Raw genomic sequence first — 57,671 nt, forward strand, 5'->3', positions numbered from 1 at the left:
AGCGTCTCGATCGGCACGAATCCGACATTCTCCGGGCGCGAGCGGCGAGTGGAGGCCTACGTGCTCGACTTCAGCGGCGACCTGTACGGCGAGCGCGTCAGCCTCGACTTCGTGGCTCACCTGCGCGAACAGCGCACCTACGACGCGATCGAGCCGCTGGTGGCGCAGATCCGCGACGACGTCGACCAGACCCGCGCGTTGCTTCATTGACCCCCTGGTAGGGTTGACACGACGTTGGCTTATCCAACGACCGGTCCCGCCTGCCTGCCCGACGCCGCGGGCCGCGGGGAAACCGATTCCTCGGCAACACAGAAGTACGGAGAACATGGCGCTCGATCAAGAGACCAAGACCAAGATCATCGACGAGTACAAGGCGCAGGACGGCGACACCGGATCGCCCGAGGTGCAGGTCGCGATGCTGACCAAGCGGATCGCCGACCTCACCGAGCACCTGAAGGTGCACAAGCACGACCACCACAGCCGTCGTGGTCTGCTGCTGCTGGTCGGCCGTCGCCGCCGCCTGCTCAACTACGTGCAGAAGAAGGACATCGCGCGCTACCGGACGCTGATCGAGCGTCTCGGCCTGCGCCGCTGATTTGACGGGGGAGTGGCCGACCGGGCCGCTCCCCCGAGTTTTACCACCGGACCCGCGCGGTACGCAGTAAGCCACCGGTCCTCGGTAGTGGTTCCCAGGCCAACCTCCTGGGCACTTCGATCGAAGACCGGCAGCTGCGGAAACCGCGCTGTGTAGACCGCCGGGTCCTCGACGAAGGAGTACCGCACCACATGACAGAGCAGAACACCGCTCTCGGCACCGAATCCCGCACCGCCGTGATCGACAACGGGTCGTTCGGCACCCGCGAGATCACCTTCTCCACCGGCCGCCTCGCCAAGCAGGCCGCCGGCTCGGTCATCGTCCAGCTGGGCGAGACCGTCGTTCTCTCCGCGACCACGGCCAGCAAGCAGCCGAAGGAGCACTTCGACTTCTTCCCGCTGACGGTCGACGTCGAGGAGCGGATGTACGCCGCGGGTCGCATCCCCGGCTCGTTCTTCCGCCGTGAGGGCCGTCCCAGCGAGGACGCGATCCTCACCTGCCGCCTGATCGACCGGCCGCTGCGCCCGTCGTTCACCAAGGGCCTGCGCAACGAGGTCCAGGTCGTCGAGACCGTCCTCGCGCTCGACCCGCAGCACCCCTACGACGTGGTCGCCATGAACGGCGCCTCGATGTCGACCAAGCTGTCCGGTCTGCCGTTCAGCGGCCCGGTCGGCTCGACCCGCGTCGCGCACATCGACGGCCAGTGGGTCGCCTTCCCGACCCTCGAGGAGCTCGAGCGGGCCACCTTCGACATGGTCGTGGCCGGCCGCGTCGTCGGCGACGGCGATGTCGCGATCATGATGGTCGAGGCCGAGGCCACCCCGCAGGCGATCAAGCTGATCCAGGCCGGCGCCACCGCGCCGACCGAGGAGGTCGTGGCCAGCGGCCTGGAGGCCGCCAAGCCGGCCATCCGCGAACTTTGCCGCGCGCAGAGCGAGCTGGCCGACGTCGCTGCCAAGCCGGTCGCCGACTACCCGGTCTTCCTGGACTACCAGGATGACGTGTTCTCCGCGGTCAGCGAGGCCGTCCGGGCCGAGACCGCCGAGGCCCTCAAGATCGCTGGCAAGCAGGAGCGCGAAGAGTCCCTCGACCTGGTCAAGGCCAAGGCCCACGAGCTGCTCGACGCGCAGTTCGAGGGTCGCGAGAAGGAGATCAGCGCGGCTTTCCGCTCGGTCACCAAGTCCGAGGTCCGTCAGCGTGTGCTGCGCGAGCAGGTCCGCATCGACGGCCGCGGCCCGCGCGACATCCGCCCGCTGTCCTCCCAGGTCGGCGTGCTGCCGCGGGTGCACGGCTCGGCGCTGTTCGAGCGGGGCGAGACCCAGATCCTGGGTGTCACCACGCTGAACATGCTGCGGCTCGAGCAGACGCTGGACACGCTCGCCCCCGAGAAGTCCAAGCGCTACATGCACAACTACAACTTCCCGCCCTACTCGACCGGTGAGACCGGCCGGGTGGGCTCGCCGAAGCGCCGCGAGATCGGTCACGGCGCGCTGGCCGAGCGGGCGCTCGTGCCGGTGCTGCCGACGCGTGAGGAGTTCCCCTACGCGATCCGTCAGGTCTCCGAGGCTCTGAGCTCCAACGGCTCGACCTCGATGGGCTCGGTCTGCGCCTCGACGCTGTCGCTGCTGAGCGCCGGTGTGCCGCTGAAGGCGCCGGTCGCCGGCATCGCGATGGGCCTGATCTCGGACGAGGTCGACGGCAAGACCCAGTACGTCGCGCTGACCGACATCCTGGGCGCCGAGGACGCGTTCGGCGACATGGACTTCAAGGTCGCCGGCACCAGCGAGTTCGTCACCGCCCTGCAGCTGGACACCAAGCTCGACGGCATCCCGTCCGACGTGCTGGCCGGTGCCCTGCAGCAGGCGCACGACGCCCGCGCCACGATCCTGGGCGTGATGGAGGCCGCGATCAGCTCGCCGGCCGAGATGTCGGAGTACGCGCCGCGCGTCACCTCCGTCAAGATCCCGGTCGACAAGATCGGCATGGTCATCGGCCCCAAGGGCCAGACGATCAACGCGATCCAGGACGAGACCGGCGCCGACATCTCCATCGAGGACGACGGCACGATCTACGTCGGCGCGACCAACGGCCCGTCGGCCGAGGCCGCGGTCGAGCGGATCAACGCCATCGCCAACCCGACGCTGCCCAAGATGGGCGACAAGTTCCTCGGCACCGTGGTGAAGACGGCCGCGTTCGGCGCCTTCATCTCGCTGCTGCCCGGCCGCGACGGCCTGCTGCACATCTCCAAGGTGGGCGACGGCAAGCGGGTCGAGAAGGTCGAGGACTTCCTCAACGTCGGCGACAAGGTCGAGGTGTCCATCGCGGACATCGACGCCCGCGGCAAGATCTACCTGGACAAGGTCCGCCCCGAGGGCGAGGAGGCTCCGGCCGCCGCGCCGGCCGCCGAGGGCTCCTCCTCCGAGGGTGGCCGTCCGCCGCGTGAGCCCCGTGGCGAGGGTGGTGGCGAGCCCCGCCGTCGCCGTCGTTCCGGTGGCGAGGGCCGCGGCGAGCGCCGCGACTAAAGAGCTGTGACAACGAGTTCGCGCGGGCCGGCCGGAAAGCCGGCCCGCGCCACTACCGGCACCCCGCATCCCACCACCCCGCCGCCGGCCGCGAAGCGAATGAGAACCCAGTCCCTCTCGGACGGCGCGAAGCGCACGATCCTGCCCAGCGGGCTGCGCATCGTCACGGAGTCGATCCCGACCACGCGCAGCGCCGCCCTCGGCGTCTGGGTCGGCGTGGGGTCGCGGGACGAGACGCCCGGCATGTCCGGCGCCTCGCACTTCCTCGAGCACCTGTTGTTCAAGGGCACCCACAAGCGCACCGCGTTGCAGATCTCGTCCGAGATCGAGGCGGTGGGCGGCGAGACCAACGCCTTCACCACGAAGGAATACACCTGCTACTACGCGCGGGTGCTCGACGCCGACCTGCCGCTCGCGGTCGACGTGCTGTGCGACGCCGTGGCTGACTCGATCATGGAGCCGGCCGACGTCGAGACCGAGCGCGGGGTGATCCTCGAAGAGATCGCGATGCACGAGGACGAGCCCGGCGACGAGGTGCACGACGTCTTCACCGAGGCGATCTTCGGCAATCACCCGCTGGGCCGGCTGATCTCGGGGACCGAGGAATCGATCACTCCGATGACCCGGAACCAGATCCACAGCTTCTACCGCCGGCGTTACAAGGCGCCGCACATCGTGGTGGCGGCGGCCGGCAACCTCGACCACGCCACGGTCGTCCGGCTGGTCCGCAAGGCTCTGGCCGGCACCGCGCTCGACTCCGAGCCGGCTGACCCGGCGCCGCCGCGGTCGGGTTCGAAGCGGGTGCCCACCCAGAAGCCGCACGTGGTCGTGCGCAACCGGGACACCGAGCAGGGCCACCTGGTGCTGGGCGGGGTCGGCATCGGCCGCCGCGACGAGCGCCGCTTCGCGATGGGCGTGCTCAACAACGTGCTGGGCGGCGGCATGTCGAGCCGGCTCTTCCAGGAGATCCGCGAGAAGCGGGGCCTGGCCTACTCGGTCTACTCGTACGCGAGCCAGTACGCCGACGCCGGTCTGTTCGGCGTCTACGCGGGCTCCGCCCCCGGCAAGTCCGACGAGGTGCTCGACCTCGTGCGGGTGGAACTCGACCGGGTGGCGACCCACGGCATCAGCGCCGAGGAGATCGCCCGGGGCAAGGGCATGGTCAAGGGCTCGTACGTCCTGGGTCTCGAGGACACCGGCTCGCGGATGAGCCGCCTGGCCAAGTCCGAGCTGCTCTACGGCGAGCTCATGGGGGTCGACGACCTGCTGGCCCGGGTCGACGCGGTCACCACCGACGAGGTGAACGAGGCGGCGGCGGATCTGCTGACCCAGCCGATGTCGCTCGCCGTGGTCGGACCCTTCGACGAGAACGCGTTCGGAGCGCACCGCTAACCTTGGACCCCGTGACGACGCTGGAGACCCCACCGCCGCCCACCCCTGCCGTGACGCCGGAGCAGCGCAAGCGCCGGATCATCGGCATGACGGTGTGGGCGGCGGCCTTCGTGGTGTTCGTGTGGCTGGTCGGCGTGCCGACCAGCGACCTCCTCACCGCCTTCGGCTGGCTGTGGCTGGCCACCATCGCCTGGCGCAATTATCTGCCCTGGCGAGAACACCTGCTCTTCGTGCGCGACTGGGGCCCGGTCGTGCTGTTGCTGGTCTTCTACAACGTCTCGCGCGGGGCCGCCGACAAGCTCTTCGAACCGCACGTCTTTCCCCTGATCGACGCCGACGTGGCCATGTTCGGGTGGCTCACCGACGGTCAGATCCCCACCGTCTGGCTGCAGGAGCACCTGTACGACCCCAAGCACGTCCCCTGGTGGGAGGTGGTCACCACCGTGGTGTACATCTCGCACTTCCTCACCGTGCCGACGGTGGCCGTGGTGCTCTGGGTCCGCAACCGCGGCGTGTCCTACCGGTTCATCCGCCGCTGGATCACGCTGAGCATGGCCGGCCTGATCACGTACTTCCTCTACCCGGCGGCGCCCCCGTGGTGGGCCTCCTTCTACGGCTTCCTGCCCGACCAAGTCGCGCGGTTCTCGTCGCGCGGCCTCGACGTCATCGGCCTGCACGGCGCCGGCAACACCTTGAACGCGCTGCAGGTGCACCAGTCCAACCCGGTGGCCGCCATGCCGTCCCTGCACACCGCGTACGCGATGATGGCCGTCGCCTTCTTCCTGCCGATGGTCCGCCGCCGGTGGTGGCCGCTGCTGCTCGCGTACCCGCTCGCCATGACGTTCACGCTGGTCTACACGGGCGAGCACTACGTGATCGACGTGTTCGTCGGCTGGCTGTACGTCGGTGCGGTGTTCGCGGCGGTGGGCTTCGCCGAACGCTGGTGGGCCCGGCGGACGTCGGCGCGCCCGGCGGACTAAATTATCCGTGTGACGAACCAGGCAGACCCGATCCGCGTCGGCGTTCTCGGAGCCCGGGGCCGCATGGGCCTCGAGGTGTGCAAGGCGGTCGACGCCGCCGATGACATGGAACTGGTCGCGATGCTCGACCAGGGCGACGAGCTGTTCAAGGCCTCCGACGCCGGCGCCCAGGTATTCGTCGACTTCACCACGCCCGACGTGGTGATGGACAACCTGCACTGGGCGGTCGAGCAGGGCATCAGCATGGTCGTCGGCACGACCGGCTTCACCGCGCAACGGCTCGACCAGGTCCGCGAATGGGTGACCGCCCAGCCCGGGGTCGGTGTGCTGGTCGCGCCCAACTTCGGCCTCGGCGCGGTGCTGATGATGCAGTTCGCGGCCCGCGCGGCGCGCTGGTTCGACTCGGTCGAGATCATCGAGCAGCACCACCCGCGCAAGCTCGACGCCCCGAGCGGCACGTCGACCCACACGGCCCAGCTGATCGCCCAGGCCCGGTCCGAGGCGGGTCTCGGCCCGATGCCCGACGCCACCAAGGACGAGGTCGACGGCGCTCGCGGCGCCGACATCGACGGCGTACGCATCCACTCGGTGCGTGCCGCGGGCCTGGTCGCCCATCAGGAGGTGCTGTTCGGCTCGCTCGGCGAGACGCTCACCATCCGCCACGACTCGCTCGACCGGGTGTCCTTCATGCCCGGCGTCCTGCTCGGCGTCCGCAAGATCCTCCACCGCCCCGGCCTGACCGTAGGGCTAGACAGCTTCTTGGACTGAGATCCCGTCCGGCAGGCCGGTGAGCTTGCCGTCGGCGAAATCGACCGGTTGACCGGCGATCTGCAGGCCCGTCACCTGGGGAGCGCCGGGGATCGGCCGTACGCGGACCACGCCGTTGGGCACATCCGGCTCGAGGCCCAGCAACGCCTGGACGATGAGCACCGCGGCGGCGGCCGACCAGGCCTGCGGATGGCACGACGCCGGATAGGGCATGGGCCGCGAGATGTCGATGCGCGCGTCCCCGCCGTACAACTCGGGAAGCCGGAAGCCGAACGCCTCGCCCGCCGTCAGCAGGCCGTCGATGAGACGGCCGGCCTCGGCTGCGAAGCCGGCCCGGGCCAGACCCGCGGCGACGATCGCGGTGTCGTGCGTCCAGACCGACCCGCAGTGGTACGACAGGGGAGCGAACCCGCCGTCGCCGGACGACATCGTGCGCAGGCCGTAGCCACCGGACATGCTCTCGGACCCGAGCGCCACGGCGATCCGGGCCTCTTCCTCGGCGGTCAGCAGGCCGGTGCCCAGCAGGTGGCCGATGTTGCTGGTCAGCGCGTCGACCGGCCGCTTGTCGCGGTCGAGGGCGAGCGCCGGATAGCGGCCGCCGTCGACCCAGAACGCGCCGCGGAACCGGGTCTCGAGCGCGTCGGCGTACGCCCGCCACCGGGCGCCGCCGGGCCGGCCGAACGCGTCGAGCAGCGCGGCGCCGTCGAGGGCGGCCCGGTAGGCGTACCCCTGCACCTCGGCCAGCGCGATGGGCGGCTCCGCGAGCCGGCCGTCGTGGAAGCGCACCGCGTCGTGCGAGTCCTTCCAGCCCTGATTGGCCAGGCCGCGGCCGGTCGGGTCGAGGTATTCGAGGAAGCCGTCGCCGTCCGGGTCGGCGTGGTCGGCGAGCCAGCTGAGCGCGTTCTCGAGCGGGAGCAGCAGCTCGGCGATCCCGGCCGGGTCGTGGCCCCAGCGCCAGGCGTCGTGCAGCAGGCTGATCCAGAGCAGGGTGGCGTCGATCGTGCCGTAGTAGACCGCGGGCAGCCGGCCCTCGACCGTGACGTCGGAGCGGCGCAGCTCGTGCATGATCTTGCCGGGCGCCTCTGGAAGAGGCCGGCCTGATCGACGGCGCGTCGTCCTGGCAGCGGCTGCGCCACATCATCCTGCCCCAGCTGCGGCCGACCACGTTCCTGGTCGTGACGCTCGGGCTGATCGGCACCTGGCAGGTCTTCGACCAGATCTACGTGATGAGCCAGGGCAACCCGGCCAAGACGACGCTGACCTGGCTGGGTAACTCCGTGCTGGTCACTGTCGTGGTCACGATCGGCCGGGTGGCCTTCGGCTCGATGGCCGGCTACGCGCTCTCGCGGCTGCAGTTCCGCGGGCGCCGGGCGCTGTTCGCCGGCCTGCTGGCGCTGATGGCCGTGCCGCCGGTGGTGCTGCTGATCCCGAAGTTCCTGGTGCTCAACCAGCTCGGCATGTACAACAGCTACGCCGGGCTGATCGTGCCGCTGCTGGCCGACGCCACCGGCATCTTCGTGATGAAACAGTTCTTCGACTCGGTGCCGGTCAGCGTCGAGGAGGCCGCCCGCATCGACGGGGCCGGAGTCTTCCGCACGTTCTCGTCGGTGGTGCTGCCGATGGCCCGGCCGGCGCTGATCACCCTGACCATCCTGTCGTTCACCGGTTCGTGGAACGAGTTCCCGCACACGCTCGTCTCGGTGCAGGACCCGGGCCTGTTCACCCTGCCGCGCGGGTTGGCCGACCTGGTCAGCGGTTCGCTGGGGGCGGGCACGCAGTATCCGCTGAAGCTGGGCGCGGCCCTGCTCGCCACGATCCCGGTCGCGATCATCTTCGTCATCTTCCAGCGCTACTTCGTACGCGACGCGGCCGCGGGTGCGGACAAGGGCTAGATTGTCCGGCTGTGGACCAGCTATCCGTGCGCGGCCGCCGGGTCCGGGTGGTCGCCACCCTGATCGCCGGGGTGCTGCTGCTCGCCGGCACCCTGTGGGGCACCGACGACGACTTCCCGTTCGGGCCGTTCCGCATGTATTCGACTGCGCCCGACCCGAACGGGGCCGCCCGCGACACCCGCGTCGAGGGCGTCGACGCCGACGGCCGCACGGTGGCGATCACCGAGGGCAACAGCGGCATCCGGCGGGCCGAGATCGAGGGCCAGCAGCAGGCGTACGTCGATGACCCGGCCCGCCTGGGCCGCGTCGCCACGGCGTACGAGGAACACACGCCCGGCGCGGCGCCGCTGCGCACGGTCCGCATCGTGGTGCGCTGGCACGGCATCGAGCACGCCCGGCCCACCGGCAAGTCGTGGGACGAGGTCGTCGCCGAATGGACGCGCCCATGAAATGGCTGTTCGCCCCGGTGCCGCTCGGGCGGATCGCCGCCTTCCGCACCCTGGTCTACGTCTTCGTCGCCCTCGACCTGACAGTCTTCACGCCCTGGGTGCGCTCGCACGCGAACACCCCCGGCGACCTCTACGAGCCGCTGCTGGTCGGCCGCGTCCTGCCCCTGCCCACGCCGACCCACCTGCTGGTCTGGGCGGTGTTCTGGGCGCTGATCGTGCTCTCCCTGGCCGCCGCCACCGGCCGCGCGCCGCGCATCCTGGGCTGGGCGGTCTTCGCGCTCTACTTCGAGTGGATGATCATCGCGATGAGCTACGGCAAGGTCGACCACGACCGGGTCGGGCTGCTCGTGGCGCTGGCCGTCCTGCCCACGATCGGCCGGGCCCGGTTCGGCGACAGGACGCTCTCCGAGGCGGCCGGGTGGGCGCTGCGAGTCACCCAGATCGCCGTCGTCTGCACGTACTTCCTGGCCGCCTGGGCCAAGCTGCGGTTCGGCGGCATCGACTGGCTGACCAGCGCCGTGCTGGCCCAGGCGATCATCCGCCGGGGCACCTGGCTGGCCGACCACATCGCCGTCGTCCCCGGCCTGCTGATCGCGGCCCAGGTCGGCATCATCCTGTTCGAGCTGCTCAGCCCGCTGATCTTCGTGATCCCGGAGCGCTTCCGGTGGATCGGCGTGGCGTTCTTCTACTCGTTCCACGTCATGACGTTCTCGATGATCACCATCTCGTTCGCCCCGCACCTGGTGGCCATGGCGAGCTTCCTGGCGATCGAACGGGTGCGCCCGATCGAATGCGTGCGCCGCCGACTCGGCCGCACCCCGGCGGTGGATCAGGCGCCGGAGCCGGTGCCGTAGAGCAGGTCGCGCTGGGCCTGGGGGAGTGAGCAGGCCGCGGTGCCGCCCGGCAGCAGGTGGCGGTGTTCGGCCACCCAGCGGTAGGCCGGCCAGGCGGCCAGCCGCACCGGGCCGAGCTGCAGCGCGCCCCCCGCGATCTGCCAGAACCGGCCGGCGTCGTGGAGCAGCAGGGCGATCGCGTCGGGGCCGGACGCCGTCGAGCCGTCGGCGCCGACCCACTGCACCGCCTCCTCGCACTGATCGACCGTCAGGCCCAGCGCGTCGAGGTCGGCGAACTGCCACGGGATCACCCGGGCGTGGGTCGGGATGCGCTTGGAGATGAACTCGGCGCACGAACTGCAGAACGAGCAGTCGCCGTCGTAGACGAAGGTCGGCGTGGGCATGGATCTATTCTGCGTCGAGCGCGACGTGCAGCCGCAGCTGGGGGACGAGCATGTCGTCCACGTCGAGGGCCCGGCCCGCGCCGTCCGGCTCCCAGCCGGCCGAGGCCAGGAACTTCTGCATCACCTTGTCCTGCTCGTAGGCCCAGGCCACCGCGTGGGTGAAGCCGTCCTCACGCCAGTGGGCGACCGCGGCCGACAACAGCCGGCTGCCGTGCCCGCGCCGGCCCCAGCGGGGCTCGATCAGCAGGTCGGTCACCGCGGCGACCGTGTCCGGCAGGGCCGGCTCCTCGGGGGCCAGCGCCTGCTCGTCGGCCGGGCCGGCGGCCGCGAAGCCGATCACCTGAGTCTCCGATTCGCTCTGCTCGACCGCGATCAGCACCCAGTGCTTCGGGGTCGGCGGCTGCTCGATCGCCTCGGACCAGCCCCGGGCCAGGTAGGCCTCGTCGAGGTTGGCCAGCACGTGCGGCGGGAACATGCGCCGGTAGGCCGAGCGCCACGTGGTCAGCTGGATGCGGGCGATCTCGGTGGCGTCGCCGGGACGCGCGGGACGGACGAAGCCGATTGCCATGCCGGGAGCCTACAGAGCGCGATTTTTGTCGTACCCCTGCTCTACCTTCCTTCTCGATGGCACTCCCTGATTCGCTCTCCGTCGCGCAGGCCCGCCGCGTCACGCTGGCCGCGCAGGGCTTCGCCGACCCCCGGCCCGGCGGCGCGACCGACCTGCGCCACCTGCGGCGGGTGCTGCGCCGCGTCCACCTGATCCAGATGGATTCGGTCAACGTGCTCCAGCGGGCCCACTTCATGCCGCTCTACAGCCGCCTCGGGCCCTACCCGGTCGAGCTGCTCGAGCGGGCGGCCTACCGCCGGCCCCGCGACCTGTTCGAGTTCTGGGGTCACGAGGCGTCGCTGATCACCACCGACCTCCAGCCGCTGTTCCGCTGGCGCATGGCCCGCGCGGGCGAGCTGGCCTGGGGCAACATGCGCCGGGTCGTGCAGGAACAGCCCGAGCTGGTCGCCCGGGTGCTGGCCGTCGTGCGCGAGCGCGGTCCGATCACCGCGGCCGAGATCGAGCACGACGAGCCCCGCCGCAGCGACCACTGGGGCTGGAACTGGTCGTCGGTCAAGCAGGCCCTCGAGTGGTTGTTCTACTCCGGCGAGATCACCGCGGCCGAGCGCACCACGTCGTTCGCCCGCCGCTACGACCTGCCCGAGCGGGTGCTGCCCGCGGCCGTGGTCAACGCCCCCACCCCGGCCGAGCCCGACGCCCTCCGCGCCCTGGTCGAGCTGTCGGCGCGGGCGCTGGGCGTGGCCGCCGAGCCCGAGCTGCGCGACTACTTCCGCCTCCCGGTCGACGGGTTCAAGCGGGCCGTGGCCGAGCTGGTCGACGATCAGGTGCTGCTCCCGGTCACCGTCCCCGGCTGGAAGCAGCCGACCTACCTGCACCACGAGGCGAGACTGCCGCGCTGGGTGCGGGCGGCCACGCTGGTCAGCCCGTTCGACCCGCTGATCTGGGAACGCGGCCGCACCGAGCGGCTGTTCGGCATGAACTACCGCATCGAGATCTACGTGCCCGCCGCTCAGCGCCTCTACGGCTACTACGTGCTGCCCTTCCTGCTGGGCGACCAGCTCGTGGCCCGGGTCGATCTCAAGGCCGACCGCAAGACCGGCCGCCTGTTGATCCCGGCGGCCTGGCTCGAGCCCGACGCCGACCCCGACGAGACGGCCGTCGCGCTCGCCGGTGAATTGCACCGCCTGGCCGGCTGGCTCGGCCTGTCCGAGGTCGTGCCCCCGGTCGGCGGCAACCTCGCCGGCCCGCTGACGGCCGCCCTCTCCGCCCGGGCCGAGTGAGCCGCCGCCCGCGTGAGCCGAGCCGCGGGGTGGGCCGCGGCACGGGTGAGCCCAGCCCTCGGTTGAGCCCAGCCCTCGGTTGAGCCCAGCCCTCGGGGAGCCGCGGCCCGGGTGAGCGGAGCCCGTGTGTGGCGCGGGCGTCTCCCGCCGGGTGGAGTCGTGGCTGATCGCTGCTCGGTGGTGAGCGCCGGACGCCCGTACGAAAGCTGATCTTGGGTCATCGAGCAGCGGCGACGCCGGTGTACCGTGGCGCCCATGAGCGCGACCACGACCCCGGACGCCGCCCGCCCGTGGCTGGACGATCAGCCCGTCCAGGGTCCGCCGGTGCCGCCCGAGTGGCTGGCCTACTACGCGCGACAGAACGAGCCCGACCGGGTCACCCGCTTCGTCCAGCGGGTCTGGACGAGGTCGCCGATCTGGGCCGCCCCGCTCGCCCTGCTGGTCTGCATGGGCGGCGCCGTCGGCTACACGATGGTGACCCACCCGGCCGAGGCCGGCGCCGGTGAAGCACCCACCTGCCTGCTGAAATACACCACCGGCTTCGTCTGCCCGGGCTGCGGCGGCACCCGCGCGGCCTGGTACCTGTTGCACGGCGACCTGCCGGCCGCGGCCCGCCACCACGCGGTCTTCGTCTTCGCCGTTCCGTTCCTGCTCTATCTGTACGTGGCCTGGGCCGGCAAGCGCCTCTTCAAGTGGAACCTGCCCCAGTTGAACCTGAGCCCGGCCGTCCTGATCACCTTCGTCGCTGTGTGGGCGGTCTGGAGCGTGGCCCGCAACCTGCCCTGGGCCCCGTTCACCGCGCTCTACGTCTGAGCGGGCCGTCCGATAGGTTGGGGGGTATGACGCACGACCCGCGACCCTTCGGACGGTTGCTGACCGCCATGGTCACCCCGTTCGCGCCGGACGGCTCCCTCGACGTCGAGGGCGCGGCGAAGCTGGCCACCTACCTCGTCGACGAGCAGCGCAACGACGCGCTCGTCGTCAGCGGCACCACCGGCGAGTCGCCGACCACCACCGACGCCGAGAAAGAGACCCTGCTCCGCGCCGTGGTCGACGCGGTGGGCGACCGGGCCCGGATCGTCGCGGGTGTGGGCACCAACAACACCGCTCACACGATCGAGCTGGCCCACGCCGCGGAAAAGGCCGGCGCCCACGGCCTGCTGGTCGTGACCCCGTATTACAACAAGCCGCCGCAGGCCGGTGTGGCCCGGCATTTCCTCACCGTGGCGGACGCGGTCGGCCTGCCGGTGATGGTCTACGACATCCCGCACCGCGCCGGCACGGCGATAGCCACCGAGACCATGTGCCGCATCGCCGAACACGACCGGATCGTCGCCGTCAAGGACGCCAAGGGCGACCTGATCGCCAGCTCGTGGGTGCTCAGCCGCACGGGCCTGGCCTACTACTCGGGCGACGACGCGGCGACCCTGCCGCTGCTGTCGATCGGCGGGGTGGGCCTGGTCGGCACCTCCACCCATTTCACCGGCGTCCTGGCCAAAGACATGATCGAGGCGTTCGAGCGCGGCGACAACGCCGCCGCTCTGGCCCTGCACCGGCGGGCTATGCCGCTGTTCACCGGCATCTTCCGGGTTCCGGGCACCATGCTGGTCAAGGCGGGCCTCAACGCTCAGGGTCGCCCGGCCGGCCCGGTCCGCTCGCCGCTGGTCGACGCGACCGAGGCCGAGCTCGACCAACTGCGCCAGGACGCCGCCGCAGCCGGCATCGCCCTGTGACGGGCACCGCCGCACAAAATGAGGAAAGACAGACAAATCTGATATGAGTCAAGCTCACGCGGATCTCGAACCGCCGCCCCCGCTGCCCGAGGGCGCCCTGCGCGTCATTCCGATGGGTGGCCTCGGGGCCATCGGCCGCAACATGACGGTCCTGGAGTTCGACGGCAAGCTGCTGATCATCGACTGCGGAGTGCTGTTCCCCGACGTGGAACAGCCCGGCGTCGATCTGATCCTGCCCGACTTCACGCCGATCCTCGACCGGCTCGACGACGTCCAGGCGATCGTGCTGACGCACGGCCACGAGGACCACATCGGCGCCGTCCCCTACCTGCTGGCCCACAAGGCCGACATCCCGCTGGTGGGCTCGGAGTTCACGCTGGCGCTGGTCGAGGCCAAGCTGGCCGAGCGCCGCCTCGACCCGTACACGCTGACCGTGCGCGAGGGCCAGACCGAGCAGCTCGGGCCGTTCGGCTGCGAGTTCTTCGCGGTCAACCACTCGATCCCCGACGCGCTGGCCGTCGCCGTGCGCACCCCGGCCGGCCTGATCCTGCACACCGGCGACTTCAAGATGGATCAGGTGCCGCTGGACGGCCGGATCACCGACCTGGCCGGGTTCGCGCGGCTCGGCGCCGAGGGCGTCGACCTGCTGCTCTCCGACTCGACGAACGCCGAGGTGCCCGGTTTCGTCACGCCCGAGCGCGACATCGGCCCGGTGCTGAGCTCGATCTTCGGCAAGGCGCGGGGCCGCATCATCGTGGCCAGCTTCGCCTCCCACGTGCACCGCGTGCAGCAGGTCATGGACGCGGCCTGGGAGTACGAGCGCAAGGTGGCCCTGATCGGCCGCTCGATGGTCCGCAACATGGGCATCGCCCGCGACCTCGGCCTGCTCAACATCCCGGACGGCCTGCTGGTCAGCCTGGACGAGGCGACCAGGCTGCCGGGTGACGAGATCGTCTTCATGTCGACCGGCTCGCAGGGTGAGCCGATGAGCGCGCTCGGCCGCATGGCCAACGGCGACCACCGGCACATCACGATCGAGCCGGGCGACACGGTCGTGCTCGCCAGCTCCCTGGTGCCGGGCAACGAGACCTCGGTCTATCGGGTGATCAACCGGCTGTCCCGCGCCGGCGCCACCGTGGTGCACAAAGAGACGGCCAAGGTGCACGTCTCGGGTCACGCCCCGGCCGGCGAGCTGCGCTATCTGCTCAACGTGGTGCGTCCCAGCAACCTCATGCCGGTGCACGGCGAGTGGCGCCACCTGCGCGCCCACGCCCAGCTCGGTGTCGAGACCGGCGTCGCGCCCGACCGGGTCGTGCTGTGCGAGGACGGCGACGTCGTCGACCTGGTCGAGGGGCACGCCCGCCACGTCGGCCGGGTGCAGAACCGCTACGTCTACGTCGACGGGCTCGCGGTCGGCGACGTCAGCGAGTCGCTGCTGACCGAGCGGCGCATCCTCGGCGACGGCGGCTTCATCTCGGCCACCGTGGTGATCGACTCGGTGACCGGCAAGGTCGTCGGCGAGCCGAACATCTCGGCCAAGGGCTTCTCGGAGGACCCCGACGCGTTCAACCCGGTGATTCCGTTGCTGACCGCCGCGCTGCACCGCTCGGCCGAGGACGGCATCACCGACACCCACCAGTTGCAGCAGGTCGTGCGGCGTACGGTGGGCCGCTGGGTCAACGACGCGTACCGCCGCCGGCCCATGATCGTGCCGACCGTGGTCGAGGTCTGAGCTAAAGAAGAGCGGCCATTTAAACCTTTCGCTGGTTCTCCCCGTACCTCTGGGCACGGTGCCGCCCCCACGGCACCCGTGTCGAGGGGAGTACCGAAAGATGCAGCGCAGACGGATCGCCGTGGCGGCGGCGGTCGTGGCGGCGGCGGGTGCGGCAGTGGCGTTCACCCTGCCTTCCATGGCCGGCACCACGCCGTCGAGCACGACTGCCAAGCCCAAGGCCGGTGGCGTTTCGCCGCAGATCCTGGCGGCAATGAAGCGCGACCTCGGGCTGGACGGCGATCAGGCCACGGCCCGGTTGCAGCGGGCGAAGTGGGCCAGCGCCGTGAGCGCCCGGCTGTCCGCGCAGACCGGCGCCGACTTCGGTGGCGCCTGGCTGGCCACCGACGGCAACACCCTCAAGATCGCCGTGACCGACCCCGCCGCCGAGAAGGCGGTCCGGGCCGCCGGCGCCGAGCCGGTGCTGGTCGAGCGCAGCGAGCAGGCGTTGGTGACGGCCAAGGAGAAGGTGGACGCGGTCCGCTCCGAGGCGTCCGGTGTCAGCGGCTGGTACGTCGACGTCAAGACCAACAAGCTGGTCGTGGTGGCCAAGCCGGGCAAGGTGTCGACGGCCAAGAGTCTGGCCCGCACGGCCGGCGTGGCCGGTGACGCCGTGTCGGTCGTCACCAGTTCGGCCACTCCCAAGCCGCTGTTCGACGTGCGCGGCGCCGACCCGTACTTCATCCGGGTCGACGGCGGCACGGCGCGCTGCTCGATCGGGTTCTCGGTCGAGGGCGGCTTCGTCACGGCCGGGCACTGCGGCGGCGTCGGCGCGACCACGACCGGCTTCAACCAGCAGGCCCAGGGCACCGTACGCGCGTCGACCTTCCCGGGCACCGCCGACATGGGCTTCGTCGAGGTCAACGGCGACTGGGACCCGCGCCCGGTGGTCAACGACTTCGAGGGCAACGAGCTTCCGGTGGCCGGCAACACCGAGGCGCCAGTGGGCGCGGCGGTCTGCCGTTCCGGCTCCACCACCGGCACCTTCTGCGGCACGATCCTCGCCAAGAACCAGACGGTGGTCTACCCCGAGGGCGCGGTCACCGGTCTGACTCGCACCGACGTCTGCGCCGAGGGTGGCGACTCGGGCGGCCCGTGGCTCAGCGGCGACCAGGCCCAGGGCCTCACCTCGGGCGGCTCGGGCGACTGCACGGTCGGCGGCGAGACGTTCTTCCAGCCGGTCAACGAGATCCTCGCGGCCGAGGACCTGACGCTGGTGACCAGCGGTGGCGGTGCAGCCCAGCCGCCGGCCGAAGAGGAACAGCCCCCGGCCGAGTCGGCCGGCGCCTGCGCCGACCAGGCTGTGCAGCGCGAGGGCACCCTGGCCCGCGCCCGCACCGCCCAGGCCCAGCCCGACGGCGCCGCGTTCCGTTCGAACGCCGGCGTCCAGACCGCTTGCCTCACCGCCGCCGAGGGGGCCGACTTCGACCTCTTCCTGCAGCGGCTCACCAACCGCGGTTTCCGCACGGTCGCCAGCGACACCGGCGCCGGCGACAAGGAGCTGACCTTCAACGGCCGCTCCGGCACCTACCGGTACGTCGTCGTCGCCACCTCCGGCGCCGGCGCGTACAACCTGGGGTTCAGCACCCCCTGACGCGCCCCGCCACCACCCCTGCCTCGGTGGCGACAGCGCATCTGACGATGCCGGGGAGCCCATGGCTCCCCGGCATCGTCGCGTCTGCGTCTCAACCGAGCTGGCGCAGTTCCAGCACCTCGTTGGACAGCTGGACGCTGGTCGCGATCGCGGCGATCATCACCTGGTCGAGCTGCTCGGGCGTGACGCCCCGCTCCCAGTCGGCGATGACCTCGCCCACCACGAGCACCGTCCCGTCGTCGTTGACGTGGACGTACGCCTTGGGAAAGAGCTGGTCGTGGTTCCACGAGTTGCAGAACTCGTAGAGCCGGGCGACGTCGTCCATTCCGAACATGTGTTGCACCATCGTGCGCACCTGGAGCACTTCCTGCTGCTGCCCGATGCGGAAGAAATAGATGAGGTTGCCCTGGAAGTTGCCGCCGATGTCCCCCTCGGCGTCCTCGAAGTACTTGAAGTCGCGCGCGTCGAGCGCGTCGGTGATCATTTCCTTGGTGAAGGCCTGCACCCGCCGATAGTAGGTCGGTGCGCCTACCGGATTCATGAGCATCGCGGCGTTACGGTGTGACCATGGCGGGCCGCACCTCTCCGGCGAGCCGGGGCCGCGCCGCGTCCACGACGCGCGGCGCCGCTACCAACCGTGCCCGTCAACCGGCACGCCAGCCCGCCCGCAAGACTCCGCCGCGCAAAGCGACGCGACCCCGCTCGGCGGCCCGTGCGCGGCCTTCCATGGGTTCGGCGGTGGCCACCGGCGTCGGCCGCGGTCTGGGCGCCCTGTGGATGGGCCTGGCCCACAGCGTCGGCTGGGCTGCCCGCGGCGTCGGCCGGCAGGCCGCCACCGCCAAGGAGATCGATCCCGAGCATCGCCGCGACGGCGCCGGTCTGCTGCTGCTCGGCCTGGCCATCCTGGTCGGGGTGGCGGTGTGGTTCGGCAGCGCCGGGCCGGTCGGCAAGTGGCTGGCCGACTCGACCCACCTGTTCCTCGGCGGCCTCGCCGTGCTGCTCCCGCTGCTGCTGCTCTATGGCGCCGTACGCCTGATGCGCAAGCCGGCCGACCCCGAGCACCGCGGTCGCACGCTGGTCGGCTGGACGGCGATCGTCATCGCCACCGCCGCGCTGCTGCACGTCTCGCAGCGCCCCGACGACGGCGCCGCGATGGAGAGGGCCGGCGGCCTGCTCGGGTACGCCTTCGGCGCGCTGCTCGAGCGGGCGGTGACAGCCTGGGTGGCCGTGCCGCTGCTGGTGCTCCTCTTCGTCTTCGGCTTCCTGGTGATCACGGCCACACCGATCAACAAGATTCCCGAGCGGGTGCTGCTGCTGGTCGACGTGTTGCTGGGCCGGTCGACCGAGCGCGCCCCGCTGCCGACCCCCGAGCTGCCCGAGGACGACGAGGACGCCGAGGAGCCGGTCAAGAAGCGCCGCCCGTCCCGTCGCCGGCAGGGCTCGCTGGCCGACATCGGCCTGGCCCCCGATGAGCCGGCCGCCGACGAGGACGACTTCCTCGTGCACGACACGGTGGCCGTGCCCAAGGTGCCGGCCAGCCGCAAGAAGCCGACGCCGGCCCCGCCCGACCACTCGGAGCCGCTGCCCACCCGGGCCGAACAGCTCGAGATCAGCTCGGTGCCGGGCGACTACCGCCTGCCGCCGCCGTCGCTGCTCGGCCAGGGCTCGCCGCCGAAGTCGCGCAGCCGGGCCAACGACGAGATCATGGCCGCCCTGTCCGGGGTGTTCGACCAGTTCAACGTCGACGCCGAGGTCACCGGCTTCACCCGCGGGCCGACGGTCACCCGCTACGAGGTCGAGATCGGTCCCGGCACCAAGGTCGAGCGCATCACCCAGCTGTCGCGCAACATCGCGTACGCGGTGAAGTCGCCCGACGTCCGCATCCTGAGCCCGATCCCGGGCAAGAGCGCGGTCGGCGTCGAGATCCCCAACACCGACCCCGAGAACGTCGCGCTGGGCGACGTGCTGCGCTCGCGGGCCTCCACCGCCGACCACCACCCGATGCTGGTCGCGCTGGGCAAGGACATCGAGGGCGGCTTCGTGGTGGCCAACCTGGCCAAGATGCCGCACATCCTGATCGCGGGCGCGACCGGTGCCGGCAAGAGCTCGTGCCTGAACTCGCTGCTGGTGTCGCTGCTGACCCGGGCCACCCCCGACGAGGTCCGCCTGTTGCTGGTCGACCCCAAGCGGGTCGAGATGACCGCGTACGAGGGAATCCCGCACCTCGTCACGCCGATCATCACGAATCCGAAGAAGGCGGCCGACGCGCTCGAGTGGGTCGTGCGCGAGATGGACATGCGCTACGACGACCTCGCGGCCAACGGCGTGCGCCACCTCGACGACTTCAACCGCAAGGTCCGCAGCGGCGAGATCACCGCGCCGCCCGGCAGCGAGCGCGTCATGAAGCCGTACCCGTACCTGCTGGTCATCATCGACGAGCTGGCCGACCTGATGATGGTGGCGCCGCGCGACGTGGAGGACTCGGTCGTCCGCATCACCCAGCTGGCCCGGGCCGCCGGCATCCACCTCGTGCTGGCCACCCAGCGCCCCTCGGTCGACGTGGTGACCGGCCTGATCAAGGCGAATGTGCCGTCCCGGCTCGCCTTCGCGACCTCCTCGCTGGCCGACAGCCGGGTCATCCTCGACCAGCCGGGCGCCGAGAAGCTGCTCGGCCGCGGTGACGGGCTGTTCCTGCCGATGGGCGCCTCGAAGCCGGTGCGCATCCAGGGCGCCTGGGTCGACGAGAAAGAGATCGCGGCGGTCGTCAAGTTCTGCAAGGACCAGCGCGAGCCGGAGTTCCGCGAGGACGTCACCGAGGTCCCGCAGAGCAAGAAGAAGCAGATCGACGAGGAGGTCGGCGACGACCTCGAGGTGCTGATCCAGGCCATCGAGCTGGTCGTGACCAGTCAGTTCGGCTCGACGTCGATGCTCCAGCGCAAGCTGCGGGTGGGCTTCGCCAAGGCGGGCCGCCTGATGGACCTGATGGAGACCCGCGGCATCGTCGGCCCGTCCGAGGGCAGCAAGGCCCGCGACGTGCTGGTCAAGCCCGACGAGTTGGAAGAGGCGCTGGCCGCTCTTCGCGTCGACTAGTAAGTCTTTCCAGCTCTTCCTCGATCGGGTCTCTCCGGAACGCTTCCCGCAGCAGGTGGTAGCCGACGACGATCAGGGCGGCCAACATGAGCAGGGCCGCGATCGTGGGCAGGACGGCGACGACCCGGCCGAACAGGTACGGCTGGTAGCTCAGCAGGGAGGCCGCCTGGACCAGCAGGGGCACGTACCAGAGGCGTGGGATGAACATCACCAGGACGACGGTCAGCACGTCGGCCAGGAAGAAGTACCGCTCGTGCATGCCGGGCAGCAGGAACGGCACGAGGATCGAGAACAGGGCGGCCGCGAGCACGACGCGTTCCCGGGTCAGCTCGACCTGGCGAGCGATCAGCACGTAGACGACCCCGATCACCACCGCCGCCGCGAACAGGTAGCCGAGGGTGCGCAGCGTGTCCTCGCGGGGGCCGCCGGGCATCAGGGCGAACACGTTCGGGGCGCGCAGACTCAGCTCGGGCACGTTGCGGGCCTGCCGGTCCATGCTGTAGATCGTGAGCAGCTCGATCGGGTTGCGCCCGAGCAGGATCGCCGGCAGGTCGAGAGCGAGATACGCGGCGGGCGCGGCGAGCAACGTACGCCACGGGATCTTGCCCGCCAGAACCAGGAGCAGCAGCAGCGGCAGGATGAAGATCCCCTGCGGCTTCATGGCGACCGCGACGCCGCACAGCGCCACACCCCACCACGGCTTGTCCTTCAGCAGGAAATAGACGGCGCCCAGGGCGGGCGCGGCCCACATCGCGTCGATCTGCCCCCAGAACGACGCGTTCAGCACGACTGTCGGAAGCAGCACCACGATCAGCGCCGCGGCCGCCGGGAGGCGGCTGCCCGGCCAGCGCAGCCCGACGATCCGGTAGGCGAAGAACGCCAGCACGACGTCGAAGACGACCCACATCGCTTTGATCTTGAGCAGGAGCGGGCCGGGCAGGTAGATCGTGAAGGCGAGCAGATAGAGGAACGGCGCGTTGTAGTTGCCCACCTCGGTGCCGAGCCCGCGCCAGCCGCCGGCCTCGCGCAGCTGGCGGTACCACGAGAAGAAGATGCGCATGTCGGTCGTCTTCTCGTGGAAGCCCACCCAGCGGGCCAGGATCGCGATCACGACGAGCGCGGCGATGAGCAGGGCTTCGGCGTGCGGCGGGGGCTTCTTCAGAGTCTGCATGGCGCCAAGGGATACGGGCCGGACCCCCCGACGGATCAGTGCGCGGTCCAGCCAGGCACAGGATCCGGCTAACCTGGTCGGGTGTCGGTAACTCCTTCCCCCCGCCGTGTCGCCCTTCTCACCCTCGGCTGTGCCCGTAACGAGGTCGACTCGGAAGAGCTCGCGGCCCGCCTCGACGCGGGCGGATGGCAGGTGAGCACCGACGCCGATGGGGCCGATGTGGTGGTCGTCAACACCTGCGGTTTCGTCGAGAAGGCGAAGCAGGACTCGATCGAAACCCTGCTGGCCGCGGCCGACACGGGGGCCAAGGTGGTGGCGGCCGGCTGCATGGCCGAGCGCTACGGCAAAGAGCTGGCCGACAGCCTGCCCGAGGCGTCCGCGGTGGTCAGCTTCGACGACTACACCGACATCGCGGCCCGGCTCGACGGCGTGCTGGCCGGCGAGACCTTCGACGCGCACACCCCGCGCGACCGGCGCGAGCTGCTGCCGATCACGCCTGTGCAGCGCCAGGCGGCCAAGGTGGTCATCCCCGGGCATGCCACGGTCGACGAGCACACCCCGGCCCACCTGCGCCCGATCCTGCGCCGCCGGCTCGACAACGGCCCGGTCGCCAGCCTCAAGCTGGCCAGCGGCTGCGACCGCAAGTGCGCGTTCTGCGCCATCCCGGCCTTCCGCGGCGCCTTCGTCTCGCGCGACCCGCAGGAACTTCTGGCCGAGGCGGAATGGCTGGCCCGGTCCGGCGTCCGTGAGCTCGTGCTGGTGAGTGAGAACAGCACCTCGTACGGGAAAGATCTGGGTGACCCCAGGGCGCTCGAGAAGCTGCTGCCCCAGCTGGCCGCCGTCGACGGCATCGTGCGGGTGCGGGCGAGCTACCTGCAGCCGGCCGAGACCCGGCCCGGCCTGGTCGAGGCGATCGCCACCACCCCGGGCGTCGCGCCCTACTTCGACCTCTCGTTCCAGCACTCGAGCGAGCCGGTGCTGCGCCGCATGCGGCGTTTCGGCTCCACCGACCGGTTCCTCGATCTGCTCGCGTCGGCCCGCGAGCTGGCCCCCGCGGCCGGCGCTCGCAGCAACTTCATCGTCGGCTTCCCCGGCGAGACCCGGCAGGACGTCGACGAGCTGGTGCGCTTCCTGTCCGAGGCGCGGCTCGACGCGATCGGCGTCTTCGACTACAGCGACGAGGACGGCACCGAGGCGGCCGGGCTCGACAAGAAGGTCAAGGAAGACACCATCAAGCGCCGGTACGACCGGATCGTCACGCTCGCCGACGAGCTGTGCACCCAGCGCGCCGAGGAGCGTCTCGGCTCGGTCGTCGAGGTGCTGGTCGACACGGTCGAGGGCGGCGAGATCGAGGGCCGCGCCGAGCACCAGGCGCCCGAGGTCGACGGTTCCACGACGCTCGTGCCGGGCGAGGCGGGCGCCGACCTGACCGCGCTGCGCCCCGGCGACTTCGTGCGGGCCCGGGTCACCGCGACCGAGGGCGTCGACCTGGTCGCCGTGCCGGTCGAGATGATCTCAGCGGCGCCGGTGTCCCCGCGGTGACCGACGAGCCGGTCCCGGTGACCGCGCCCCGGACGGTGTCGCCCTACAACGCGGCGAACGTCCTGACCGTGGTGCGGATCGTGCTGGTCCCGGTGTTCCTCGGCCTCGTGGTCTCGTCGCAGCTCACCGGCACGGGTGCGCGAATCCTGACCTGCCTGGTGTTCTGCGTGGCCTCGGCGACCGACTTCATCGACGGCTGGATCGCCCGGCGCTGGTCGCTGGTCACCTCGTTCGGCAAGGTGGCCGACCCGATCGCCGACAAGGCGCTGACCGGCACGGCGCTGGTGCTGCTCTCGGTCTACGACCGGCTGCCGTGGTGGGTCACGGCGCTCATTCTCGTACGCGAGTGGGGGATCACCGCCCTGCGGTTCTGGGTGATCCGGTACGGCATCATCCCGGCCAGCCGCGGCGGCAAGCTCAAGACGGTGCTCCAGATCGCCGCCATCGCCTGGTACCTGTGGCCCGTCCCGGAGCCGTTCGACATCGTCGGCGTGGTGCTCATGGGCGCGGCGACGGTCGTGACGGTCGTGACCGGTGTGGACTATGTGATCGAGGCACTGCGTTTAAGGCGGGACGCCCGTCGCGCGGCCCGCACGGACGGGTAAATTCCTCCGGGTGGGTCCTGATATCGCCGCCGCCGCGGCCGTGCACCGCCTGATCGACCGGCACGAGACTCTTGCCACCGCCGAATCGCTGACCGGCGGCCTGGTCGCCGCGACCGTGGTCGAGATCCCAGGGGTGAGCGCGGTCTACCGTGGCGGGCTCGTCGTCTATGCCACCGAGCTCAAGCACATCCTGGCCGGAGTGCCGAAGGCCCTGCTCGACGAGCGCGGCCCGGTCGATCCCGACGTGGCCGGGGCACTGGCCGAGGGCGCCCGCGACCGCTGCGGCGCCGACTGGGGCGTGGCGACGACCGGCGTGGCCGGGCCCGAGCCGCAGGACGGCAAACCGGTCGGCCTGGTCTATGTGGCGGTGGCCGGCGCGTCCGGCACCCAGGTGCGCGAGCTGCGCCTCGACGGAAATCGTGCGGCCATCCGCACCGAAAGTGTGACGAGGGCGCTATTCCTGCTCGCAGACTGTCTTCAGGACGCCCCAGCATCGGTGTGAGCTGGGGAATGTCCCAGTGACCACAGTCGTTACAGGAGAGCCCCGTTGTCGGGCTGCCCCGGAATTCGGCGGGGCGGTATGTCGGTCTGGCCGGCAGCGGGTACGGTTGCGGGAAGCCTCCGGCGCGTGCCGGCGGCCCCGCCGCAGGAGGAGGTGCCATGGTCCTGCTACGCCGGGTTATCGGCGACGCACTGAGGGCGCGCCGGCAGGGGCAGCACCGCACGCTGCGCGAGGTGTCCACTGCCGCGAATGTCAGCCTGGGCTACCTGTCGGAAATCGAGCGCGGTCAGAAAGAAGCGTCCAGCGAGTTGCTGGCCGCCATCTGTGACGCTCTCGGTGCCCGCCTCTCCGAGCTCCTGGGTGAGGTCAGCAGCACGCTGTCGCTCGCCGAGGGTATGGAAGGCGTGCTCGTCCCGGTCGACGCCGAGTCGGTCAAGTCGCAGTCCAAGCCGGTCGATGGGGACGTGTCCGTCTCGGTCCGCCGTGAGTCTCCGCTCAAGGCGACCCTGCATGCGACTCGTAAACCCCAGCGCGACGTCGTTTACGCCGCATAAAAGCGATGATTTCGCCCGGGCCGGGCCTGCTCTCCATGAGCAGGTCCGGCCCGTTTCTTTTCCATTCTCTGTGGGGTTGCTGTGACTCATCGGGGTGGCTCCCTCGGGATCGACCCCGAGCAGGAGGAGCGCGTAGCCTCGAAGCGTGGGGGTCACCCTGAGATCCCCCCGAGGTCACGTGACGTCGGTGGCGTCGAGCTGACACGATGGCATGACACAACTGGTGACTCGCCATCGCGACAGCTCCTCGATCTGCGTCGGTGGCGGACCCGATAGAGCGACATTGAGGGGATACCGCGAGATGGCGAATCCGTTCGTCAAGGGCTGGCGTTACATGATGGCGCTCTTCGGCGCGAAGATCGATGAATACGCCGATCCGAAGGTCCAGATCCAGCAGGCCATCGAGGACGCGCAGCGCCAGCATCAGGCCCTTGTGCAACAAGCCGCGGCGGTCATCGGCAACCAGCGGCAGCTCGAGATGAAGCTGTCGCGCCAGATGGAAGAGGTCGAGAAGCTGCAGGGCATGGCCCGGCAGGCTCTCGTCCTGGCCGATCGGGCGCGTGGCAGCGGTGACGAGGCCGAGGCTCAGAAGTACGAGTCGACGGCTCAGACGCTCGCCACCCAGCTGGTCTCCGGCGAGCAGTCGATGGAAGACCTCAAGACGCTGCACGACCAGGCGCTCTCGGCAGCGGGCCAGGCCCGCAAGGCGGTCGAGAACAACGCCATGGTGCTCCAGCAGCGCATCGCCGAGCGGTCGCGTCTGCTGAGCCAGCTCGAGCAGGCCAAGATGCAGGAGACCGTGGCCAAGTCGCTCGAGTCGATGTCGTCGCTCGCCGCGCCCGGCAACACACCGTCGCTCGACGAGGTTCGCGACAAGATCGAACAGCGCTACGCGAACGCGATGGGTCGCGCCGAGCTGGCGTCCAACTCGGTCGAGGGCCGCATGCTCGAGGTGCAGAAGTCGAGTCTCGACCTGGCCGGTTCGTCCCGGCTCGAGCAGATCCGCGCCAGCATGGCGGGCGACAAGCTCGGCGCCGCGCCCACGCAGCCCGCGGTCGAGCAGTCCTCGGCTCCGGCCTCCGACCCGGCCAGCGTGGCGCGGCTCGACGAGATCCGCGCCAGCATGAACCAGAAGCGCGGCGACACGACGGCCGCCGGCTGAGGCACTTCGCACAACCAGGGGAGGGACGACGGTGGACGAGCGGACCAGGTACTTCCGGCGGCTCAAGCGTCTGCGCAGCGCAGCGCGACGGTGGAGCGTGCTGGGAGGCGGACTGGCCGCGGCCACCGCCGTCCTCACCCCCTATCAGGGCATCGGCTGGGCCGACGCGATCTGGGCCGGCTCGGCCGGCGCTTCGGTCGCGCTGGCCTGGTGGCGCTTCAGCGACCACCGCGAGCTGGCGGCCCTGCCCGCTCCGCCGCCACCCCCGCCCGCGCTCGCCGGCGCCAAGCTGACCGCGGCGCTCGAGCGCTTCCCGGTCGGCCGCACGATGATCAGTGAGGTGCGCCGGCAGAAGAACCGCTATGCCCTGCGCGGCTCGGCGATCACCCACGCGTGGGACAGGCTTGACGTGGCTTCGTCCACTTTGAGCGCACTGTCCGGCCGGCTCACCGGCTCCGGCGAAGGTGCCGTGCTCGAGGCCGCGGTGGCCGAGGAATGGTTGCGCGACCTCGGCCAGCGGGTGGCCAGCGTCGAACGGGCCCTGCCGCTCAGCCCGCCCGAGCAGCGCGCCGGCCTCGCCGAGTCGCACGGCCTGCTGGCCGAGCAGTTCACCGAGGGCGTCGACGCCTACGAGCGACTGGTCGCCGCGGCCGCGAGCTACGTCGCCGAGGACGGCCACCCGGTGACCGAGGGCAAGCACCCGGCCTTCGCGAGCCTGGTCGACGCCACCGACAAGCTCCGCGGCATCGCCGAGGGCCTCTCCGAACTCAAACGTCCCGCCTAAACCGCCGCCGGGCGGGGCTGGCAGCGCGGGCACCAATAGGTGATCCGCTCGCCCTTCTCGTCCTTCTGGATCGCGGCGCCGCATCGTCGGCAGGGCTGCGCGCGACGACCGTACACATAGCTCGTCTGCCCGCGTCGCAGCGAGCCGGTCGTCGTCTGGGTCCAGCGTCCACGATTCGACGCCACCAGTTTCTGGGCCAGTCGCACGGTGCCCGGCAGGTCGGCGACCAGCGACACCGGCGTCCACGGCCACAGCCCCCGCAGGAAGAGCGTCTCGGCCTTGTAGAGGTTGCCCACACCGGCCAGGTTGCGCTGGTCGAGCAGGGCCTCGGCGATGGTCCGCTCCGGCTGCTCGGCGATGCGCCGCGTGGCCTCGTCGACGTCCCAGTCGGCGCCCAGCAGGTCGGGGCCGAGATGGCCGAGGTGCTGATCCTCCTCGGCGGTCGGATAGAGCGCGACCTCGTGCAGGTGGTAGCCGACGGCGACCGAACGACGGGTTCGCAGCACGACCCGGATCAGGTGGGCCGGGCGGGCGGTCCAGCGTTCCCCCGGGGCGTACGCCCGCCACGCGCCCTCCATGCGCAGGTGCGAGTGCAGGGTGTGCGGCTTCTCGCCGTCCCGGGTCAGCCGCAGCAGCAGGTGCTTGCCGCGGCTGGCCGATTCGGCGACGGTCCAGCCGCTGAGGTCGGACGTGGCCAGCTGCGGCACGCGAAAGTCGGAGCCGGTCAGCACGTCGCCCTGGAGAGCCTTCTCCAGCACGCGCGCGGTGTTCCAGACGGTGTCGCCCTCGGGCATGCCTCAATCCTGCCCCGGCGCGGGGCCGAGAAACGACATCATGGTCGCTTCGTCCATGCTGTCGGCCGCTGCGAGGTCGGCCGCGGTCAGCAGCGTGGCCAACGCCGCGGTGCGGACCGGGTCGGCGGCATCGGGGTCGATTCCCCGCCTGGCGGCGAAGCGCCTGACGGCCATCAGCAGGCCGGCGGCGTCGCGCTTGTTTCCCGTACGGGCGAGAGCGTAGGACGCGGTATGCAGCCCACCCAGCACGTTGCCGACATCGTCCTCCTCCGCGAATCCGGTCAGCGCCCGCCGTAGCACCACGAGTGCTCGCTCCGGACTCGCTTCCACCAGCCCGTTTCTCGACGGCTCGGGGCCTGCGGGCGCCGGTGTCGTGGTCTCGCTCGGCGTGGGCTCGCGGCCGTCGAGCAGGGCACGGCCTAGCAGCAGATCGCTCATCGCGGCCGTCCAGGTCTGGCGCAGCGCGACCGCCTCCGCCCCGGCCTCGGCGAGCACCCGCCGGCCCTCGGCCAGCCGGCCCGCGCCGGCCAGAGCGGCGCCCAGCGACGCCGTGGCGGCCGGCACGATCCACTCCTCGCCGATGCGCCGCGCCAGTGCCAACGAGCGCCGGGCCGGCTCGACACCGCGATCGAATTCACCGCGGAACGTCCAGTACAACGATTCGTAGTAGGAGCCCTGCGCGGCCAGGATCTTGCCCTCGTGGTCCGAGTGCTCGCCCAGGATCTCGAGCCCGGCGTAGAGGTCGGTCGTCGCGCCGAGGTCGCCGGCCATGTAGCGCAGCAACGCGGCGCTGAGGTGGGCGCGGGCGCGGTCGGTCGGCGGCGCGTCCGAGGCGGCGGCCAGCCCGGCCCTCAGCAGTGGCAGGCCCTCGGTGACCAGCCCGCCCCGGAACCAGAACCACTGCAGCAGTCCGGCTGTGCGCAGCGCCGTCGCCGGCCGCGTCCCGAGGTCGTGCCGGATCCCGGCGCGCAGGTTGAGGAGTTCCCGGTTGAGCGTACGGATGGAGTGGGCCGAATGTTCGCCGCGGAGCAGGGGTGCGTGGTGCTCGACCAGCCCGCGGACCCACGCCGCGTGCCGCTCCTGGCTGCCCGCCGGGTCGGGGTCGTGCTGGCGGCAGTACGCCCGCACGATCTCGAGCAGGCGGTAGCGGGCCGGCGACACGGTCGTGTCGGCCACCACCACCGAGCGGGCCACCAGCGCCGAAAGCCCGTCCAGGTCGTCGTCGACGGCCAAGAGCGGAAATCCACCCTCGTACGGCCACAGGCCCAGCAGCAACGCCCGGTCGGACTCGCCGAGCAGGTCGACGCTCCAGGCGACCGTGGCCTCCAGCGTCTCGTGCGGGGCGAGGGCGCCGCGCGGCACCGGTCCGAGCTGCGGGAACCGGTCGCGCAGCATCCCGAGCAGCTCACCCAGCCCGAGTACGCGGGCCCGGGCCGCCGCCAGTTCCAGCGCGAGTGGGATGCCGTCGAGGGCAGCCGCGAGACCGGCCAGCGTCTCGGACTCGGCCGCACTGGGCCGCCAGCCCGGCCGGACCGTGGCTATCCGGTCGGTGAGCAGGGCGACCGCGTCGGCGGCGGGCAGCGGCGGCACCGGAAGCAGCCGCTCGCCGTCCACCCCCAACGGTTCCCGGCTGGTGGCCAGCACACGCAGCGCGGGGCAGCGGGTGAGCAGTTCGAAGGCCAGGTCGGCCGCGGCCATCACGACGTGTTCACAGTTGTCGAGCAGCAGCAGGCCGCTGCCGTCGCCGAGAGCCGCCGCGAGGACCTCGACGCTCGATCCCCGTACGCCCATCGCCGCGGCCACGGCCGCCGGCACCAGCGTGGGGTCGGTGACGTCGGCGAGCCGCACGAACCACGGGTTCCGACCGGCCGCGTACTCGACCGCCAACCGGGTCTTGCCGGCGCCGCCCGGCCCGACCAGGGTGAGCAGCCGGCTCGCGCCCGACATCTCGGTCAGCTCGGTCAGCTCGGCGGCGCGGCCGAAGAAGTGCGAGAGCGGGCGTACGGCCGGCGCCGGGCGCGACGGCAGCAGCAGTCCCGGGTCCTGAGCCAGCACCCGGCGTTCCAGATCCTGCAGCGCCGGGCCGGGGTCGATGCCGAGGTCGTCGGCCAGCCGGTCGCGGACGCGGCGCAGCGCGGCCAGCGCCTCGGCCTGCCGCCCGCTGCGGTAGAGGGCCACGATGAGCAGTTCCCAGCGGCGTTCCCGGTAGGGCTCGGCCCGGGTCGCCGCCTCCAGCTCGCCCGCCGCGCCCGGGGCGTCGCCGCCGGCCAGCCGGGCCGCGAGGCGTTCCTCCACGGCGACGGCCCGCAGCTCGTCGAGGCGGGTGCGGGCGGGGGTGCCGGGCAGGTCCGCGTACGCCTCCCCGCGCCACCGCCCCAGGGCGGCGTCGAACAGCCGCAACGCGTCGCCGGGCTGTTCCCCGTGGAGCAGCTGCCGCCCGCGGTGCACGTCGGCCGCGAACCGGGCGGCGTCGGTGTCGTCGACCGTGAGCCGGTAGCCGTCGCCGGCCCGGGCCAGGGCGGCCCGGCCCAGAGCGCGGCGCAGGCGGGAGACGTACGCCTGAAGGGAATTGCCCGGCCGCCCGGGCGCCTCGTCACCCCAGATCGCCTCGGCCAGAGCGTCCTCGGTGACCGGCCGGCCCTCGGCGGCGAGCAACGTGGCGACGAGCCGCCGCGGCAACGGTCCGCCGAGATCGGCCACGACGCCGTCCACCTCGATCTCGGTGGGCCCGAGCACCTTGCCGATCAGCACGGCACTCAGCATAGAAGTGCAGGCGGCTTGCAGGCAGTCTGCAAGCCGACCGTGCGAGCGTGCGGTCATGACAACCACGCACCTCGCCGAACGCACCGACACCTGGGACATGCTCGTGGTCCACCGGGTCTTCCGGCGCGAGTTCCGCATCATGCCCGCGCTGGTCCGGGCCGTCCCGCCCGGGGACGCTGACCGCGCCGAGGTGCTCGGTCAGCACCTGGCCAACGTGGCATCCGGACTGCATCACCATCACACGGCCGAGGACGAGCTGGTCTGGCCGCTGCTGCTCGACCGGGCCGGGATGCACACCGAGCTGATCCACCGGATGGAGGCGCAGCACGAGCGGCTGCACGAGCCGCTGGCCCGGATCGACGTGCTGCTGCCGCGCTGGCGGGCGACGGCCGAGGTCGAGGACCGCGACGCCCTGGCCGAGGTGATCGCCCAGGCCGCGGTGGCGCTGGACGAGCACCTGGCCGACGAGGAGCGCGAGATCCTGCCGATCATCGAGCAGCACCTCACGCCGGCCGAGTGGCGGGCGGTCGGTGACCGGGGCAAGGAGTCGATCCCGCCGGGCCGGATGGCGCTGGTCTTCCTCGGGGCGATCCTCGAGGAGGCGACGCCGACCGAGAAGGCGCGCTTCCTCGCCGAGCTGCCGTGGCCGGCTCGGATGCTGTGGCGGCTCCTCGGAGCCAGGACCTACGCCGCAGCCCGCGACCGAATCCGTCTCGTCGGCTGACCTCCGATGCCTTCTCTCTGCTTGTTGCCCCTCATCGCCTCACTGCCGGACGGCCAGCTTCACGATGTCGCCCGGGGTGACCGACAGCACGACGACGGCGCGGCCGTTGTTGACGGCGATCGCCACGTGGCCGGCCGAGTCCTCGAAGACCAGCAGGTCGCCCTGGTCCACGTCGGCGAAGGTCGCGGCGCGGTGGGCGCTGACCGTGCCGTTGATCACTAGATCGGCGCCCAGTCCGCGCAGCGTCTCGCCGCTCGCGGCCAGCTGCACGTTGCCGAACCGGTCGACGGTGAGTACTTCCGCCTCAAGCCAGCCGTCGCCCACCGTGACGACCGGGTCGGGCAGGCGGACGAGGGAGCCCGGCTCGATCTGGGGGCCGGCGTCGGACAGCGAAGCGCCGGCGGCGAGCCGCGCGGCGGCCGGGGCGAAGACGTCACGGCCGTGGAACGTGCTCGACACGGCCTCCTTCACCGTGAGCTCGTGGGCCGCGTCGATGCCCCCGAGAGCCTCGGCGGCCCAGATCAGCAGGCCGTTGTCGGGCCCCACGAGCAAGCCGTTCGGGGTGGCGAGGACGACGCCGCGGCGGGCTGTGCCCACCCCGGGGTCGACCACGGCGACGTGCACGCTCGGCGGCAGGTGGGGCGCGGTCTGCGCCAGCACGGCGGCGCCGCGGGCCACATCGGCCGGCGGCACGTGGTGCGTGACGTCGATGACGCGTACCTGGGGCGCGACTTTGGCGATCGATCCGTGACACGCCGCGACGAAGCCGTCGAACGTTCCGTAATCGGTAGTGAGGCTGATCCATTCATACCCGGCCATGGTGAGAAACGTTACTGCCTTGCTACGGATCGTGTGTGGCAGGTTCCCCGGGGCGCGCCGCTCGCATTCTGGCAGGGTTGAGGCATGCGTCTCGTGATCTTCACCGAGCCCCAGCAGGGGGCGACCCACGACGACCTGCGCCAGCTCGCGCAGGCCGCCGAGGCCAGCGGCTACGACGGTTTCTTCCGCTCCGACCACTTCCGCACCATGGGCGGCGACGGGCTGCCCGGCCCCAGCGACGCCTGGCTGACCCTGGCCGCGCTGGCCGTGCAGACCTCCCGCATCCGGCTCGGCACGCTGGTCACGTCGGCGACCTTCCGGCTGCCCGGCCCGCTGGCCATCGCGGTCGCTCAAGCCGACCAGATCAGCGGCGGCCGCATCGAGTTCGGCCTGGGTGGCGGCTGGTTCGAGGCCGAGCACACCGCGTACGGGATTCCGTTCCCGCCCCTGGGCGAGCGCTTCGACCGCCTCGAGGAGCAGCTCGAGATCATCACCGGCCTGTGGGCCACGCCGCCCGGCCACACCTACGACTTCCAGGGCAAGTTCTACCAGATCAACGACTCGCCGGCGCTCCCCAAGCCGGCGCAGTCGCCGCGCCCGCCGGTCATCGTCGGTGGCCACGGCAAGAAGCGGACGCCCGCCTTGGCCGCCCGCTTCGCCGACGAGTTCAACGTCCCGTTCTCCAAGATCGAAGACGTGGCCCCCGCGTACGAGCGGGTACGCGCCGCCTCAGCCGCGATCGGCCGCACGTCCCTCCCGACGTTCTCGGCCGCAGCCGTCCTCTGCGTGGGCCGCGACGACGCCGAGGTGCGCCGCCGGGCCGCCGCCATCGGCCGCGAGGCCGACGAGATGCGCGAGAACGGCGGCATCGTCGGCACCCCCGCCCAGGCTGTCGAGACCATCAAGGCGTACGCCGAGGCCGGCGCCACCCGCCTGTTCCTCCAGGTCCTCGACCTGAGCGACGTCGACCACATCGAGCTCGTGGCGTCCGAGGTCGCCCCGCAGCTGTAGCTCCCACTTCGGAACGGGGGCGCCGGCCGCCCGAGGCTTGGTCCGCACCGCGACTCGGCCCCCGCTCCGAGCCGGAAGCTGGCTGTCTCGTCGGCCCAGGCTCCGGTTGTGTCCCTGGCCTGGGCCGGCACCTCGCCCAGGTCGGCGACGTGCTCGGGCCCGCTGACCGGCTCCGCCCCGGTGAGCGAGTAGCTGCGATCCTCGTGCTCAGCCGTCGTCACAGCGGCTGCGGCGGCATTGGCCGGCTCGATGACGCCCAGGTCCCGGCGCTGAAGACGTTCGGCATCGGCCCTTCGTCGTCGCGTCGGCCGTCGCGGTCCACGTGCTTCCTTCACCGCTGCCGGCGGCGTGGGGCGCCACCGGCCCAGCAAGGGCGGCCGTGGCAGCGGTGATCGACGACGCTCCTTCAGGTGGGGTCGAACGGTGGACGGCGGGCCTGGGACAGACCGCCTATCCTTCGGGGTCGAGTTCATCGGCATTGAGTTCGGCATTGAGCGAGTGAAACGGGAGACATCGGTTGGCGGGGTCACGGCTCTACGTCGCACGCGATTCGGCGGCCACCGTGGTCTCCCGGGAACGCCTGCCGCTGGCCGGGGCCCGGCTCGTCGACCGTCCCTGGTCGGCGCTGGTCGAGGTGACGGTGCCCGACGTACGCAAACCCGACGAAGACCACGAGAACAAGGGCACGAACTGGCTCATCTTCTCGCCGCTGATTGCCGGCGGGGTCGCGGCCTCCCTGGGCGCGGCCGAACTCGGGATCCTGGTCGCCGCCGTGACCTTCTTCGGCGTGGCCTACGTGGAACCTTCCATCCGCCGTCGCTTCCAGGCAAAGCGTTCCCGCCCCGCTCCCATCAGCGCCCGCATCCTCACTGCCTCCGCCGAGCGCGCCGCCTTCGAGGAAGCCACCCGCCTGGCCGACTCGGTCAGCACCACCTGGCCCCACCTCGGCGCCCTGATCGACACCACCGAGGCCGAGGCCATGCTGGCCGACGCCTTGTGGGAGATCGCCGGCGTGCTGACCCGCCGTCAGAAGCTGGCCCGCGTGCTGGCCGACCTGAGCCGCCCCGACTTCGCCGCCCAGTCCCCGTCCGACGAGACGGCGTTGGAACTTCGCAGCCATCTGCACGCGACCGAGCAGGCCCTGGCAGCTCTGGAGGCCGACCTGGAAAGGCGCCAGGCCAACCTGCGCCGCGCCGAACAAGCAGGCCGAGACTTCATCCGCGAAGACGAGATGCGCCGCGCGATCCGCGAGGCCAAGGAAACCCTGGGCGCCCCCGACCTCGACCCGGCCGCCCCGAACCAGGCCGCCCTGACCCCGGCCGACACCGCCGCCGAACTAGCCGACCAGACCCGCTCCGTGCTCGACGCCTACCGCGAGCTGACCGAAGGCCTACACCCGGACCCGCCGATCCCAGCCTGACGCGACCCGCCGATCCCAGCCTGACGCGACCCGCCGATCCCAGCCTGACGCGACCCGCCGATCCCAGCCTGACGCGATCGGCTGGGCCCCGGCTTGACGCGACCAGCTCGGCCCCGGCTTGACGCGACCAGCTCGGCCCGGGCTTGACGCGACCTGCTCGGCCCGGGCCTGGCTTGATCTGCTGACCCCGCCCGCTGACCCCGGCCCCGGCCTGGCACGACCCGCTCGTCCGGCCTGACGCGAATAGCCCGCCGACGAGCTATCCCCGCAAGCGCAACCCCCTTGGTGTGGCTCGGAAGCCGGCGGTGGTCAGGGCGTCGCGCAGCGGGGAGGCGTGGACCGAATCACCGTCGGCGCGTTCGACGGACATGGGGCCCAGCGCGCCCGAGCGCACCGACGCCGCCAGCGCTTGGCCCGCCGCGATGAGCGCCTCCGGATCGTCCACGAAGGACAGCAGGGTGCGGCCACCGCGTTCGACGTAGAGGATCAGGTCGCCCGAGACCTGCACCACCAGAGCGCCCGCCTTGCGCCCGGCCCGGTGACCGGCCTTGGCCACCGGCTCGCCGTCGCCGCTGTCGATGATGCGCTCGGGCCACGGCAGGGCCGCGCCGTACGGGTTGGCCGGGTCGGTGGCGGCCAGCACCACGGCTGTGGCGCCGGTGCGCTTGGCCAGTTCGGCCGGTTCGGCCAGCGCGCGCAACCGGTCGACCGCACCCGGCACAGCGAACTGGGCCGCGCCCAGGCCCTCGACGAAGTAGCCGCGCCGCGCCGCGCCCCTCTCTTCGAGCGCGCCGAGCACCGGGTAGACCCCGGCGAAACCGCCGACCGGGCCCTCGGACATGACCGCGCCGCGGGTGACCACGCCGTGGCGTTCGAGCAGCAGGTCGGCCAGCGCGGCGGCGCGCCGGGTGGGGTCGAGGTCGCGGTCGGGCAGCCGGGACCAACGACCGGCCATGTTGGACGGTCCGCCGCGCGAGGGCATGGCCGGGCGGCCCGGACGGCGGTAGCGGGTGCGGGCCGGCGCCGACTTGGCCTTGTGGGCGCCGCTGCCGCCGAGCAACGCCCGCAACGGCGCCAGGGTGTCGTTGGTCAGGTGGCCGGCCCACACGAGGTCCCAGACGACGGCCGCCAGCGCGGTGTCGTCGGTCGCGCCGACCCGGTCGGACAGCGCACGGAAGAACAGCGCCTGCCCGTCGCCGAGCGCGTCGAGCACCGACTGGTGCAGCGGCGTGGCGGCGAACTCGTCGTCGGCCGGCGGCAGCAGCAGGGGAGCGCTGTCGGCGTAGGCCAGCGTGACCCACCCGTCGTTGCTGCCGATCGACCCCGACCCGGCCCAGAGGACGTCACCGCCACCGCTGAGCTCGTCGAGCATCGGCGGCGCGTAGTCGTTGATCCGGGCCGGCAGCACCAGCCTTTCCCAGGCGGAGGCGGGCACGGCGATGCCCTGCAACTGTTCGATCGAGGCGGCCAGCGCATCGGTGCCACGGGCGTTGCCGCCGATCTGGTGCCAGCGGGGCAGGAACGCGGCCAGCACCCGCGGCGGCACCGGTTCGATCTCGCGGCGCAGCGCCGCCAGCGACCGCCGCCGCAGCATGCGCAACACTTCGGCGTCGCACCACTCGGTGCCGGCGCCGCCCGGGGAGAACTCGCCCGAGGCGACCCGCCCGGTCGCGGAGAGCCGCTTGAGCGCCTGTTCCACCACGAAGACGCCCAGCCCGAACCGGGCCGCGCACGTCGCCGCGGCGAACGGCCCGTGCGTGCGGGCGTAGCGGGCCACCAGGTCGCCCAGTGGGTCGGCGACCGATTCGAGGTAGGCCTCCGGAATGCCGACCGGCAACGCCGCACCGAGCGCGTCCCGGTAACGGCCCGCGTCGTCGATGCCGATCCAGCGTTCCTCGCCCGCCACCCGGATGCGGATGGCCCGACGGGTCGCCTCCAGAGTGGACAACCACGCCTCGTCGACGCCGCGGGCGGCCAGATCGACGGGAGAGAGGTCGCCGAGCAGGCGGAGCAGTTCCGCCGCGTCCTCCGCGTCACGTGGCCGGCGCGTGGTGGTCAGCCACTGGAGCTGGGACTCGGTCTCGGTGACGACCTCGGGGTCGAGCAGCTCACGCAGGTCGACCCGGCCCAGCAGCTCGCCGAGCAGGGTGGCGTCGAGCGCCAGGGCGGCGGCCCGGCGTTCGGCCAGGGGCGCGTCGCCCTCGTACAGGAAGGCGCCCACATAGCCGAAGAGCAGCGACCGGGCGAAGGGCGACGGCCGCGGCGTCTCGACCTCGATGAGGCGCACCTTGCGGCCGGCCACCTCGCGCATCAGCCCGGTCAGGCCGGGCAGGTCGAACACATCCTGGAGGCATTCGCGGGCGGCCTCGAGAGTGACCGGGAAGTCGGCGTACTCGCGGGCCACATCGAGCAGCTGGGCCGAGCGCTGCCGCTGCTGCCAGAGCGGCTGACGGCGGCGCGGGTCGCGGCGGGGCAGCAGCAGCGACCGGGCCGCGCACTCTCGAAACCGAGAGGCGAACAGCGCCGACGTGCCGACCGATTCCTCGACCAGCTGGGCGATCTCTTCGGGGTCGAAGGCGACCAGATCGGCGCCGGGCGGTTCCTCGGCGGTGTCGGGCAGCCGCACCACGATGCCGTCGTCGGACGGCATGACCTGGCCGTCGACGCCGTAGCGCTCGGACAGCCGCCGGGCGATCGCAAGCGCCCACGGCGCGTTGACCCGGGCGCCGAGCACACAGTGGACGGTCATGCGCCAGTCGCCCAGCTCGTCGCGGAACCGCTCGACCACCACCGTGCGGTCGTCGGGCAGGTTGCGGGTGGCCTCTCGCTGCTCGCGCAGATAGGCCAGCAGGTTGCCGGCAGCCCACTCGTCGAGGCCCGTCTCGCGCAGGGTCGCCGTGGCCTTCTCGTCGTCGGCGCGGGTCAGCGTGCGCAGCTGGGCGCCGATCGCCCGGCCCAGTTCGATCGGCCGGCCCGGGGAGTCGCCCTTCCAGAACGGCATCTTGGCCGGGGCGCCGGGCGCGGGGGAGACCAGCACCCGATCGGGCGTGATGTCTTCGATGCGCCACGAGGTGGAGCCCAGCAGGAACACGTCGCCGACGCGGGATTCGTAGACCATCTCCTCGTCGAGCTCGCCGACCCGGGACGCCCGCTCGGAACCGGCCAGGAACACGCCGAACATGCCGCGGTCGGGGATGGTGCCGCCGCTGGTGACGGCGAGGCGCTGGGCGCCGGGGCGACCGGTCAGCTCGTCGGTGCCGCGGTCCCACACCAGGCGGGGGCGCAGCTCGGCGAAGGCGGTGGACGGGTAGCGGCCCGAGAGCATGTCGAGCACCGCGTGCAGGGCCGACTCGGGCAGCTCGGCGAAGGGCGCGGCCCGGCGCACCAGGGCCGCCATCTCGTCGACCTGCCACGCGTCGAGCGACACCATGGCGACGATCTGCTGAGCCAGCACGTCGAGCGGGTTGCGCGGGTAGCGCAGCTCCTCGATCGCGCCCGCCGTCATCCGGTCGGCCACCACGGCGCACGAGAGCAGGTCGCCCCGATGTTTGGGGAAGACCACGCCGCGCGAGACCGCGCCGACCTGGTGGCCGGCCCGGCCGATGCGCTGCAGCCCGGCCGCGACCGACGGCGGTGCCTCGATCTGGACCACCAGGTCTACCGCGCCCATGTCGATGCCCAGCTCGAGGCTCGAGGTAGCGACCACGGCCGGCAGGACGCCCGACTTCAGCGCCTCTTCGATCTGTTTGCGTTCCTCGCGCGAGACGCTGCCGTGGTGGGCCCGGGCGACCACGGGCGGCGCCCCACCCGCCTGCCCGGCCTGGGCCATCATCTGGGCCGGCGGCTTCGCCGGCTGGGCCGGCTCCTCACCGGCGCGTTCGGCGGCCAGTTCGTTGATGCGGGCACAGAGCCGTTCGGCGCCCCGGCGGGAGTTGGTGAAGACGATCGTCGACCGGTGGCTCTGGATGAGGTCGAGCACCCTTTCCTCGACCGCGGGCCAGATCGACGGCGTGTGGCGGCCGGCGCCGGGGTCGTCGGGGTCGACGTCGGGCACCTCGTCGAGACGGGTCATGTCTTCGACCGGAACCTCGACCGTGACCTCGATGGTCTTGGCGGTCGGCGGCTGGACGATCTCGACGTCGTTCGCGCCGCCGAGGAATCGGGCCGTCTCGTCGATCGGGCGGACCGTGGCCGACAGGCCGATGCGCTGGGCCGGGCGGCCGAGCAGCGCGTCGAGCCGCTCGAGGGAGAGGGCCAGGTGGGCCCCGCGCTTGGTCGCGGCGACCGCGTGCACCTCGTCGATGATCACCGTCTCGACGCCGCGCAGCGAATCGCGGGCGGCCGATGTGAGCAGCAGGAACAGCGACTCGGGAGTGGTGATCAGGATGTCGGGCGGGGTGCGGGTGAACAGGCGCCGCTCGTCGGCCGGGGTGTCGCCGGTGCGCATGGCCACGGTGATGTCGGGCGGGGTGAGCCCGAGACGGCCCGCGGCCTGGCGGATGCCGGTGAGCGGGGCCCGGAGGTTGCGTTCGACGTCGACCGCGAGAGCCTTCAGCGGGCTGACGTAGAGCACCCGGCACCGGCGCTTCGGATCTTCCGGAGCGCCCTCGCGGGCCAGTTGGTCGAGCGACCACAGGAAGGCGGCCAAGGTCTTGCCGGAGCCCGTCGGGGCGACCACGAGCGCGTTGCGCCCGGCGCCGACGGCTCGCCACGCGCCGGACTGGGCGGCAGTGGGCGCGGCGAACGCCGCGGTGAACCACTCGCGCGTGGCCGGACCGAACTGCTCCAACACTTCTTTCACCTCACCATGCTCTCTCGGGGGTATGACAAAAACTGAATACCGCTTAAGGGTCATCCGGGCACGGGTCGGGCAGCCGGCCAGCGGAATTTCTTGGCGGGCCGGACCATGGTGCGATCGAGTGGCGGGTGGATATACATAGGCGCCACTCGAAGTGGATGAGCTTCATCGATGAAGGAGGCACCGTGTCCCTCCCGATCCGGCACATGCGGCGCCTGGCCGCCGCTGCGGCGGCACTGACGATCGTCGCGCTCGGTGCCACGCCGGCTCACGCCGCGGCCGGCGACGGCTACGTTCGGCTTGCCCACCTCTCCCCGGACACACCCGCGGTCGACGTCTATCTGAAGTCCGATTCCGGCGCGGTCGATCCGCAGACCTTCAAGGCCGTCGCCTACGGCGACATGTCGCGTTACCTGCGCCTGCCCACCGGCACCTATCAGGTCGCGATGCGCAAGGCGGGCGCGCCGGCGAGCGAGAAGCCGGTGATCACCACGCAGGTCAGCGTGGCCGACAAGGGCGCCTACACGGTGGCCGGGGTGGGGCGCTTCGCCGACCTCGGGTTGCGGGTGCTTCAGGACGACCTGCGCCTGCCCGATCCCGGCAAGTCGAAGGTGCGCATCATCCAGGCCTCGGTCAAGGCGCCTGTGCTCGACGTCGCCGGCAAGAACGGCACGACGATCGCCGACGGCGTCGAGTTCGCCACCACGACGGCCTATCGCGAGGTCAACCCCGGCAAGTGGAGCGTCGAGGTCGAGCCCACGGGTGGCGGCCGCGCCAGCGAACTGCCGTGCACGCTGGGCGCGGGCAGCGTCTATTCCCTGGTGGTGCTCGACGACGACGCCGGCGGCCTCAAGCCCGAGCTTCACGTCGACGCCGAACGCCAGGGCACGGTGCCGCTGGGCAGCGTGGCCACGGGTGTGGGCGGCACGAGCCCCGGTTCCCCGGTCACTGGCGTCGTAGCCGCCGCTCTCGCGGCCGCCCTCGTCGCCGGTGGCCTGGTGGTCGCCCTCCGACGCCGGCTCCGTACAGCCTGAGGATCAGCGGTGGCTGCCGAGGACGCCGACACCCCGCTGATCGTCCGCGTGCCCGCCAGCCCGGAGGCGCGCGCGGCCACCACCGTCCGCAACGGTCCCCGGGCTGCGGAGGAGCACGAGGCGGAGGGCCTGGGCTGGGTCGCGCGCGGCGTGGCCAAGATCGTCAAGCCCGGCACCGTGCAGGCCCGGGCGACCGTGCCGGGCGCCCTGTCGATCCCGCGGCCGAAGCCGAGCCGGCTGCTCAGGCTGGGCCAGGCGGCCATGCCCTTCCCGCGTCGTGTTTTTCCCCCTCGCGCCGACCCGGGCGTAGAGCCCGAAACGATCGGGCCGCCGACACTGCGGGCGGCAATCCCCGCGGCCTCCGGCTCCGAACAACTGGCAATCATGGATGCTCCCCTCACCGATGACACGAGTCTTCCGGCCGCTCAGGCGGAGGACCAGCTACCGAAGGACGGCCCTCACCCCGTACGAAAGAAGGGGTTGATCCGTCGCGCCGCCCTGCCCGTAGTCGCCGCGACGGTGGCCGCGTTCGTGGCCGGCGCCGCCTATCTGGCCGTGACCGACCGTCCCGTCAAAGATCTGGGCCGATGGGGCGCCCAGGCCGAAAGCGCCGCCGCCCCCCAAGCGACGACCGATGGCGAACGACCCGCCGGAGACCCGTTCGGCAGCGTCGCGGTCGCTCCCACCGGCGCCCCGACCAGGCTACGGATCGGGGCCGTCAAGATTGACACTCCGCTCGAGGCGCTGCGGATCGGCGGCGACGGCGCCCTGCAGCCGCCCAAGGCGTTCGCCAAGGCGGGGTGGTACGCCGACGGCACCGTTCCCGGCGACACCGGTCCCGCGGTCATCGCCGGCCACGTCGACTCCAAGACCGGGCCGGCCGTCTTCTACCGGCTCCGCGAGCTCACCACCGGCGACCGCATCGAGGTCGTGCGGGGCGGCGGATCGATGCAGTTCACGGTGACGGCAATCCGGTGGTACCCGAAGACCGAATTCCCCACCGAGGAGGTGTACGGCCCGACCCCGGACCGCCAGCTGCGGCTCATCACGTGCGGCGGCGTGTTCGATCGCTCGCTGCGGTCCTACCGCGACAACCTCGTGGTCTACGCGGTGGCCGGGTGATCGTGATACCGCCGGCGGGCAGGCCGAATTATGGTTGAGATCGAGTCGACGGGTGGGGGCGGGATGGCGGTCGCACGCATGCTCGTCGCTGGTCGGTATCGTCTTGGCGAGCCGGTCGGCTCCGGCGGCATGGGCCGGGTCTGGCTGGCCCGCGACGAGATGCTCGACCGCGACGTGGCGGTCAAGGAGTTCGTCCCGCCCGAGTGGATGACCGACGAGGAACGCGTCCGGCTGCGTGACCGCACCCTGCGCGAGGCCCGCAGCGCCGGCCGCCTCAACCACCCGCACGTCGTCCGGATCTATGACGTCGTGCACTTCGACGGCCTGCCCTGGATAGTCATGGAGTACGTGCCGTCCCGCTCGCTGCACCAGGTGATCCACGAGGACGGACCATTCTCCCCGGCCACCACTGCCCGGATCGGCGTGGCCCTGCTCGACGCGTTGCGCGCGGCCCACGCGGCCGGCGTGCTGCACCGCGACGTGAAGCCCCACAACGTTCTCATCGGCGACGACGGTCGTGTCGTGCTGACCGATTTCGGTCTCGCCACCTTTGTGGACGACGGCTCGGTCACCGGCCCCGGCCTGGTCGTCGGTTCCCCGCAGTACGTGTCTCCGGAGCGCGCCCGCGACGGCACTTCGACGCCCGAGTCCGACCTGTGGTCGCTGGGGGCGACGCTCTATGCCGCCGTCGAGGGCCGTTCGCCCTATGCCCGTGAGAATGCCATGGCCACGCTCATGGCCCTGGCCACCGAGGAGCCCGACCCGCCGTCGCGGGCCGGCATGCTGGGCCCGGTGCTGACCGGGCTGCTGCGCCGTGAGCCGCGGCAGAGGCTGGCCGCGGTCGAGGTCGACCGCCGCCTCCGCATGATCGTCGCGTCCACGCCGGGCCCGCCCCGGGTGCCCTCGCCCCGGGCCGCACGAGCGATGATTGCGTCCGATACAGATCAGTCCGCCGCCGTGCGGTCGTCGCTCACTCCGGGCGTCGGCCTGCTGTCCGAGCCGCTCGGTCCGGGCCCGTCACCGGCCGTACGCGCAAGGCAGCACCCTCGTCCGACCCTGGTCGCGGCCGGCCTCGCGCTGGTGGCCGTGCTGGGAGTCGGCGGCATCCTGGCCGGTTACCTGGTTCGCGACAAGCCGACCGCCGGTGGGCCGGCGGCCGGCGCCGCGCCGCCGTCGCCGGTCGCGGCCGCAGCCGGCGGTTTCTCGGCGGCCGCCTGCAGCCAGCCGGAGCCGAGCGGTCTCCCGGCGGCGCCGCAGCGAAACGCGCTGCGCGGGGTGGCCGGCCTGTCGCTGATCTCCGGCTGGTCCTACTTCAGCGACGGCTCCGGGTTCCGCATGCCGGTGCCCGACGGCTGGACCTATCAGCGGGTCGGTACGTCGTTCTGCTTCCGCGACCCGATCGGCGACACGGTGATGAGCCTCGACACCGGCCGCAACCCGGCCGGTGACCCGCTGCAGGCCTGCCGGGCCGAAGCCACGCGGCTCGTTCGGGCCGGTGCCCTGCCCGGGTACGAAGAGATTCTGCTCGAAAAGAAGCCTTTGCTGAACAAGGCCGCGGACTGGGAATACCGGTACGACCTGGGTGGGACGCGGATGCATGCGCAGACCCGCTGGTTCGTGAAGGGCGGTCAGGGCTTCGCCATCACCTGGGCCACCCGCGACTTCGACTGGACCGGCGACCTAGCAAAGATCAACATGGTGCTGACCTCGTTCTACGCAAAAAGCTAGAGCGCTTGTCTCACAGCGTACGTTCAGTCTTCGCTGCTATCGTTTTGCGTCATGATCGGCAGTAGTCAGCCGGGCTCGGCCCGGCTCCCCGTCAGATCCTCTCCGCCGTGTTGATCTTGACCGGCTTTCTCCTCGTGCTGGTGGTGACCGCGGTCACCGGCTATTTCGTGGCGCAGGAGTTCGGATATGTCGCCGCCGACCGCGGCCGCCTGCGTCGCGACGCCGAGCAGGGCGACCAGGCCGCTGCCCGCGCTCTGCAGGTCACCGAGCGCCTCTCCTTCGTCCTCTCCGGGGCACAACTCGGCATCACCGTGACCGCGCTGCTGGTCGGCTACGTCGCCGAGCCGTTCCTGGGTGAGGGCTTCTCCGCGCTGCTGGGCGGCGCCGGCGTGCCCACCGCCGTCAGCCTGCCCGTTTCGGTCGCCCTGGCTCTGCTGATCGCCACGGTCGTACAGATGGTGCTGGGTGAGCTCGCGCCGAAGAACCTCGCCATCGCCCGCGCCGAGGCCCTGGCCAAGGCGCTCAGCCGCTCCACGCTGATGTATCTGACCGTTTTCGGCCCGATCATCCGGCTCTTCGACCGCGCCGCCGCGGGCTTGTTGCGCCGCATCGGCATCGAGCCGATCGAGGAGCTGCCCGAGGGCGCGACCTCGGAGGATCTCGAGCAGATCATCCGTGAGTCCCGAGCCAACGGCGGCCTCGACGCCGAACTCTCCACGCTGCTCGACCGTGGTCTCGACTTCCGCGGGCGCACCGCGGCCGAGGCCATGATCCCGCGCGTCGACGTGCACACCATTCCGGCCACCGGAAGCGCTGCGGACGTGGTCGCCCTGCTCGACACGCATCGTTCTCGTTTTCCCGTACGCGGTGACGAGGTCGACGAGATCGTCGGTGTCGTGAGCATCGCCGACATCCTGGCGATCGCGCCCGCCGACCGCACCACGGTGCCGGTGTCGTCGGTGATGTCGGCGCCGGTCCTCGTGCCGTCCTCGCTGCGGCTGCCGACGGTGCTCGAACGCCTGCGCTCGGCCCACCGTCAGCTCGCGTGTGTGGTCGACGAGTTCGGCGGCTTCGCGGGCATCATCACGCTCGAGGACATCGCCGAGGAACTGGTCGGCCAGATCCGCGACGAGGACGACGAGGCCGAGCCCGCTCCGGTGCGTCAGCCCGACGGCTCGTGGCTGGTGCCGGCCCGCTGGCGGATCGACGAGATCATCGACGCCACCGGCGTCGACCTGCCGGTCGGCGACGACTACGAGACGGTGTCCGGCCTGGTGCTGGCGCGGCTCGGACGGGTGGCCCAGGCCGGTGACTCGGTCACTCTCGACGGCGGGTCCCTTTCCGTACGGGTGGAAAGCGTCGACCGGCACGTCCCCCTCACGGTTCGGATCTCACGATGAACGCGCTCTGGGTCACGTTGCTGCTTATCGGCAACGCCTTCTTCGTCGCCGCCGAGTTCGCCTTGGTGGCGAGCAAGCGGCACCGCCTGGAACATTCCGCGGCCTCCGGCAGCCGGGCGGCCAAGGCGGCGCTCGACGGCACCCGAGAGCTGTCGGTCATGCTGGCCGGCGCCCAGCTCGGCATCACGCTGTGCTCGCTGGGCCTGGGCGCGCTGGCCGAGCCGTCGCTGGAGCACCTGTTCGGCCCGGCCCTGCACGCGCTCGGCCTGCCCGACATGGCGAGCCACATCATCGCGTTCCTGCTCGCGCTGATCATCGTCACGTTCCTGCACCTGGTGATCGGCGAGATGATGCCGAAGTCATGGGCGATCACCCACCCCGAGCGATCGGCCATCCTGCTGGCGCTGCCGTTCCGCTACTACGCCCGCATCGTCGGCCCCGCCCTGCGGGTGCTCAACGCGATGGCCAACGCGGCGCTGAAGCCGTTCGGCGTCCACCCGCAGGACCAGTTGGCGCAGGCGCACGGCCCGGCCGAGATGCGCATCCTGCTCGACCGCTCGCGGGCCGAGGGCCTGATCGAGGCGGAGCAGAGCGAGCTGCTGACCAGCGTGCTCAGCCTGGCCTCGCTGCCCGTGCGCGACGTCATGCTGCCGACCGCGCAGCTGGTGTCGGTACCCGAGACCGTGTCGGTCGCCGATGTCGAGCTGGCGTCGCTGACGAGTGGCCGGTCGAGGATCGCCGTCACCGACGACGGCGGTCAGGTGGTCGGCATAGTGCACGTCCGTGAGGCCGTGCGGGCCAGCGCGGCCGGCCGCGCCGCGACGGCGGGGGAGCTGATGGAACCGGCTTTCCTGCTCGACCCCGGGGTCAACGTGGTCGAGGCCGTGGCCGAGCTGCGGGCGGGCCGCACCCAGCTGGCGATCGTCACCGTGCCCGCCGCCGGCGGGGCGGTCGAGCAGGTCGGCTTCGTCGCCCTCGAAGACCTCCTGGAGCAGGTGATCGGTCGTTTCGACGACGAGACCGACGACCTGTCCGCCACCGCCGGCGCGTGACGTTCGCCGTCACCCGCCGTGCCGCGTGGTTCGTCCACGTCCAGCCACCCCATCGTCGATTCAAGGAGGAATGACCCGGTGGTTTTCAAGAAGATGATGCGCGCCTTCGGCGTCGGCGGGCCGACCGTCGACACCGTGCTGGCCAACCCGAACACGCGGCCCGGTCTGGCCCTGGAGGGCCAGGTGCGGATCGCCGGCGGTGACCACGACGTCGCCATCGACGGAGTCGTGCTGGGTCTGGTGACCCGGGTCGAGTCCGAGCACGGTGACAGTTTCGTCGAGTTCCACCGGCTCCCGGTCGCCGGCGCCTTCCAGCTGCGCAAGGGCGAGCAGCGGGACCTGCCCTTCTCGTTCCCGGTGCCGTGGGAGACGCCGATCACCGACGTCTACGGCCAGCGGCTGCGCGGCATGACGATGGGGCTGCGGACCGAGCTCGCCGTGGCCAAGGCCGTCGACAAGGGCGACCTCGACGAAGTGGCGGTGCACCCGCTGCCCGCGCAGGAGAGGATCCTCGACGCCTTCGCACGGCTGGGCTTCCGCTTCAAGAGCGCCGACCTGGAGCGGGGCGCGATCTACGGCGTCAGAACGACGCTGCCGTTCTACCAGGAGATCGAGTTCTACCCGCCCCCGCAGTACGCGGGCGCCATCAACGAGGTCGAGGTGACCTTCATCGCCGACCCGCAGGGCGTCGAGGTGGTGCTCGAGTTCGACAAGCGCGGCGGCTTCCTGGCCCCCGGACACGACTCGTACGGCCGCTTCCGCGTCTCGCACGCCGACGCGGACACGACCGACTGGGCCGCGGTCGTCGAGCAGTGGGTTTCCGAGGCCGCGGGCCGCTACCAGGGCATGCGCGCGGCCGGCGGCTTCGGCGGCCACGGTGGTTACGGGCACGGCGGCCACCACGGTCACTACCGCCGTGGCCGCGGCGCCGGCATGGGCGGGATGGCCGCGGGCGTGGCCGGCGGTGTCGTCGGCGGCATGATCCTCGGCGAGGCGATGGAAGAAGTCTTCGAGGACGACGGCGGCGGCTTCGAAGAGGAGTGACTCACTCCGGCCGTGCGGTCCACCGGGGCGGAACGCACGGCCATCCGCCCGGCAGCATGTTGGTAGCTCGCCCCGGGCCTGGGGCAGTCGCGCCGGAGCGACTGCCCGGCCTAGCCGGCGGCCAGCCGTTCCCGCAGCTTGCGACCGGCCTCGGGCCACTCGTCGACCGTCATGCCGAAGATCACGGTGTCGCGCCAGGAGCCGTCGGGCCGCTGCTTGTGCCGGCGCAGCACGCCCTCGCGCACCGCGCCGAGCCGGGCGATCGCCTGCTGTGAGCGCTCGTTGCGGATGTCGGTGTGCCAGAAGACGCGCTCGGCCCCGAGGTCGTCGAAGGCGTGCGCGAGCAGCAGCAGCTTGGACTCGGTGTTGACCCCGGTGCGCCACCACGGCTTGCCGACGATGGTGTGACCGATTCCCAGGGCCCGGCGGTCGGCGTCGATGTCGTGATAGCTGGTCACGCCGATCACCCGGCCGGTCGCCGGCTCGACCTGGGCCCACGCCACCTGGCTGCCGGCCCAGCGCGCCCGCAGCAACCGGGCGAGATAGTCGCGCATGGCGTCGACCGTCTGCGGCCGGCGGGCCGGGATGTGTTGCCAGACCTCGTCGTCGCCGAGCGCTTCGACCATCCCGGGCGCGTGTCCGAGGGTGAGCGGCTCGAGCCGGACGTGCCGGCCGGTCAACGGCACCGGAGCGGCGGCCCAGGGCTGATCGCCGGCCGGCAGGTATGCCGGCTCGGCTGCCGAGACACCCTCGGCGGACGCGGGCGGGCCGAACACCCGCCGGACGGGAAGAACGCCGGCCCAGTGCGGCAGCGCCAGATCGTCCTCTTCGTCGATCACGCCGCCCGAGCGGGCGCGGGCCGAGACCTCTTCGAGCGGGAGGGCGAGCACGCTCGTCTCGGCCATCTCGCGCCGGTTCGGCGGCCGGCTGTCGGCGGCGCGGCCGGCGCCGACCTTGTCGACCAGCGCCGCCATCGCGGCCTTCTTCTCTTCGGGATCGGTGACCAGCCGGGCCGAGCCGTGCACGACCACCGAGCGGTAGTTGGCGCTGTGGTGCACGTGGGAGCGGGCGTAGACGATGCCGTCGAGCAGGGTGACGCTGACCGCGACCGGCACCTCGCCGTGCCGCGCGGACAGGCCCATGCGGCCGCCGGAGGAGCCGTGCAGATAGAGCGTCTCGCCGACGCGGACGTGCAGGGTGGGCAGCAGCCGCGGCTCGCCCTCGGCCACGAAGCCGATCGTGCAGTCGTAGGCCTCGTCGAGAATGGCGTGCGCGAGCGCGCGGTCGTAATGCATGCGCTCGCGGTAGCGAGTGGCTGTCGTGCGGCTCGTCCGCGTGTAGGTGTCGGACATCGGGCCTCCCTGCCGGCTGAACGACTTGCGTTCGCTCTTGTACTAGTACAGAATCTCTCGTGTGTCAGCACAGTATCAGGTCAGCGGTGACAGCGCCGCCTCGATTTCCGCCAGCATCGAGGCGGGTGTCCGCACGGGCGACTGGGTCTTCGGTGCGGCCCTGCCACCGGTCCGGGTTCTCGCCGACACCCTGCACGTCAGCCCGGCCACGGTGGCCAAGGCCTACCAAGAGTTGCGGAAACGCGGCGTCGTCGAGACCGAGGGTCGTCGCGGCACCCGCATCCGGTCCCGCCCGCCCGTCGCCGGCCCCCGGTCCGCGATGCGCCTGCCCGCGGCCGAGGGCGTGCGCGACCTCTCCTCCGGCGAGCCCGATGTCCGTCTGTTGCCGTCGCTCGGCCGCGCGCTGCGAGCGTTGGCCGAGACCAACGGCACCCCCCAGGGCTACGCGTCGGCAGCCGCGATGCCCGAGCTGATCGAGGCGGCTCGTCCGCGCCTGGTCGCCGACGGCATCCCGGCCGCGGACGCCGAGATCACCGTCACCTCGGGCACGCTCGATGCCATCGAACGCCTGCTCACAGCCCACTTGCGGGCCGGCGACGCGGTCGCTGTGGAAGATCCGGGCTGGGCCAATCTGCTCGACCTGCTGGCCGCCCTCGGCCTGCGCCCGCTCCCCGTCGCGGTCGATCCGGAAGGCCCCGACCCGGCCGCGATGGCGACTGCCCTGCAGTCGGGCGCGCGGGCCGCGGTGGTCACCGTCCGGGCGCAGAACCCGACCGGCGTGGCCGTCAGCGCGGCCCGGTCCGAGGCTCTGCGCGACCTGTTCGCGAGCCGTCCGGGCGTGCTGGTGATCGAGGACGATCACGCCGCCGAGCTGGCCGAGCAGCCGCCCCACTGCGTCGGGCCGGTCACCGGCGCCTGGGCACTGACCCGCTCGGCGTCCAAGCCCTTCGGCCCCGACCTGCGCATCGCTCTGCTCGCCGGCGACGCGGCCACCATCGCCCGGGTCGTGGGTCGCATGCGCATCGGCTCGGGCTGGGTCTCCACTGTGCTCCAGCGCATGCTCTTGCATCTGTGGAACGACGACGAGGTCACCCGGGCCGTGGCGGCCGCCGCCGAGACGTACGGCCGTCGCCGTCGCGCCCTGTGCGATGCACTGCGGGCGCAGGGGGTCGCCGCCGAGGGCGACACCGGCATCAACGTCTGGGTGCCGGTCACCGACGAGACCCGCACGGTCGGCCTGCTGCGCGAGGCGGGCTACGCCGTGGCGCCGGGTTCCGTGTTCCGCGTGTCGGCGCCCCCGGGCGTACGCATCTCGATCGGCCCCCTCGACGAGCCGGAGATTCCGGCTTTGGCGGAGGCCGTGGCCACGGCCGTCCGTCCGCCCGCCCTCTACGCCCCGACTCGTTAGGGGCCGCCGACGCTTCTTCCGGTCCGATTGGGGTAGAACCTTCTCCATGCCTAGGACCGAAGCGCCGGTCGGCGCGCAGCAGTGGGTGCCGCCCGAGCCGCGCAGCATCGAGCAGCTGAAAGAGGCCGCAGCTCACTGCGAGGGCTGCGAGCTGTACGCGGACGCCACCCAGACCGTCTTCGGCCGGGGCGCCGCGAACGCCAAGATCGTGTTCGTCGGCGAGCAGCCGGGCGACGTCGAGGACCAGCAGGGTCTGCCCTTCGTCGGTCCGGCCGGGCGGCTGCTGCGCGAGGCGGTCGACGACGCCGGCATCGACCCGGCCGACGTCTACATCACCAACGCGGTGAAGCACTTCCGCTTCGAGCTGCGGGGCAAGCGCCGCATCCACCAGAATCCCGGACCCGCGCACATCACCGCCTGCCGGCCCTGGCTCGTCTCGGAGTTCTCGCTGTTGAAGCCCGAGCTGGTGGTGATCCTCGGAGCCACCGCCGGCCGGGCGCTGATCGGTCCGTCGTTCCGGGTCACCCAGCAGCGCGGAAAGCTGATGCCGTGGCCGGCCTCGGCGCAGCATCCCGGCGACTTCCCGGTCGCCGAGATCCAGGCCCTGGCCACGATCCACCCGTCGGCCGTGCTGCGCGCCGACGACCGCGAGACCGCCTACCGCGGCCTGGTCGACGACCTCAAGATCGCCGCGGCCGCCGTGAAGTGAGCGCCTGTCAGGCTTGCGGCGGCTGAGGGCGTGAACCGAGCAACTGGTCGAGCCCGTCGAAGATGCGGTCGAGGCCGAATCGGAACGATCGCTCCGAATCGCGGACGGCGTTGTACTCCTCGCCGGCCACGGTGCCGACCCGGCCCGAGATCGGGTAGGCGTCGAGCGGCATCAACCGCTCCAGCACGGGCGCGTTGACCGCCCACCACTCGGCGTCGGAAATGCCGGACTGCTCGGCCGTGCGCCGGGCCGCCACGTCGGCCCGGGCCGACGCCGCGGTGAAGTCGCTGATCAGCGTGATGACCTGGTCCATCTCGAGGTCGGTGAAGCCGGCCCCGTCGATCGCGGCGAGCTGCCACTCGTAGCGGTCGGACCCGTTCGGCCCGATCCACGGCCGGGCCTGCTCGACCTGGAGCAGCCACGGGTGCCGGTGGAACTCGTCCCACATCTGCCGGGCCACCACGGTCAGCCGCTCGCGCCACCCGCCCTCGTGCGGTGGTAGCCCCGGATCGCCCATCACCTCGTCGACCATCAGCCCGATCAGCTCGTCGCGGCTCGGCACGTACGTGTAGATCGACATCAGCTTGAGCCCGAGCCGGTCGGCGACCTTGCGCATCGAGAAGGCGGGCAACCCCTCCTCGTCGGCGACCGCGATGCCCGCCCGGATCACCTCGTCGACGCTGAATCGCTGCTTCGGCCCGCGCGACCCTTGCGGCACTCCCAAGGTGCGTCGCCACAGCAGGCTCAGCGTGCGGTCGACGTCCCCATTTTCCATGTGCCGAGATTACCCCGTGGGGTGTACGGTGAACGCCGCACCAAATACCGTGAGGCATACGGAGTTAGGAGCAGCGGTGAATCTGGAAGCTGAAGGGCTACGGAAGCGGTACGGGGACGTGCGCGCTCTCGACGGCTTCGACCTGGCCGTGCCGCCCGGCGTGATCCACGGCCTGCTGGGCCCCAACGGCGCGGGCAAGACCACGGCGGTCAAGGCGCTCGCCACCCTCATCGATGTCGACGGCGGCACGGCCCGGGTCGCCGGTTTCGACGTACGGAATCAGGCCGCGCAGGTCCGGCGCCGGATCGGACTGATCGGGCAGAACGCGGCGGTCGACGAGATCCTGGGCGGCCGGCAGAACCTGGTGATGTTCGGCCGGCTCTACGGTCTGAGCAAAGTCGACGCACGAGCGAAGGCCGACCGCCTGCTCGACATGTTCGGGCTCACCGAGGCGGCAGAGCGCGCTGTCTCGACGTACAGCGGTGGCATGCGCCGCCGCCTCGACATCGCCGCTGGTTTCATCCTCACTCCGGCCGTGCTCTTCCTCGACGAACCGACCACGGGGCTCGACCCGCGGGCGCGCAACGAGGTGTGGGCGGCCGTCCGCGAGGTCGCCGAGGCCGGCACGACAGTGCTGCTGACCACGCAGTATCTCGACGAGGCGGACCAACTGGCGGCCCGCATCTCGGTGATGAACCACGGCCGCATCGTCGCCGACGACACCCCGGCCGCGCTCAAGCGCCAGATCGGCGGCGACCGGGTGACCGTGACCGTCGCGGCCGACGCTCCGCTGGAATCGGTGGCCGCGCAGCTCACCACGGCCGTCGGCATCCCGGCCGTGCCCGATGCCGAGTCGCACAGCCTCACCTTCGAGGTCGGGGCCGGCGTTGTGGCGCTCGCCGGCATCGTCCGTGCTCTCGACGATCTCAGCCTCGTCCCGGAGGATCTGGTGCTGCGCCGGCCGACCCTCGACGAGGTCTTCCTCACCTTGACCGCCGCTCCGCAGGAGGCTGCGCGATGACCGCCGTACGGGCCGGATGGATTCTCACCCAGCGCAACCTCGCCCACTGGGCGCGCCAGCCGTGGACGCCGATCTTCGGGCTGATGTTCTCGATCATGCTGTTGCTGGTCTTCGGCTTCCTCTTCGGTGGCGCGATCACCGTGCCCGGCGGCGGGGACTACATCACCTTCCTGCTGCCGGGCATGCTGGCGCTGAGCATGATGTTCGGCGTCGAGGCCACGGCCACCGCGATGGCCAACGACGCGCGTAAGGGCATCACCGACCGCTTCCGCTCCCTGCCCATCGGCAGCGCCTCGGTGGCCCTGGGCCGGGTGGGCGCCGACCTGGCCAACTCGGCGGTCGAGCTGCTGGTGCTCATCGCCGGCGGCCTGCTGATCGGCTGGCGGATCACCTCGGATCCCGCCTCGGCTGCTCTCGCCGTACTGCTGCTGTTGCTCTTCCGATTCTCGATGCTCTGGATCGGCATCTTCGTCGGGCTGGCGTTCCGCGGCGAGGGCGCGACGATGGCCGTGCAGGTGCTGGTGTGGCCGATCGGCTTCCTGTCGACGGCCATCGTCTCGGCCGAGACGATGCCGGCCTGGCTCGGCGCGATCGCAGCCTGGAACCCGCTCTCGGCCACGGCCACGGCGGCGCGCGGGCTCTTCGGCAACCCGACCGGCATCACCGAGGGGCCGCTGGCCGACTCGGCCGTGTGGCTCGCCGTCGGCTGGCCGCTGCTGCTCACGGCCGTGTTCCTGCCGCTGTCGGCGCGGGCCTACCGCCGTTTGCGGAGTGGGTAGGCTCGTGGGGTGCGGTTGACGGATTTCTGGGCGCGGCTGGGGGAAGTCTTCGGGGCCGCCTATGCACGCAGCATCGCGGCGGACCATTCTTTCGGCGAGTTGGGAAACCGGACGATAAACCAAGCGATTGCGGACGGTATCGAGACGGCTACCATCTGGCGTGCGGTGGTAGCCGCGTACCCCGATCGGGTGCCCTCCCGCCTGCGGTGACGCGTTTTTAGTACACCCGTTCTGGCGTGTCACTCGATCGTCGTACACGTGTTCGGCTATTGTCCACAGCGGTTCAGTTATCCACAGCTCGGGCAGGGCGGCGAATTTTTGTCATACCCACCGCCTACCTTGGTGCCCGTGGCGATGAACAGAAACGCATCGGCGAAGACGACCGTTAAATCGGGTACAGGGGTGGCGGACATGGTGGCAGGACCTGACCGGGACAAGGCGCTCGATCTGGCGTTGGCGCAGATCGACAAGCAGTTCGGCAAGGGCTCAGTGATGCGGCTCGGGGAGCGGCCGGTCGTCGAGACCGCCATCATCCCGACCGGTTCCATCGCTCTCGACGTGGCGCTCGGCGTCGGCGGCCTGCCGCGCGGCCGGGTCATCGAGATCTACGGCCCCGAGTCCAGTGGTAAGACGACGGTCGCGCTGCACGCGGTGGCCAACGCCCAGCGCAACGGCGGCATCGCGGCGTTCATCGACGCCGAGCACGCGCTCGACCCCGAATACGCGAAGGCGCTCGGCGTCGACACCGACGCGCTCCTGGTCTCCCAGCCCGACACGGGAGAGCAGGCTCTCGAGATCGCCGACATGCTGATCCGCTCGGGCGCGCTCGACATCATCGTCATCGACTCGGTGGCCGCGCTCGTGCCGCGGGCCGAGATCGAGGGCGAGATGGGCGACAGCCACGTCGGTCTCCAGGCCCGCCTCATGAGCCAGGCGCTCCGCAAGATCACCGGCATCCTGAGCAACTCGGGCACGACCGCGATCTTCATCAACCAGCTCCGCGAGAAGATCGGCGTCATGTTCGGCTCGCCCGAGACGACGACCGGTGGCCGCGCGCTGAAGTTCTACTCCTCGGTCCGGCTCGACGTGCGTCGCATCGAGAGCCTGAAGGACGGCACCGACGTGGTCGGCAACCGCACCCGCGTCAAGGTCGTGAAGAACAAGGTGGCCGCGCCGTTCAAGCAGGCCGAGTTCGACATTATGTACGGCAAGGGCATCTCGCGTGAGGGCTCGCTGATCGACGTCGGCGTCGAGCAGAGCATCATCCGCAAGTCCGGCGCCTGGTACACGTACGACGGTGACCAGCTGGGCCAGGGCAAGGAAAAGGCGCGCGAGTTCCTGAAAGAGAACCCCGACGTGGCCGCCGAGATCGAGAAGAAGATCCTCGAGAAGCTGGGCGTCGGCCAGACGACCGGCGACGCGGCCGGCGGCCCCGAGCTCCCGCCGGTCGACTTCTGATCGGCTGACCGGCCATGCCGGCCCGACGAGGCGCGCGTTCCGGGCGCGGGTGGGATGCCATCCCACCCCGCCCCGCCCGCGCCGACGATGAGCACCCGTCCGGCGAGCCTCCGCCCGGCGACGACGCGGAACGCGGCAACGTTCCTGCCCGTCGCCGGCGGGCTTCGCCGGGCGGCAACCCCTCCCTCGACGGGTTCGATCCGTCCGGCGCCGTCCGTCGCGGCTTCGGTGACGGGCGAGGTCGTTCTCCGGGTGGTGGCCTTCCTGACGACTCCGACCGTGACGGCGCGCCCGGGTCGGGGCGCGGCCGTCGTGCCGGTCGGTCGCCGCAGGTCGCCCAGCCGGCGCAGAGCGAGGGCGAACGGGCCCGCGAGATCTGCTTGCGGCAGCTCGCTGTGCGCCCGCGCACCCGGGCCGAGCTGGCCAAGGTGCTCGCCCGCAAAGAGATCTCCGAAGAGGTGATCGCCGAGGTCCTCGACCGCTACGACGAGGTCGGCATCATCGACGACGCGGCCTTCGCCCGGGCGTGGGTCACCAGCCGCCACCACGGCCGCGGCCTGGCCCGCCGGGCGCTGGCCAACGAGTTGCGCCAGCGTGGCGTCGACGCCGAGGTGGCCACCGAGGCCCTGGAATCCGTCGACGAGGAAGGCGAGGCCGCCACCGCGCGGGCCCTGGTCGACCGCAAACTCCGCACAGCCACCGGCGCGCCCGACGCCATCTTCCGCCGCCTGGTCGCCATGCTGGCCCGTAAGGGCTACTCCGCCGGCGTGGCCATCCGCGCAGTCAAAGACGCCTTGGCCGCCCGCGATGCCGAGGCCGCCGAATTCGCCGACCAACTGGACGCCGACGCCCTGGCCTCCGACGCCGACCCCACCTCCTGACCAGCCACCGCGACGACGCGCCACATCGCACCGTCGACGTGTTGCGTTGCCCGCGGCGGGCTGCAGTGATGCGTTGCGTCGCGATAGCGCGGCGTGTCGCTTCGGCGACAAGCTGTACCGCACCGCGCTGGGGTGCCCGGCTTGTGTTGAGGGCGACCCCGCCGTGCCGCAGGGCGCTGATGCGACGCGCGCACTGAGGTGGTGCACCCCGTGCCGAAGTGTGTCGGCGCGGGCGCGTCCTGCGGCGCGGGCGCGTCGTGCGGCGAGGACTAGAGCGGGGCGACGGAACGCCCGGTGACCCGCCCGGCGATGGTGGCGGTGATCCGCCCGGCGACGGCGGTGGGGACTCATTAGGTGACGGTGATCCGCCCGGCGACGGCGGTGGGGACTCATTAGGCGAGGGCGATCCGCCCGGCGACGGCGGTGGGGACCCGCCTGGTGATGGTGGGGAGACCGACCTGGTGACGGCGGCGGCGACCCGCCCGGTGACGGTGGGGGGCGAAACTCCGCCGGGCGACGACGGGCCGGGGGAGAATCCGCCCACCGATAAGCCGGGTGCGGGTGGGGGCACCGGTGACGACGATGAGTTGGACGCGGCGCGTCGAACGGCGACGGTGACGCCGACGAGGACACCGGGGGTGCCGGCCTTCCGGTGACCGGCATGAACGCGGTGGGTATCGCCGGCCTCGGCGCGGCCAACGCGGCCGGGGGCGTGGGCTCGTGACGCGGCGCCGGCAGCCCGAGGGTGAAACTCCGGCCTTATCTTGTGTCAGCGCGGTCGCGGCGAAGCTGGCGCGGCTGGGCTCGCGATCTTCGCCGGACATCGGCGTTCGCCACTGATTGGTAACGTGTGAGCTTGTGACCGAGTACTCGCAGAGCAGCATGCGTGGCTACGGTCCCTTCCCGGAGGGTGCCGAGCCGACCGCCCCGTTCGGCGCCCAACAGCCGGTCGAGCCTCAGGTGACGGGAGCCGTGGACGGCGGCCCGACGGCCGGCAACCTGGGCCAGCCGAGCGCTTCGCATCCGCCTTCGTCTGCTGTTCCGGCTCCCGCGAGCGGCGTCCCGGTCCAGGCGACTGGAGCGATGGACAGCCAGGCCGCCCATGCGGATAACGACCCAACGGCCGGCAACCCGCCTGAACCGAGCGCCCCACATCCACCGTCGGGCTCTGATCACGGGCCTGTGAGTGGTGTTGGGAATCAGTCGGGCCCTGGTCAGGCGTCTGTGAGTGGTGTTGGGAATCAGTCGGGCCCTGGTCCGGCGCCTGTGAGTGGTGTTGGGAATCAGTCGGGCCCTGGTCCGGCGCCTGTGAGTGGTGTTGCGAATCAGTCCGGCCCCGGTCCGGCGCCTGCGAGCGGCGTCCAGCACCAATCAGACCCCGGCCCTGCTCCTGCGAGCGGCGCACCGCATCCAGCCGGCGGTAACCCAACCGGTGCCCCGCAGCAGGGCAGCGATCCGTACCCGGTCGTTGGCCCGCAGCAGAGTGGCGACCCGTATCCCACCGGCGGCCCCCAGCCCGGCGGCGATCCGTATCGGGATGGCAACGCAGGACGGCCCACGAGCAGCGGCGCCCCGCATCCGACGAGTGGCCACCCGTACCCGGGCACCCCGCCGAGCCCGGCCTATCCGACCAGCGGCTCCGGCTACGGCCCGTTCCAGGGCACGCCCGACCCGTTCGGCGGGAAGCAGGAAGGCTGGACCGACGCCCCGTACGGTTTCGCCGCACCTCCGGGGCGGCGGATCGAGCCGTCGCCACCCCCGCAGCGCAGCCGCCTCATGGTCGGGTTGCTGGCCGGCCTGGTCGCGGGGCTGTTGCTTTTCGGCGCCGGCGGCTATTTCGCCGGCCGTGCCACCGCGCCCGGGGCCGGCGGCCCGAGCGCACCTGTCCCTGGCGGCGCCCTCGGCGTCTTCGAGCGGAACCAGGTCGCCGTCAACCAGCCCGACTTCGCCGGCACCGGGCTGACCGCCCTGGCCGAGGGCTGGCTTCCTTACCTGTCGACCTGTTCGCGGAGCGGATCGCCGGGTGGGCCCAAGCTCAACGGCGGCGAGAAGGTACGCGTCCGCTGCACGCTCGACGGCATGAGCGCGATCTTCGTGGAGTACGAGTCGCTCGCCGAGCGGGACAAGGCGCGGGTCAAGGCTCTCGGCCAGGCCGTCGACGCCCGCACGCTCACTCCGGGGGTCGCCCCGGCGGCGGAGCGGGCCACTCCTTCGGGCCGGACCACCGGCAACTACCTGGAGTACGCATACCGTCTCACTGAGGGTGGCACTACCCGGACCGTGAGCGGCATGTGGTGGGACGACGCCCGGACCCCGGTCGCCGGCTATCTGCTGGCGTACTGGAAGGAGGGCCTCGGTGAGAAGTGGGAGCCGATGCGCGATCTCTGGTCCCGGTACGCCTGAATTGCCCACTGGTGTCGTGAGCTGGGGGTAAGCGAGTCTGTGCCCTAAGTCCCATCCGCTGCCGAATCATGGAACCTTGACCGAAGTGCCACTCGCGACCTAGCCTCGCGTTACACAAGGTTTGTTCGACCATCGCATGCAACAGCCACAACATAGAACCGGTTACATTACGGCATCACTTCGGGCCCCGAGCGGGTCTTGATAAACGCCTCGGCACGTGGACCGCAAGGGCCGAGGGTCTGTCATAGCGCGGTCGGCTCCACGCATCCCTGCGGTGCCGTGGTCCGATGACGCACGCGGTCGTCTTGCCATGGTCGGGCATCCCGCAAATGGTCCGTGCGTGCTCCGGCGCGCCGGGCGGCGAAGGGAGACGCGGCGAGATGACCGCCCTGGTTTGGGTACTGGTGGTGGCGTTCGTCGTCCTGGCCGCCCTCGTGGTGACCGGCCTGGTGCTCGGCGCCCGTGCCCTGCGCCGGCTCCAGTCGCGCGGCGGCTCCCCGGTGCCGGATCAGGCCGTCGACGACGCCCTGGCCAAGGTCGAGGACGCGAATGCCAAGGTCGAGGACGCCAACGCCAAGGTCGAGGACGCGAACGCGAAGGTCGACAACGCCAACGCCAAGGCCGCGTCCGTCCGGGCCGAGGCCGCCGCGGCCAAGGCCGAAGCCAGTTCCGCCCGCGCCGAGGCGCGCCGCGTGCTCGAGGCCGCCCACAGCGAGGCCGACACGATCCTCGAGCACGCCCACCGCCAGGCCGAGGCCGACGCCGAGCAGGTCCGCACGGCCGCCCGCCGCCAGGGTGAGCGCGAGGTCGCCCTGCTCAACACGACCGCGAAGGAGCAGGCGGCCGAGGTCGAGCGCCGCGCCGCCCGCATCGACGAGCGCGAGCGCCTGCACGCCGAAGAGGTGGAGCGCCTGGTCGAGCGGGAGCGCCGCCTGGCCGCCATGGACGCCGACCTGGTCACCCGCGAGTCGGCCCTGGCCGCACG

General features: G+C 71.6%; 50 protein-coding genes (2 of these 50 cut by a window edge). 39 read left to right on the forward strand and 11 right to left on the reverse strand.

Features of this window, described 5'->3' with window-relative positions:
* The 6 genes from KXC43_RS25385 to dapB form a co-directional block, all read left to right on the forward strand.
* On the forward strand, nt 1-210 hold the 3' end of the coding sequence (locus KXC43_RS25385; protein WP_221378652.1) for a bifunctional riboflavin kinase/FAD synthetase. 723 nt of this gene lie to the left of the window's left edge; 210 of the gene's 933 nt are visible here — the last part of the coding sequence; its start codon lies beyond the left edge, outside the window; its stop codon occupies nt 208-210.
* A gap of 115 nt (nt 211-325) precedes the next feature.
* A complete protein-coding gene (rpsO, locus tag KXC43_RS25390) occupies nt 326-595 on the forward strand; it encodes a 30S ribosomal protein S15 (RefSeq protein ID WP_221378653.1) in 270 nt (89 codons plus the stop codon).
* A 191-nt stretch (nt 596-786) separates the two neighbouring features.
* Nucleotides 787-3,117 (forward strand): polyribonucleotide nucleotidyltransferase, encoded by a 2,331-nt coding sequence (locus KXC43_RS25395; protein ID WP_221378654.1) that lies wholly within the window; start codon nt 787-789, stop codon nt 3,115-3,117.
* A gap of 6 nt (nt 3,118-3,123) precedes the next feature.
* On the forward strand, nt 3,124-4,509 hold the full coding sequence (locus tag KXC43_RS25400; protein WP_438870913.1) for a M16 family metallopeptidase: 1,386 nt from the start codon (nt 3,124-3,126) through the stop codon (nt 4,507-4,509).
* Nucleotides 4,510-4,595: 86 nt separating this feature from the next.
* Nucleotides 4,596-5,489: a phosphatase PAP2 family protein gene (locus tag KXC43_RS25405; RefSeq protein WP_221378717.1), complete on the forward strand. Its 894-nt coding sequence runs from the start codon at nt 4,596-4,598 to the stop codon at nt 5,487-5,489.
* A gap of 9 nt (nt 5,490-5,498) precedes the next feature.
* Entirely contained in the window at nt 5,499-6,257 is a 759-nt protein-coding gene (dapB, locus tag KXC43_RS25410; protein WP_221378656.1) for a 4-hydroxy-tetrahydrodipicolinate reductase, read from the forward strand.
* Here the strand turns inward: dapB and KXC43_RS25415 are convergent.
* Nucleotides 6,237-7,322 (reverse strand): amylo-alpha-1,6-glucosidase, encoded by a 1,086-nt coding sequence (locus KXC43_RS25415; RefSeq protein WP_221378657.1) that lies wholly within the window; start codon nt 7,320-7,322, stop codon nt 6,237-6,239. The two genes, dapB and KXC43_RS25415, sit on opposite strands and share 21 nt — an antisense overlap.
* Before the next feature lie 77 nt (nt 7,323-7,399).
* Here KXC43_RS25415 and KXC43_RS25425 point away from each other — a divergent pair, with 77 nt between their 5' ends.
* Genes KXC43_RS25425 through KXC43_RS25435 form a run of 3 tightly spaced genes read left to right on the forward strand, consistent with a single transcriptional unit; the run spans nt 7,400 to nt 9,452 of the window.
* Nucleotides 7,400-8,149, forward strand: coding sequence for a carbohydrate ABC transporter permease (locus KXC43_RS25425; RefSeq protein WP_255644821.1), 750 nt, complete (start codon nt 7,400-7,402; stop codon nt 8,147-8,149).
* A gap of 11 nt (nt 8,150-8,160) precedes the next feature.
* Nucleotides 8,161-8,598: a hypothetical protein gene (locus KXC43_RS25430; RefSeq protein ID WP_221378658.1), complete on the forward strand. Its 438-nt coding sequence runs from the start codon at nt 8,161-8,163 to the stop codon at nt 8,596-8,598.
* Nucleotides 8,595-9,452, forward strand: a complete 858-nt coding sequence (locus KXC43_RS25435) for an HTTM domain-containing protein (protein ID WP_255644805.1) — start codon at nt 8,595-8,597, stop codon at nt 9,450-9,452. The genes KXC43_RS25430 and KXC43_RS25435 overlap by 4 nt, the downstream gene beginning before the upstream one ends.
* Here the strand turns inward: KXC43_RS25435 and KXC43_RS25440 are convergent.
* Both KXC43_RS25440 and KXC43_RS25445 read right to left on the reverse strand, forming a co-directional pair.
* Nucleotides 9,428-9,835, reverse strand: coding sequence for a thiol-disulfide oxidoreductase DCC family protein (locus KXC43_RS25440; RefSeq protein WP_221378660.1), 408 nt, complete (start codon nt 9,833-9,835; stop codon nt 9,428-9,430). The two genes, KXC43_RS25435 and KXC43_RS25440, sit on opposite strands and share 25 nt — an antisense overlap.
* A 4-nt stretch (nt 9,836-9,839) precedes the next feature.
* The gene (locus tag KXC43_RS25445) at nt 9,840-10,403 is read right to left on the reverse strand and encodes a GNAT family N-acetyltransferase (protein WP_221378661.1); all 564 of its coding nucleotides are present in this window, start codon (nt 10,401-10,403) and stop codon (nt 9,840-9,842) included.
* 56 nt (nt 10,404-10,459) lie between these two features.
* Between KXC43_RS25445 and KXC43_RS25450 the strand changes: the two genes are divergently transcribed.
* The 5 genes from KXC43_RS25450 (at nt 10,460) to KXC43_RS25470 (ending at nt 16,781) form a co-directional block, all read left to right on the forward strand.
* Entirely contained in the window at nt 10,460-11,683 is a 1,224-nt protein-coding gene (locus KXC43_RS25450; RefSeq protein ID WP_221378662.1) for a winged helix-turn-helix domain-containing protein, read from the forward strand.
* Nucleotides 11,684-11,938: 255 nt separating this feature from the next.
* A complete protein-coding gene (locus KXC43_RS25455) occupies nt 11,939-12,496 on the forward strand; it encodes a DUF2752 domain-containing protein (protein ID WP_221378663.1) in 558 nt (185 codons plus the stop codon).
* A 26-nt stretch (nt 12,497-12,522) separates the two neighbouring features.
* Complete coding sequence (gene dapA, locus KXC43_RS25460) at nt 12,523-13,416, forward strand: 4-hydroxy-tetrahydrodipicolinate synthase (protein WP_221378664.1); 894 nt, start codon at nt 12,523-12,525, stop codon at nt 13,414-13,416.
* 43 nt (nt 13,417-13,459) lie between these two features.
* The gene (locus tag KXC43_RS25465) at nt 13,460-15,148 is read left to right on the forward strand and encodes a ribonuclease J (RefSeq protein ID WP_221378665.1); all 1,689 of its coding nucleotides are present in this window, start codon (nt 13,460-13,462) and stop codon (nt 15,146-15,148) included.
* A 100-nt stretch (nt 15,149-15,248) separates the two neighbouring features.
* Nucleotides 15,249-16,781, forward strand: a complete 1,533-nt coding sequence (locus tag KXC43_RS25470) for a S1 family peptidase (protein ID WP_221378666.1) — start codon at nt 15,249-15,251, stop codon at nt 16,779-16,781.
* Nucleotides 16,782-16,872: 91 nt separating this feature from the next.
* Here the strand turns inward: KXC43_RS25470 and KXC43_RS25475 are convergent, their stop codons facing one another.
* Nucleotides 16,873-17,286 carry a YbjN domain-containing protein gene (locus tag KXC43_RS25475; protein ID WP_251803069.1) on the reverse strand — a complete coding sequence of 138 codons (414 nt, stop codon included), beginning with the start codon at nt 17,284-17,286 and terminating at the stop codon, nt 16,873-16,875.
* 62 nt (nt 17,287-17,348) lie between these two features.
* Between KXC43_RS25475 and KXC43_RS25480 the strand changes: the two genes are divergently transcribed.
* Nucleotides 17,349-19,871 (forward strand): DNA translocase FtsK 4TM domain-containing protein, encoded by a 2,523-nt coding sequence (locus tag KXC43_RS25480; protein ID WP_221378667.1) that lies wholly within the window; start codon nt 17,349-17,351, stop codon nt 19,869-19,871.
* On the opposite strand, the gene KXC43_RS25485 is transcribed toward KXC43_RS25480, so the two are convergent.
* Nucleotides 19,822-21,042 (reverse strand): glycosyltransferase 87 family protein, encoded by a 1,221-nt coding sequence (locus KXC43_RS25485; RefSeq protein ID WP_221378668.1) that lies wholly within the window; start codon nt 21,040-21,042, stop codon nt 19,822-19,824. The two genes, KXC43_RS25480 and KXC43_RS25485, sit on opposite strands and share 50 nt — an antisense overlap.
* A gap of 81 nt (nt 21,043-21,123) precedes the next feature.
* On the opposite strand from KXC43_RS25485, the gene rimO reads away from it, so the two are divergent.
* From rimO to pspM, 6 genes are all read left to right on the forward strand, one after another.
* Nucleotides 21,124-22,584: a 30S ribosomal protein S12 methylthiotransferase RimO gene (gene rimO, locus KXC43_RS25490; protein WP_221378669.1), complete on the forward strand. Its 1,461-nt coding sequence runs from the start codon at nt 21,124-21,126 to the stop codon at nt 22,582-22,584.
* Nucleotides 22,581-23,189, forward strand: a complete 609-nt coding sequence (gene pgsA / locus KXC43_RS25495; protein WP_221378670.1) for a CDP-diacylglycerol--glycerol-3-phosphate 3-phosphatidyltransferase — start codon at nt 22,581-22,583, stop codon at nt 23,187-23,189. Before rimO ends, pgsA begins: the two co-directional genes overlap by 4 nt.
* A 10-nt stretch (nt 23,190-23,199) precedes the next feature.
* Nucleotides 23,200-23,691, forward strand: coding sequence for a CinA family protein (locus KXC43_RS25500; RefSeq protein ID WP_221378671.1), 492 nt, complete (start codon nt 23,200-23,202; stop codon nt 23,689-23,691).
* Between the two features lie 158 nt (nt 23,692-23,849).
* Nucleotides 23,850-24,245: a helix-turn-helix domain-containing protein gene (locus KXC43_RS25505; RefSeq protein WP_221378672.1), complete on the forward strand. Its 396-nt coding sequence runs from the start codon at nt 23,850-23,852 to the stop codon at nt 24,243-24,245.
* A gap of 301 nt (nt 24,246-24,546) precedes the next feature.
* Nucleotides 24,547-25,407, forward strand: a complete 861-nt coding sequence (locus tag KXC43_RS25510) for a PspA/IM30 family protein (RefSeq protein WP_221378673.1) — start codon at nt 24,547-24,549, stop codon at nt 25,405-25,407.
* Nucleotides 25,408-25,438: 31 nt separating this feature from the next.
* Nucleotides 25,439-26,191, forward strand: coding sequence for a phage shock envelope stress response protein PspM (pspM, locus tag KXC43_RS25515; protein WP_221378674.1), 753 nt, complete (start codon nt 25,439-25,441; stop codon nt 26,189-26,191).
* Here pspM and KXC43_RS25520 read toward each other — a convergent pair.
* Together KXC43_RS25520 and KXC43_RS25525 are read right to left on the reverse strand one after the other, a co-directional pair.
* The gene (locus KXC43_RS25520; protein WP_221378675.1) at nt 26,188-26,985 is read right to left on the reverse strand and encodes a DNA-formamidopyrimidine glycosylase family protein; all 798 of its coding nucleotides are present in this window, start codon (nt 26,983-26,985) and stop codon (nt 26,188-26,190) included. The two genes, pspM and KXC43_RS25520, sit on opposite strands and share 4 nt — an antisense overlap.
* Before the next feature lie 3 nt (nt 26,986-26,988).
* Nucleotides 26,989-29,736: an ATP-binding protein gene (locus KXC43_RS25525; RefSeq protein ID WP_221378676.1), complete on the reverse strand. Its 2,748-nt coding sequence runs from the start codon at nt 29,734-29,736 to the stop codon at nt 26,989-26,991.
* A gap of 67 nt (nt 29,737-29,803) precedes the next feature.
* Here KXC43_RS25525 and KXC43_RS25530 point away from each other — a divergent pair, with 67 nt between their 5' ends.
* A complete protein-coding gene (locus KXC43_RS25530) occupies nt 29,804-30,472 on the forward strand; it encodes a hemerythrin domain-containing protein (RefSeq protein WP_221378677.1) in 669 nt (222 codons plus the stop codon).
* Between the two features lie 39 nt (nt 30,473-30,511).
* Here the strand turns inward: KXC43_RS25530 and KXC43_RS25535 are convergent, their stop codons facing one another.
* On the reverse strand, nt 30,512-31,291 hold the full coding sequence (locus tag KXC43_RS25535) for an SAM hydrolase/SAM-dependent halogenase family protein (RefSeq protein ID WP_221378678.1): 780 nt from the start codon (nt 31,289-31,291) through the stop codon (nt 30,512-30,514).
* A gap of 84 nt (nt 31,292-31,375) precedes the next feature.
* On the opposite strand from KXC43_RS25535, the gene KXC43_RS25540 reads away from it, so the two are divergent.
* Both KXC43_RS25540 and KXC43_RS25545 read left to right on the forward strand, forming a co-directional pair.
* Entirely contained in the window at nt 31,376-32,302 is a 927-nt protein-coding gene (locus KXC43_RS25540; RefSeq protein WP_221378679.1) for an LLM class F420-dependent oxidoreductase, read from the forward strand.
* 517 nt (nt 32,303-32,819) lie between these two features.
* A complete protein-coding gene (locus tag KXC43_RS25545) occupies nt 32,820-33,722 on the forward strand; it encodes an HlyD family secretion protein (protein WP_221378680.1) in 903 nt (300 codons plus the stop codon).
* Between the two features lie 259 nt (nt 33,723-33,981).
* On the opposite strand, the gene KXC43_RS25550 is transcribed toward KXC43_RS25545, so the two are convergent.
* On the reverse strand, nt 33,982-38,523 hold the full coding sequence (locus tag KXC43_RS25550) for an ATP-dependent helicase (RefSeq protein ID WP_221378681.1): 4,542 nt from the start codon (nt 38,521-38,523) through the stop codon (nt 33,982-33,984).
* A 182-nt stretch (nt 38,524-38,705) separates the two neighbouring features.
* Between KXC43_RS25550 and KXC43_RS25555 the strand changes: the two genes are divergently transcribed.
* From KXC43_RS25555 to KXC43_RS25580, 6 genes are all read left to right on the forward strand, one after another.
* Nucleotides 38,706-39,554 carry a DUF4397 domain-containing protein gene (locus KXC43_RS25555; RefSeq protein ID WP_308129244.1) on the forward strand — a complete coding sequence of 283 codons (849 nt, stop codon included), beginning with the start codon at nt 38,706-38,708 and terminating at the stop codon, nt 39,552-39,554.
* Nucleotides 39,555-39,563: 9 nt separating this feature from the next.
* The gene (locus KXC43_RS25560) at nt 39,564-40,676 is read left to right on the forward strand and encodes a class F sortase (RefSeq protein ID WP_308129245.1); all 1,113 of its coding nucleotides are present in this window, start codon (nt 39,564-39,566) and stop codon (nt 40,674-40,676) included.
* 63 nt (nt 40,677-40,739) lie between these two features.
* On the forward strand, nt 40,740-42,404 hold the full coding sequence (locus tag KXC43_RS25565; RefSeq protein ID WP_221378683.1) for a serine/threonine-protein kinase: 1,665 nt from the start codon (nt 40,740-40,742) through the stop codon (nt 42,402-42,404).
* 107 nt (nt 42,405-42,511) lie between these two features.
* Nucleotides 42,512-43,804, forward strand: a complete 1,293-nt coding sequence (locus tag KXC43_RS25570; protein ID WP_221378684.1) for a hemolysin family protein — start codon at nt 42,512-42,514, stop codon at nt 43,802-43,804.
* On the forward strand, nt 43,801-44,856 hold the full coding sequence (locus KXC43_RS25575) for a hemolysin family protein (protein WP_221378685.1): 1,056 nt from the start codon (nt 43,801-43,803) through the stop codon (nt 44,854-44,856). Before KXC43_RS25570 ends, KXC43_RS25575 begins: the two co-directional genes overlap by 4 nt.
* Nucleotides 44,857-44,934: 78 nt before the next feature.
* Nucleotides 44,935-45,900: a sporulation protein gene (locus KXC43_RS25580; RefSeq protein WP_221378686.1), complete on the forward strand. Its 966-nt coding sequence runs from the start codon at nt 44,935-44,937 to the stop codon at nt 45,898-45,900.
* Between the two features lie 110 nt (nt 45,901-46,010).
* On the opposite strand, the gene KXC43_RS25585 is transcribed toward KXC43_RS25580, so the two are convergent.
* Complete coding sequence (locus tag KXC43_RS25585) at nt 46,011-47,252, reverse strand: bifunctional pyridoxamine 5'-phosphate oxidase family protein/GNAT family N-acetyltransferase (protein ID WP_221378687.1); 1,242 nt, start codon at nt 47,250-47,252, stop codon at nt 46,011-46,013.
* 61 nt (nt 47,253-47,313) lie between these two features.
* Between KXC43_RS25585 and KXC43_RS25590 the strand changes: the two genes are divergently transcribed.
* Nucleotides 47,314-48,660, forward strand: a complete 1,347-nt coding sequence (locus KXC43_RS25590) for an aminotransferase class I/II-fold pyridoxal phosphate-dependent enzyme (protein WP_221378688.1) — start codon at nt 47,314-47,316, stop codon at nt 48,658-48,660.
* A 46-nt stretch (nt 48,661-48,706) separates the two neighbouring features.
* Nucleotides 48,707-49,369, forward strand: a complete 663-nt coding sequence (locus KXC43_RS25595) for a UdgX family uracil-DNA binding protein (protein WP_221378689.1) — start codon at nt 48,707-48,709, stop codon at nt 49,367-49,369.
* A 7-nt stretch (nt 49,370-49,376) separates the two neighbouring features.
* Here the strand turns inward: KXC43_RS25595 and KXC43_RS25600 are convergent, their stop codons facing one another.
* Nucleotides 49,377-50,144: a TetR/AcrR family transcriptional regulator gene (locus KXC43_RS25600; protein ID WP_221378690.1), complete on the reverse strand. Its 768-nt coding sequence runs from the start codon at nt 50,142-50,144 to the stop codon at nt 49,377-49,379.
* Nucleotides 50,145-50,220: 76 nt separating this feature from the next.
* Between KXC43_RS25600 and KXC43_RS25605 the strand changes: the two genes are divergently transcribed.
* The 7 genes from KXC43_RS25605 to rny form a co-directional block, all read left to right on the forward strand.
* Nucleotides 50,221-51,165 (forward strand): ATP-binding cassette domain-containing protein, encoded by a 945-nt coding sequence (locus tag KXC43_RS25605; protein ID WP_308129246.1) that lies wholly within the window; start codon nt 50,221-50,223, stop codon nt 51,163-51,165.
* On the forward strand, nt 51,162-51,944 hold the full coding sequence (locus tag KXC43_RS25610; protein ID WP_221378692.1) for an ABC transporter permease: 783 nt from the start codon (nt 51,162-51,164) through the stop codon (nt 51,942-51,944). The genes KXC43_RS25605 and KXC43_RS25610 overlap by 4 nt, the downstream gene beginning before the upstream one ends.
* A gap of 9 nt (nt 51,945-51,953) precedes the next feature.
* The gene (locus tag KXC43_RS25615) at nt 51,954-52,154 is read left to right on the forward strand and encodes a DUF3046 domain-containing protein (RefSeq protein WP_221378693.1); all 201 of its coding nucleotides are present in this window, start codon (nt 51,954-51,956) and stop codon (nt 52,152-52,154) included.
* Between the two features lie 201 nt (nt 52,155-52,355).
* Nucleotides 52,356-53,402, forward strand: a complete 1,047-nt coding sequence (gene recA / locus KXC43_RS25620; protein WP_221378720.1) for a recombinase RecA — start codon at nt 52,356-52,358, stop codon at nt 53,400-53,402.
* Nucleotides 53,403-53,416: 14 nt separating this feature from the next.
* Nucleotides 53,417-54,283, forward strand: a complete 867-nt coding sequence (locus KXC43_RS53575) for a regulatory protein RecX (protein ID WP_255644807.1) — start codon at nt 53,417-53,419, stop codon at nt 54,281-54,283.
* 1,776 nt (nt 54,284-56,059) lie between these two features.
* Nucleotides 56,060-56,686 carry a hypothetical protein gene (locus KXC43_RS25630; protein WP_221378694.1) on the forward strand — a complete coding sequence of 209 codons (627 nt, stop codon included), beginning with the start codon at nt 56,060-56,062 and terminating at the stop codon, nt 56,684-56,686.
* Between the two features lie 380 nt (nt 56,687-57,066).
* Nucleotides 57,067-57,671 carry the beginning of a ribonuclease Y gene (gene rny / locus KXC43_RS25635; protein ID WP_221378695.1) on the forward strand. It continues 1,177 nt past the right edge of the window, so the window shows 605 of its 1,782 coding nt (coding positions 1-605); the start codon lies at nt 57,067-57,069; its stop codon lies beyond the right edge, outside the window.

It is taken from the genome of Paractinoplanes polyasparticus (assembly GCF_019710575.1).
GTDB classification, from domain to species: Bacteria; Actinomycetota; Actinomycetes; order Mycobacteriales; family Micromonosporaceae; genus Actinoplanes; species Actinoplanes polyasparticus.

Coding starts and splice junctions, on each gene's coding strand:
- rpsO (WP_221378653.1), top strand. CDS start 326: ATGGCGCTCGATCAAGAGACCAAGACCAAGATCATCGACGAGTACAAG.
- KXC43_RS25395 (WP_221378654.1), top strand. CDS start 787: ATGACAGAGCAGAACACCGCTCTCGGCACCGAATCCCGCACCGCCGTG.
- KXC43_RS25405 (WP_221378717.1), top strand. CDS start 4,596: ATGACGGTGTGGGCGGCGGCCTTCGTGGTGTTCGTGTGGCTGGTCGGC.
- KXC43_RS25415 (WP_221378657.1), bottom strand. CDS start 7,322: ATGCACGAGCTGCGCCGCTCCGACGTCACGGTCGAGGGCCGGCTGCCC.
- KXC43_RS25435 (WP_255644805.1), top strand. CDS start 8,595: ATGAAATGGCTGTTCGCCCCGGTGCCGCTCGGGCGGATCGCCGCCTTC.
- KXC43_RS25440 (WP_221378660.1), bottom strand. CDS start 9,835: ATGCCCACGCCGACCTTCGTCTACGACGGCGACTGCTCGTTCTGCAGT.
- KXC43_RS25445 (WP_221378661.1), bottom strand. CDS start 10,403: ATGGCAATCGGCTTCGTCCGTCCCGCGCGTCCCGGCGACGCCACCGAG.
- KXC43_RS25450 (WP_221378662.1), top strand. CDS start 10,460: ATGGCACTCCCTGATTCGCTCTCCGTCGCGCAGGCCCGCCGCGTCACG.
- KXC43_RS25455 (WP_221378663.1), top strand. CDS start 11,939: ATGAGCGCGACCACGACCCCGGACGCCGCCCGCCCGTGGCTGGACGAT.
- dapA (WP_221378664.1), top strand. CDS start 12,523: ATGACGCACGACCCGCGACCCTTCGGACGGTTGCTGACCGCCATGGTC.
- KXC43_RS25465 (WP_221378665.1), top strand. CDS start 13,460: ATGAGTCAAGCTCACGCGGATCTCGAACCGCCGCCCCCGCTGCCCGAG.
- KXC43_RS25470 (WP_221378666.1), top strand. CDS start 15,249: ATGCAGCGCAGACGGATCGCCGTGGCGGCGGCGGTCGTGGCGGCGGCG.
- KXC43_RS25480 (WP_221378667.1), top strand. CDS start 17,349: ATGGCGGGCCGCACCTCTCCGGCGAGCCGGGGCCGCGCCGCGTCCACG.
- KXC43_RS25485 (WP_221378668.1), bottom strand. CDS start 21,042: ATGCAGACTCTGAAGAAGCCCCCGCCGCACGCCGAAGCCCTGCTCATC.
- KXC43_RS25505 (WP_221378672.1), top strand. CDS start 23,850: ATGGTCCTGCTACGCCGGGTTATCGGCGACGCACTGAGGGCGCGCCGG.
- KXC43_RS25510 (WP_221378673.1), top strand. CDS start 24,547: ATGGCGAATCCGTTCGTCAAGGGCTGGCGTTACATGATGGCGCTCTTC.
- KXC43_RS25520 (WP_221378675.1), bottom strand. CDS start 26,985: ATGCCCGAGGGCGACACCGTCTGGAACACCGCGCGCGTGCTGGAGAAG.
- KXC43_RS25530 (WP_221378677.1), top strand. CDS start 29,804: ATGACAACCACGCACCTCGCCGAACGCACCGACACCTGGGACATGCTC.
- KXC43_RS25535 (WP_221378678.1), bottom strand. CDS start 31,291: ATGGCCGGGTATGAATGGATCAGCCTCACTACCGATTACGGAACGTTC.
- KXC43_RS25540 (WP_221378679.1), top strand. CDS start 31,376: ATGCGTCTCGTGATCTTCACCGAGCCCCAGCAGGGGGCGACCCACGAC.
- KXC43_RS25565 (WP_221378683.1), top strand. CDS start 40,740: ATGGCGGTCGCACGCATGCTCGTCGCTGGTCGGTATCGTCTTGGCGAG.
- KXC43_RS25575 (WP_221378685.1), top strand. CDS start 43,801: ATGAACGCGCTCTGGGTCACGTTGCTGCTTATCGGCAACGCCTTCTTC.
- KXC43_RS25585 (WP_221378687.1), bottom strand. CDS start 47,252: ATGTCCGACACCTACACGCGGACGAGCCGCACGACAGCCACTCGCTAC.
- KXC43_RS25595 (WP_221378689.1), top strand. CDS start 48,707: ATGCCTAGGACCGAAGCGCCGGTCGGCGCGCAGCAGTGGGTGCCGCCC.
- KXC43_RS25600 (WP_221378690.1), bottom strand. CDS start 50,144: ATGGAAAATGGGGACGTCGACCGCACGCTGAGCCTGCTGTGGCGACGC.
- KXC43_RS25610 (WP_221378692.1), top strand. CDS start 51,162: ATGACCGCCGTACGGGCCGGATGGATTCTCACCCAGCGCAACCTCGCC.
- recA (WP_221378720.1), top strand. CDS start 52,356: ATGGTGGCAGGACCTGACCGGGACAAGGCGCTCGATCTGGCGTTGGCG.
- KXC43_RS53575 (WP_255644807.1), top strand. CDS start 53,417: ATGCCGGCCCGACGAGGCGCGCGTTCCGGGCGCGGGTGGGATGCCATC.
- KXC43_RS25630 (WP_221378694.1), top strand. CDS start 56,060: ATGGTCGGGTTGCTGGCCGGCCTGGTCGCGGGGCTGTTGCTTTTCGGC.